At 72.8% G+C, this 54,590-nt stretch carries 60 protein-coding genes and 1 pseudogene (1 of these 61 cut by a window edge); 30 read left to right on the top strand and 31 right to left on the bottom strand.

Annotation, left to right across the window (positions count from 1 at the left end):
- From ACFOWE_RS11990 to ACFOWE_RS11975, 4 genes are all read right to left on the bottom strand, one after another.
- The coding region (locus tag ACFOWE_RS11990) for an MBL fold metallo-hydrolase (RefSeq protein ID WP_377287344.1) at window positions 1-840 on the bottom strand (840 nt) is incomplete at its 3' end.
- Between the two features lie 118 nt (window positions 841-958).
- Window positions 959-1,594 (bottom strand): TetR/AcrR family transcriptional regulator, encoded by a 636-nt coding sequence (locus ACFOWE_RS11985; RefSeq protein WP_377287343.1) that lies wholly within the window; start codon window positions 1,592-1,594, stop codon window positions 959-961.
- Window positions 1,595-1,681: 87 nt separating this feature from the next.
- On the bottom strand, window positions 1,682-2,059 hold the full coding sequence (locus ACFOWE_RS11980) for a GntR family transcriptional regulator (protein WP_377287342.1): 378 nt from the start codon (window positions 2,057-2,059) through the stop codon (window positions 1,682-1,684).
- Complete coding sequence (locus ACFOWE_RS11975) at window positions 2,056-2,496, bottom strand: hypothetical protein (RefSeq protein WP_377287341.1); 441 nt, start codon at window positions 2,494-2,496, stop codon at window positions 2,056-2,058. Before ACFOWE_RS11975 ends, ACFOWE_RS11980 begins: the two co-directional genes overlap by 4 nt.
- Before the next feature lie 184 nt (window positions 2,497-2,680).
- Here ACFOWE_RS11975 and ACFOWE_RS11970 point away from each other — a divergent pair, with 184 nt between their 5' ends.
- A complete protein-coding gene (locus tag ACFOWE_RS11970) occupies window positions 2,681-3,568 on the top strand; it encodes a haloalkane dehalogenase (RefSeq protein WP_377287340.1) in 888 nt (295 codons plus the stop codon).
- Window positions 3,569-3,620: 52 nt separating this feature from the next.
- Here the strand turns inward: ACFOWE_RS11970 and ACFOWE_RS11965 are convergent, their stop codons facing one another.
- Window positions 3,621-4,121, bottom strand: a complete 501-nt coding sequence (locus ACFOWE_RS11965) for an NUDIX domain-containing protein (protein ID WP_377287339.1) — start codon at window positions 4,119-4,121, stop codon at window positions 3,621-3,623.
- Between the two features lie 95 nt (window positions 4,122-4,216).
- The gene (locus ACFOWE_RS11960; protein WP_377287338.1) at window positions 4,217-4,885 is read right to left on the bottom strand and encodes a TetR/AcrR family transcriptional regulator; all 669 of its coding nucleotides are present in this window, start codon (window positions 4,883-4,885) and stop codon (window positions 4,217-4,219) included.
- Between the two features lie 45 nt (window positions 4,886-4,930).
- Between ACFOWE_RS11960 and ACFOWE_RS11955 the strand changes: the two genes are divergently transcribed.
- Window positions 4,931-5,833, top strand: a complete 903-nt coding sequence (locus ACFOWE_RS11955; protein ID WP_377287337.1) for a CPBP family intramembrane glutamic endopeptidase — start codon at window positions 4,931-4,933, stop codon at window positions 5,831-5,833.
- 249 nt (window positions 5,834-6,082) lie between these two features.
- On the opposite strand, the gene ACFOWE_RS11950 is transcribed toward ACFOWE_RS11955, so the two are convergent.
- On the bottom strand, window positions 6,083-6,319 hold the full coding sequence (locus ACFOWE_RS11950) for a hypothetical protein (protein WP_377287336.1): 237 nt from the start codon (window positions 6,317-6,319) through the stop codon (window positions 6,083-6,085).
- Here ACFOWE_RS11950 and ACFOWE_RS11945 point away from each other — a divergent pair.
- The 7 genes and pseudogenes from ACFOWE_RS11945 to ACFOWE_RS11915 all read left to right on the top strand — a co-directional run.
- Window positions 6,319-6,483, top strand: a pseudogene (locus tag ACFOWE_RS11945) (helix-turn-helix transcriptional regulator); the annotation flags it as partial. The gene ACFOWE_RS11950 and the pseudogene ACFOWE_RS11945 overlap by 1 nt on opposite strands.
- 284 nt (window positions 6,484-6,767) lie before the next feature.
- On the top strand, window positions 6,768-7,541 hold the full coding sequence (locus ACFOWE_RS11940; protein WP_377287335.1) for a response regulator: 774 nt from the start codon (window positions 6,768-6,770) through the stop codon (window positions 7,539-7,541).
- Window positions 7,538-8,686, top strand: coding sequence for a sensor histidine kinase (locus ACFOWE_RS11935; RefSeq protein ID WP_377287334.1), 1,149 nt, complete (start codon window positions 7,538-7,540; stop codon window positions 8,684-8,686). Before ACFOWE_RS11940 ends, ACFOWE_RS11935 begins: the two co-directional genes overlap by 4 nt.
- Window positions 8,687-8,809: 123 nt before the next feature.
- Window positions 8,810-9,457, top strand: a complete 648-nt coding sequence (locus ACFOWE_RS11930) for a DUF6803 family protein (RefSeq protein ID WP_377287333.1) — start codon at window positions 8,810-8,812, stop codon at window positions 9,455-9,457.
- A 158-nt stretch (window positions 9,458-9,615) separates the two neighbouring features.
- Window positions 9,616-10,224 (top strand): CueP family metal-binding protein, encoded by a 609-nt coding sequence (locus tag ACFOWE_RS11925; RefSeq protein ID WP_377287332.1) that lies wholly within the window; start codon window positions 9,616-9,618, stop codon window positions 10,222-10,224.
- A 132-nt stretch (window positions 10,225-10,356) separates the two neighbouring features.
- Window positions 10,357-10,992, top strand: coding sequence for a DUF305 domain-containing protein (locus ACFOWE_RS11920; protein WP_377287331.1), 636 nt, complete (start codon window positions 10,357-10,359; stop codon window positions 10,990-10,992).
- Between the two features lie 294 nt (window positions 10,993-11,286).
- Window positions 11,287-11,841, top strand: coding sequence for a DUF4396 domain-containing protein (locus tag ACFOWE_RS11915; protein ID WP_377287330.1), 555 nt, complete (start codon window positions 11,287-11,289; stop codon window positions 11,839-11,841).
- 84 nt (window positions 11,842-11,925) lie between these two features.
- Here the strand turns inward: ACFOWE_RS11915 and ACFOWE_RS11910 are convergent, their stop codons facing one another.
- The 4 genes from ACFOWE_RS11910 to ACFOWE_RS11895 all read right to left on the bottom strand — a co-directional run bounded on the left by ACFOWE_RS11910 (window position 11,926) and on the right by ACFOWE_RS11895 (window position 15,775).
- Window positions 11,926-12,756 carry a carbon-nitrogen hydrolase family protein gene (locus ACFOWE_RS11910; RefSeq protein ID WP_377287329.1) on the bottom strand — a complete coding sequence of 277 codons (831 nt, stop codon included), beginning with the start codon at window positions 12,754-12,756 and terminating at the stop codon, window positions 11,926-11,928.
- Window positions 12,757-12,859: 103 nt separating this feature from the next.
- Complete coding sequence (locus ACFOWE_RS11905) at window positions 12,860-13,654, bottom strand: ABC transporter ATP-binding protein (protein ID WP_377287328.1); 795 nt, start codon at window positions 13,652-13,654, stop codon at window positions 12,860-12,862.
- A complete protein-coding gene (locus ACFOWE_RS11900) occupies window positions 13,651-14,706 on the bottom strand; it encodes a FecCD family ABC transporter permease (RefSeq protein WP_377287327.1) in 1,056 nt (351 codons plus the stop codon). The genes ACFOWE_RS11905 and ACFOWE_RS11900 overlap by 4 nt, the downstream gene beginning before the upstream one ends.
- A 37-nt stretch (window positions 14,707-14,743) precedes the next feature.
- On the bottom strand, window positions 14,744-15,775 hold the full coding sequence (locus tag ACFOWE_RS11895) for an ABC transporter substrate-binding protein (protein ID WP_377287326.1): 1,032 nt from the start codon (window positions 15,773-15,775) through the stop codon (window positions 14,744-14,746).
- A 95-nt stretch (window positions 15,776-15,870) separates the two neighbouring features.
- Here ACFOWE_RS11895 and ACFOWE_RS11890 point away from each other — a divergent pair, with 95 nt between their 5' ends.
- Both ACFOWE_RS11890 and ACFOWE_RS11885 read left to right on the top strand, forming a co-directional pair.
- Window positions 15,871-17,112, top strand: a complete 1,242-nt coding sequence (locus ACFOWE_RS11890) for an MFS transporter (protein ID WP_377287325.1) — start codon at window positions 15,871-15,873, stop codon at window positions 17,110-17,112.
- Between the two features lie 155 nt (window positions 17,113-17,267).
- Window positions 17,268-18,068, top strand: a complete 801-nt coding sequence (locus tag ACFOWE_RS11885) for an IucA/IucC family C-terminal-domain containing protein (RefSeq protein ID WP_377287324.1) — start codon at window positions 17,268-17,270, stop codon at window positions 18,066-18,068.
- A gap of 5 nt (window positions 18,069-18,073) precedes the next feature.
- Here the strand turns inward: ACFOWE_RS11885 and ACFOWE_RS11880 are convergent, their stop codons facing one another.
- Window positions 18,074-18,688: a methyltransferase family protein gene (locus tag ACFOWE_RS11880; protein ID WP_377287323.1), complete on the bottom strand. Its 615-nt coding sequence runs from the start codon at window positions 18,686-18,688 to the stop codon at window positions 18,074-18,076.
- A gap of 493 nt (window positions 18,689-19,181) precedes the next feature.
- On the opposite strand from ACFOWE_RS11880, the gene ACFOWE_RS11875 reads away from it, so the two are divergent.
- The 3 genes from ACFOWE_RS11875 (at window position 19,182) to ACFOWE_RS11865 (ending at window position 22,972) form a co-directional block, all read left to right on the top strand.
- Window positions 19,182-20,711, top strand: coding sequence for a hypothetical protein (locus tag ACFOWE_RS11875; RefSeq protein WP_377287322.1), 1,530 nt, complete (start codon window positions 19,182-19,184; stop codon window positions 20,709-20,711).
- Between the two features lie 147 nt (window positions 20,712-20,858).
- A complete protein-coding gene (locus ACFOWE_RS11870) occupies window positions 20,859-21,296 on the top strand; it encodes a hypothetical protein (protein WP_377287321.1) in 438 nt (145 codons plus the stop codon).
- 56 nt (window positions 21,297-21,352) lie between these two features.
- Window positions 21,353-22,972 (top strand): MFS transporter, encoded by a 1,620-nt coding sequence (locus tag ACFOWE_RS11865; RefSeq protein ID WP_377287320.1) that lies wholly within the window; start codon window positions 21,353-21,355, stop codon window positions 22,970-22,972.
- A gap of 586 nt (window positions 22,973-23,558) precedes the next feature.
- Here ACFOWE_RS11865 and ACFOWE_RS11860 read toward each other — a convergent pair.
- Entirely contained in the window at window positions 23,559-23,885 is a 327-nt protein-coding gene (locus ACFOWE_RS11860; protein WP_377287319.1) for a DUF3140 domain-containing protein, read from the bottom strand.
- Window positions 23,878-24,114: a hypervirulence associated TUDOR domain-containing protein gene (locus ACFOWE_RS11855; protein ID WP_377287318.1), complete on the bottom strand. Its 237-nt coding sequence runs from the start codon at window positions 24,112-24,114 to the stop codon at window positions 23,878-23,880. Before ACFOWE_RS11855 ends, ACFOWE_RS11860 begins: the two co-directional genes overlap by 8 nt.
- Window positions 24,115-24,409: 295 nt before the next feature.
- Here ACFOWE_RS11855 and ACFOWE_RS11850 point away from each other — a divergent pair, with 295 nt between their 5' ends.
- Entirely contained in the window at window positions 24,410-24,742 is a 333-nt protein-coding gene (locus tag ACFOWE_RS11850; RefSeq protein ID WP_377287317.1) for a glyoxalase superfamily protein, read from the top strand.
- A 98-nt stretch (window positions 24,743-24,840) separates the two neighbouring features.
- On the opposite strand, the gene ACFOWE_RS11845 is transcribed toward ACFOWE_RS11850, so the two are convergent.
- The gene (locus ACFOWE_RS11845) at window positions 24,841-25,170 is read right to left on the bottom strand and encodes a TetR/AcrR family transcriptional regulator C-terminal domain-containing protein (RefSeq protein WP_377287571.1); all 330 of its coding nucleotides are present in this window, start codon (window positions 25,168-25,170) and stop codon (window positions 24,841-24,843) included.
- A gap of 86 nt (window positions 25,171-25,256) precedes the next feature.
- Between ACFOWE_RS11845 and ACFOWE_RS11840 the strand changes: the two genes are divergently transcribed.
- A complete protein-coding gene (locus ACFOWE_RS11840; RefSeq protein ID WP_377287316.1) occupies window positions 25,257-26,000 on the top strand; it encodes an NAD(P)H-dependent oxidoreductase in 744 nt (247 codons plus the stop codon).
- A gap of 188 nt (window positions 26,001-26,188) precedes the next feature.
- Here ACFOWE_RS11840 and ACFOWE_RS11835 read toward each other — a convergent pair whose 3' ends face one another.
- Window positions 26,189-27,151 (bottom strand): DUF5937 family protein, encoded by a 963-nt coding sequence (locus ACFOWE_RS11835; RefSeq protein WP_377287315.1) that lies wholly within the window; start codon window positions 27,149-27,151, stop codon window positions 26,189-26,191.
- Window positions 27,152-27,465: 314 nt separating this feature from the next.
- Between ACFOWE_RS11835 and ACFOWE_RS11830 the strand changes: the two genes are divergently transcribed.
- A complete protein-coding gene (locus ACFOWE_RS11830; protein WP_377287314.1) occupies window positions 27,466-27,903 on the top strand; it encodes a DUF4267 domain-containing protein in 438 nt (145 codons plus the stop codon).
- Window positions 27,904-28,005: 102 nt separating this feature from the next.
- Here the strand turns inward: ACFOWE_RS11830 and ACFOWE_RS11825 are convergent, their stop codons facing one another.
- Window positions 28,006-29,241, bottom strand: coding sequence for a GNAT family N-acetyltransferase (locus ACFOWE_RS11825; RefSeq protein ID WP_377287313.1), 1,236 nt, complete (start codon window positions 29,239-29,241; stop codon window positions 28,006-28,008).
- Window positions 29,242-29,574: 333 nt separating this feature from the next.
- Window positions 29,575-30,690 (bottom strand): epoxide hydrolase family protein, encoded by a 1,116-nt coding sequence (locus ACFOWE_RS11820; protein ID WP_377287312.1) that lies wholly within the window; start codon window positions 30,688-30,690, stop codon window positions 29,575-29,577.
- Between the two features lie 111 nt (window positions 30,691-30,801).
- Between ACFOWE_RS11820 and ACFOWE_RS11815 the strand changes: the two genes are divergently transcribed.
- On the top strand, window positions 30,802-32,646 hold the full coding sequence (locus ACFOWE_RS11815) for a sensor histidine kinase (RefSeq protein ID WP_377287311.1): 1,845 nt from the start codon (window positions 30,802-30,804) through the stop codon (window positions 32,644-32,646).
- Here the strand turns inward: ACFOWE_RS11815 and ACFOWE_RS11810 are convergent.
- Window positions 32,624-33,229: a response regulator transcription factor gene (locus tag ACFOWE_RS11810; protein WP_377287310.1), complete on the bottom strand. Its 606-nt coding sequence runs from the start codon at window positions 33,227-33,229 to the stop codon at window positions 32,624-32,626. The two genes, ACFOWE_RS11815 and ACFOWE_RS11810, sit on opposite strands and share 23 nt — an antisense overlap.
- A 322-nt stretch (window positions 33,230-33,551) precedes the next feature.
- Between ACFOWE_RS11810 and ACFOWE_RS11805 the strand changes: the two genes are divergently transcribed.
- The 5 genes from ACFOWE_RS11805 (at window position 33,552) to ACFOWE_RS11785 (ending at window position 37,963) form a co-directional block, all read left to right on the top strand.
- Window positions 33,552-33,914 (top strand): hypothetical protein, encoded by a 363-nt coding sequence (locus ACFOWE_RS11805; protein ID WP_377287309.1) that lies wholly within the window; start codon window positions 33,552-33,554, stop codon window positions 33,912-33,914.
- Between the two features lie 431 nt (window positions 33,915-34,345).
- Window positions 34,346-34,927 (top strand): DUF421 domain-containing protein, encoded by a 582-nt coding sequence (locus tag ACFOWE_RS11800; RefSeq protein ID WP_377287308.1) that lies wholly within the window; start codon window positions 34,346-34,348, stop codon window positions 34,925-34,927.
- A gap of 52 nt (window positions 34,928-34,979) precedes the next feature.
- Window positions 34,980-35,690, top strand: coding sequence for a hypothetical protein (locus tag ACFOWE_RS11795; protein WP_377287307.1), 711 nt, complete (start codon window positions 34,980-34,982; stop codon window positions 35,688-35,690).
- A gap of 109 nt (window positions 35,691-35,799) precedes the next feature.
- A complete protein-coding gene (locus tag ACFOWE_RS11790) occupies window positions 35,800-36,201 on the top strand; it encodes a four-helix bundle copper-binding protein (protein ID WP_377287306.1) in 402 nt (133 codons plus the stop codon).
- Between the two features lie 388 nt (window positions 36,202-36,589).
- Complete coding sequence (locus tag ACFOWE_RS11785; protein ID WP_377287305.1) at window positions 36,590-37,963, top strand: DUF2254 domain-containing protein; 1,374 nt, start codon at window positions 36,590-36,592, stop codon at window positions 37,961-37,963.
- 41 nt (window positions 37,964-38,004) lie between these two features.
- Here the strand turns inward: ACFOWE_RS11785 and ACFOWE_RS11780 are convergent, their stop codons facing one another.
- The 3 genes from ACFOWE_RS11780 to ACFOWE_RS11770 form a co-directional block, all read right to left on the bottom strand.
- Window positions 38,005-38,646: a matrixin family metalloprotease gene (locus ACFOWE_RS11780; protein ID WP_377287304.1), complete on the bottom strand. Its 642-nt coding sequence runs from the start codon at window positions 38,644-38,646 to the stop codon at window positions 38,005-38,007.
- A gap of 523 nt (window positions 38,647-39,169) precedes the next feature.
- Window positions 39,170-39,673 (bottom strand): hypothetical protein, encoded by a 504-nt coding sequence (locus ACFOWE_RS11775; protein ID WP_377287303.1) that lies wholly within the window; start codon window positions 39,671-39,673, stop codon window positions 39,170-39,172.
- Window positions 39,670-39,852: an SDR family NAD(P)-dependent oxidoreductase gene (locus ACFOWE_RS11770; RefSeq protein WP_377287302.1), complete on the bottom strand. Its 183-nt coding sequence runs from the start codon at window positions 39,850-39,852 to the stop codon at window positions 39,670-39,672. The genes ACFOWE_RS11775 and ACFOWE_RS11770 overlap by 4 nt, the downstream gene beginning before the upstream one ends.
- A 49-nt stretch (window positions 39,853-39,901) precedes the next feature.
- Here ACFOWE_RS11770 and ACFOWE_RS11765 point away from each other — a divergent pair, with 49 nt between their 5' ends.
- On the top strand, window positions 39,902-40,378 hold the full coding sequence (locus ACFOWE_RS11765; protein ID WP_377287301.1) for a GbsR/MarR family transcriptional regulator: 477 nt from the start codon (window positions 39,902-39,904) through the stop codon (window positions 40,376-40,378).
- Window positions 40,379-40,451: 73 nt separating this feature from the next.
- Here ACFOWE_RS11765 and ACFOWE_RS11760 read toward each other — a convergent pair whose 3' ends face one another.
- From ACFOWE_RS11760 to ACFOWE_RS11720, 9 genes are all read right to left on the bottom strand, one after another.
- Window positions 40,452-41,597 carry a cation:proton antiporter gene (locus ACFOWE_RS11760; RefSeq protein ID WP_377287300.1) on the bottom strand — a complete coding sequence of 382 codons (1,146 nt, stop codon included), beginning with the start codon at window positions 41,595-41,597 and terminating at the stop codon, window positions 40,452-40,454.
- A 4-nt stretch (window positions 41,598-41,601) separates the two neighbouring features.
- Entirely contained in the window at window positions 41,602-42,081 is a 480-nt protein-coding gene (locus ACFOWE_RS11755; RefSeq protein ID WP_377287299.1) for a cation:proton antiporter regulatory subunit, read from the bottom strand.
- A 144-nt stretch (window positions 42,082-42,225) separates the two neighbouring features.
- On the bottom strand, window positions 42,226-43,005 hold the full coding sequence (locus ACFOWE_RS11750; RefSeq protein ID WP_377287298.1) for an ABC transporter permease: 780 nt from the start codon (window positions 43,003-43,005) through the stop codon (window positions 42,226-42,228).
- Window positions 42,998-43,939 (bottom strand): ABC transporter ATP-binding protein, encoded by a 942-nt coding sequence (locus ACFOWE_RS11745; protein ID WP_377287297.1) that lies wholly within the window; start codon window positions 43,937-43,939, stop codon window positions 42,998-43,000. The genes ACFOWE_RS11750 and ACFOWE_RS11745 overlap by 8 nt, the downstream gene beginning before the upstream one ends.
- Window positions 43,936-45,165: a cation:proton antiporter gene (locus ACFOWE_RS11740; protein WP_377287296.1), complete on the bottom strand. Its 1,230-nt coding sequence runs from the start codon at window positions 45,163-45,165 to the stop codon at window positions 43,936-43,938. The genes ACFOWE_RS11745 and ACFOWE_RS11740 overlap by 4 nt, the downstream gene beginning before the upstream one ends.
- Before the next feature lie 322 nt (window positions 45,166-45,487).
- On the bottom strand, window positions 45,488-45,754 hold the full coding sequence (locus ACFOWE_RS11735; RefSeq protein ID WP_377287295.1) for an STAS domain-containing protein: 267 nt from the start codon (window positions 45,752-45,754) through the stop codon (window positions 45,488-45,490).
- Between the two features lie 159 nt (window positions 45,755-45,913).
- Window positions 45,914-46,954, bottom strand: a complete 1,041-nt coding sequence (locus ACFOWE_RS11730; protein ID WP_377287294.1) for a PP2C family protein-serine/threonine phosphatase — start codon at window positions 46,952-46,954, stop codon at window positions 45,914-45,916.
- A 218-nt stretch (window positions 46,955-47,172) separates the two neighbouring features.
- The gene (locus tag ACFOWE_RS11725) at window positions 47,173-47,715 is read right to left on the bottom strand and encodes a DUF421 domain-containing protein (RefSeq protein ID WP_377287293.1); all 543 of its coding nucleotides are present in this window, start codon (window positions 47,713-47,715) and stop codon (window positions 47,173-47,175) included.
- 436 nt (window positions 47,716-48,151) lie between these two features.
- Complete coding sequence (locus ACFOWE_RS11720; RefSeq protein ID WP_377287292.1) at window positions 48,152-48,418, bottom strand: GlsB/YeaQ/YmgE family stress response membrane protein; 267 nt, start codon at window positions 48,416-48,418, stop codon at window positions 48,152-48,154.
- Window positions 48,419-49,181: 763 nt separating this feature from the next.
- Here ACFOWE_RS11720 and ACFOWE_RS11715 point away from each other — a divergent pair.
- The 6 genes in view from ACFOWE_RS11715 to ACFOWE_RS11690 are tightly spaced (each overlapping or abutting the next) and all read left to right on the top strand, a layout consistent with a single transcriptional unit that may run on beyond the window.
- Window positions 49,182-50,435 carry an ATP-grasp domain-containing protein gene (locus ACFOWE_RS11715; protein ID WP_377287291.1) on the top strand — a complete coding sequence of 418 codons (1,254 nt, stop codon included), beginning with the start codon at window positions 49,182-49,184 and terminating at the stop codon, window positions 50,433-50,435.
- Window positions 50,432-51,217: a Rossmann-like domain-containing protein gene (locus tag ACFOWE_RS11710; RefSeq protein WP_377287290.1), complete on the top strand. Its 786-nt coding sequence runs from the start codon at window positions 50,432-50,434 to the stop codon at window positions 51,215-51,217. The genes ACFOWE_RS11715 and ACFOWE_RS11710 overlap by 4 nt, the downstream gene beginning before the upstream one ends.
- Window positions 51,214-52,257 (top strand): PLP-dependent cysteine synthase family protein, encoded by a 1,044-nt coding sequence (locus ACFOWE_RS11705; protein WP_377287289.1) that lies wholly within the window; start codon window positions 51,214-51,216, stop codon window positions 52,255-52,257. Before ACFOWE_RS11710 ends, ACFOWE_RS11705 begins: the two co-directional genes overlap by 4 nt.
- Window positions 52,254-53,249, top strand: coding sequence for a dipeptide epimerase (locus tag ACFOWE_RS11700; protein WP_377287288.1), 996 nt, complete (start codon window positions 52,254-52,256; stop codon window positions 53,247-53,249). Before ACFOWE_RS11705 ends, ACFOWE_RS11700 begins: the two co-directional genes overlap by 4 nt.
- Window positions 53,246-54,388: an MFS transporter gene (locus ACFOWE_RS11695; protein WP_377287287.1), complete on the top strand. Its 1,143-nt coding sequence runs from the start codon at window positions 53,246-53,248 to the stop codon at window positions 54,386-54,388. Before ACFOWE_RS11700 ends, ACFOWE_RS11695 begins: the two co-directional genes overlap by 4 nt.
- A protein-coding gene (locus ACFOWE_RS11690) for a class I SAM-dependent methyltransferase (RefSeq protein ID WP_377287286.1) crosses the window boundary here: on the top strand, window positions 54,385-54,590 show its beginning. The gene runs 556 nt beyond the window's last position; the window shows 206 of its 762 coding nt (coding positions 1-206); the start codon lies at window positions 54,385-54,387; its stop codon lies beyond the right edge, outside the window. The genes ACFOWE_RS11695 and ACFOWE_RS11690 overlap by 4 nt, the downstream gene beginning before the upstream one ends.

Raw genomic sequence — 54,590 nt, 5'->3', positions numbered from 1 at the left:
CGGATCGTCGAGGACGAAGCCGGAGCCTTCCCTGCGGACGGTCCCGGAGCGGGCCAGGTGGGTGGCGAGGAGGACGCCGGAGCGGTCGGCGAGGTCGTCGAGCACGCGGCGGCGGGTCTCCGCGGCGAGGACGGGATCGTCGCAGAGGGACGAGGAGACGTCCGGGCGGAGCAGTTGCAGCGGGTGGTGGACCAGGTCTCCCGCGATCGTCGCGGTCCGGCCGCTGTCGGTGATCTCCACCACGAGGTGGCCGGGGCTGTGACCGGGGGCGGGCAGCAGCCGTACGCCGTCGTCGATCCGGTGGACTCCGGTGACCAGGTCCAGCAGCCCGGCCTCCCGCACGGGCAGGAGGCACTCGCCGATCCGTTCGGAGTGCCGGGCACGGCCGGCCGCGAAGTGCTCGTACTCCGCCTCGGCCAGCAGGTGGCGAGCGCGGGGGAAGGCCGGCCTCAGGTCGTCGGTGGTGTGCCAGCCGACGTGGTCGTGGTGGAGGTGGGTGGTCACCACGACGTCCACGGACCCGGGTTCGACGCCGGCCTCGGCGAGGGTGGCCATCCAGCGGGAGGTGAAGCCGGGGAAGGGGCCTCGCCTTCCCCCCTTGTGCCCGCCGAGGCAGGTGTCGACCAGGATCGTGGTCCCGGCGCCCAGGACGGCGAAGCCGGTGACGACCATCGGCTCGCGCATGCCGTCCATCGCGAGCAGCCGTTCCAGGTCGGCGGGCGGCAGGCCGGGGAAGAGGCGCTCGGGCGGCAGGACGTGCCCGGCCGCGTCGATCAGCGGGACGACGGTGCGCCGCCCGACGGTGACGGGCGGCGGCTGGGGCGGGACGTGCAGGCGCACGGGCTGCTCCTGGCGTGAGGGGGCTGCGGGCCGGACGGGGATGTCCGAGAAGGAGTACCGCCGGTCAGGACCGCCCGGCAACCGTCAGACGGGGTGCGGATGTCCGGAACCGCACACGTCACGGCCGCCTGTCCGGGATCGGCCCGGCACCGCCCGGGACCCGCCGGCCCGTCGTGTGAACGCCTTCCAGCGCCGCCGTGACGCCCTGGGTCAGTACCGTGCGGAAGACGGTGTCCATCCGCTCGGGCGTCTCGGTCATGCCGTCCTCCACCCAGCGGGTGAGCAGGGCCATGAACGCGCCGGCGGCGCAGGTGACGGCGAGGTCCAGGTCGGCGGGAGGCCGGGCGGCCGGCGGCAGGGCGGCCAGCAGCTCGGCGCGGACGACCGACGACAGGACGTGCCGGATGCGGGCGTGCACGGCCGCTCCGCCGCGCGGCCCCAGGAGGGCGCGGACCAGGTGACGCTGCTCGTCGATGTGCTCCAGCAACGGGCGGCTGAAGGCGAACGGCGTCCGCGGGGTCCTCTCAGGCGTCGCCTGGCGGGTCCCCAGGCGGTCGACGAGCTCGTCGATCGCGCCGAACAGGACGTCCTGCTTGCCGGTGAAGTGGGAGTAGAAGGTCGAGCGGCCGATGTCGGCGCGTTCGATCAGGTCCGTGACGGTGACGGCGTCGTAGCCCTTCTCCACGATCGCGTCGACCAGGGCGTCCTGTACGGCTTGCCGGGTGCGCCGCACCCGGCGGTCGGATCGGTTCACGGAGGGTCTCCGTCTCGTGGGCGGGGGTCGGCGGTGACGGGTACGAGTCTCGCCCGCGGGTGTTCTCGCCGTTTCACCGGGTCGCGGTCATGACGAGGCCGGTGCCGCCGGGCCGGACGCCAGGGCCGCCTGCACGATGCGGATCGCCTCGGCCGCGTCGATGCCGACGCTGGCGATCACGGCCGCGTAGTCGGCGGCGGCCTGCCGGGCCCGCTCCCGGCCCTCCTCGCCGGAGGCCGACACGAACGAGCCCGCCCGCCCGCGCGTCTCGATCAGCCCCGCCTCCTCCAGCTCCCGGTAGGCCCGGCCGACCGTGTTGACGGCCAGGCCGAGGTCGGCCGCGAGGCGGCGGATGGTCGGCAGCCGGGCGCCCACGGCCAGCGTGCGGTCCTGGATCTGCCGGGCGAGCTGGGCCCGCAGCTGCTCGAACGGCGGCACCGGCGAGGCCGCGTCGATGACGATCATCGGGCGCTCACGGCCCGCCGGGCCACCGCCGCGCACGACGGCGTCCTGGCACGGAGCGCGACGCACGCGGCCAGGCTCAGGACCAGGTAGGCGGCCGCGGCGACACCCCACCAGCCGGGCGCGGTGCCGAACAGCACCACCGGCAGCGACCACTGCACGCCCGGCGTGGTGAGCTCGCGGGCGTCCTCGACGCGCATGATGACGTCGGCGGTCAGCGACTCCTCGTCCTCCGCCACGACCGGGTGCCTGAGCAGGTGACGCAGCTGCAGGGCGGTGACGGCCGTCGCACCGGTCAGGCCGATCAGCACGACGACGGCCAGCTGCCGCACGGTGGGCTCGGGAACGGCCAGGCCGTGCGCGGCCAGCCACTCGCGTGCCGGTCGCAGATCGGCCTCACGTGCCGGCGGGCCGGTGGCCGGTGACGGTCCGCGGGCCATGGCGCCTCCTTTGTCGCAAGCTTTGTATCAATACGGTGCGTCATGACTTGCGACAAAGTCAACGCCCCGCGGGCGCGCTCCTCCGGCGCCTGCCGCGTCCGCCCTCGCTTCGGGGCCGGGACCACGCCTGGGAGAAGACACCCGAGGGTGGCTCATAGACGAATATTCTGGTACGCATGCGCTCATGGATGTGCTAAGGACTCCCGACGAGCGTTTCGCCGACCTGCCCGACTTCCCCTACCCACCCCGCCACGTCGACCTGCCCGACGGTCTCCGCATGGCCTACGTCGACGAGGGCGAGGGCCCCGTCGTCCTGCTCCTGCACGGCGAGCCGTCGTGGTCCTTCCTGTACCGGCACGTCATCCGAGTGCTCGTGGACGGCGGCTGCCGCGCCGTGGCCCCCGACCTGATCGGCTTCGGCCGCTCCGACAAGCCGGCCGCGGTCGCCGACCACACCTACGCCCGCCACATCGCCTGGACCGCCGCGTTCGTCGACGCCCTCGGCCTGAAGGACGTCACGCTCGTCGGCCAGGACTGGGGCGGCCTCATCGGCCTGCGCCTGGCCGTCGCCGACCCCGGCCGCTACGCGCGGATCGTGGCCGCCAACACCGGCCTGCCGACCGGCGACTTCCCGATGCCGGAGACCTGGCTGCGCTTCCGGGAGGCCGTACGCGGCGCGGGAGCGGACTTCGACGTGCCGCGCGGCATCCAGTCGGGCTGCACGAGCACGCTGCCGCCCGAGGTCCTGGCCGCCTACGACGCACCCTTCCCCGACGCCGCGCACAAGGCGGGCCCGCGGGCCATGCCGGGCCTGGTGCCCGCCGAGCCGGACGACGTCGAGGCCCAGCCGAACCGCGACGCCTGGGACGTCCTGCGCACCTGGAGCAAACCCTTCCTCGTCGCCTTCAGCGACCGCGACCCGATCACCGGCCCCATGGCCGGGCTGTTCCGGAGTCTCGTGCCGGGCGCGCACGGGATCGACCATCCGGTGCTGGAGGGCGCGGGCCACTTCCTGCAGGAGGACGCCGGCGAGCGCCTCGGCCGCGAGATCGTGCGCTTCGTCTCGCGCTGAGAGTCCTCGGAGGACGGCGCGGCACCTCCGTCCCGCCGCCTGCCCCGGCCGGTCAGCTTGCCGGGTAGCCGTCGTCCAGACACGCCACCGCGCCGTCGGCCGCCGCCCGCAGGGCCGCGGCGACGCGCCGGGCCAGCGGGGCGGGCACCAGCGACGGTATCCGGTCCGGGTCGGCGAACATCCAACCGGCCAGCTCGTCGGCGGGCAGCCGGATCGCGGCGATCTCCTCGGCGGTCAGGACGCCGCCGTCGTAGACGAGGATCATCCCGTCCGGCCAGCCGGGCCGCGGCGGGATCCAGTCCGCCGCCAGCAGGCGCCCGGCCGGCAGGTCCAGGCCGAGCTCCTCGGCCAGCTCACGGCGGCACGCCGAGGTGGGGGACTCGCCGGGTTCGACGACGCCGCCGGGCACGTCCCACTGCGGTTTGTAGACCGGGTCGACCAGCAGCACCGCGCCCGCCGCGTCGCGTATCAGCGCGCCGGCGGCCATCCACTTGCGTCCCAGCGATGCGGCGTACGGATCGAGCGGTGCCGCGGGCGAGTCCTGCGTCGTCATGGCCGTGACGGTAGCGCACCGTCGTGGCGCGGCCGGCCGGGAACGGGCGGACGCGCGCACCGGCCGGGCCGCCCCGTACCGGCCCGTGAGGAGCATCAGCGGATTCCCTCGCGGGATTCCGGGCCGGGGGGATCCTCCCCGGCGGAAGGGCGCCGCGCCCCGGTCAGCAGGCGCAGCTCGTCACGGACGATCGCGCGGATGCCCTGCGGGGTGAAGTCGTGCGGGTAGGTCGCCGTCTGCAGCGTCAGGCCGTCCATGAACACGTGGAGCCGCACGGCCTGCCGTTCCAGGCCGGCGTCGGCGAGCTCCTGCCCGAGCTCGGGCGGCGGCGCGGCGTGGCAGGAGGCGACCGCGAGGCGGCAGATGTGGCGTTCACCCGTCCAGCCGGTGCCGTGCAGCTCCGCCAGGGACTCGTCGACGCGTGAGCGCACCAGGCACGCCAGCCACACGTCGACTTCGACGCGGCGGTCGTCGTCCAGCGGGAGGAGCTCCTCGAGCATGAGCTGGGCGCGCTCCAGCCCCGGCAGGTCCGCGTGCAGATGCCCGGCGATGCGCGCGGCGACGTTCCTGCCGATCGCGTGCGCGGCGAAGGCGAGCAGGCCGCGCTGGTTGTCGAAGTAGTGGCGCAGCCCGCCGACCGAGACGCCCGCCGCCTCGGCGACCTTGCGGACCGTGGCGCCCTCGATGCCTTCCCGGCTGATGACCTCCCATACGGCGCGGACGAGCTCGTCACGTCGCCGTGCATGATCGACGATCTTCGGCATGCCCTTATTATCGCACGCTTGTATGGTTTCCTATAAAGTACAACTGTGCTGAATAAGACGTCGCAGCGGACGCCGTACCCCCGGATGCCGAGCCTGGGCGTGCTGATCGCCGGCCTGGCCGCGCTCTCCGGATCAGCGCTGTGGCTGGCGCTGACCGCCGGCGGCGAGATCCGCTACACGGCCGACCACGCCGACACCAGGCCCATGTGGCACGTCTGGATCCCCGCCCTCGTCGGCCTGGTGCTCACCCGGCTGATGCCGTCGCCGCCCCGGGCGGCCCCCGTGGACGGCGCACCGGCGACGCGGCGGCTCCACCTGCAAGCAGGCGTCCTCCTGGCCTCGGCCGTGCTGTTCGCGGTGGCGCTGCGGCTGGTGACGGACAGCGGCCGTGGCGCCGAGCCCGCGCACACCGTCTTGAAGCTCGTCCTGCTGCTGGCCGTACCGGCGCTGCTGTTCCGGCTGTCGCGCCACGGCGCCGCCCATCCGGAGGCGGTGCGCGAGCGGGCCGAGGCATGGCACCGCTACGGGCCGGCGGTGCCGGTGGCGGCCTGGGTCGTCCTCTACCACGCCGGCCCGTTCGCCCGGCCGTCCGGCGGCGAGTGGGCGGCGGGCCTCGGCCCCGCCGCGCTGCTGATCGCCATGATCGTGGTATTCGCCGTCAACGCCCTGCTCGAAGAGGTCTTCTACCGGCGGTGGCTCCAGACCCGGTGGGAGCACGTCATCGGCCGCTGGCCCGCCATCGTGCTGGCGAGCCTGCCCTTCGCGGCCTGGCACGTCGGCATCCACGGCACCGGCCACCTGCTCACCGATCTCGCCTCGGTCCTCGTCCACCAGGGGGTGCAGGGCCTGTTCCTCGGCTACCTGTGGAGCCGGTACCGGCTGATGTGGCCCATCCTCACCGTCCACGGCGCGATCAACGCTGGTCCCGTCCTGCTGGGCATGCTGTAGCACCTGCCGCCTTCCGGCGGACGGAGCGGAAACGGCCTGCTACCGCCCGGCAGCAGGCCTGCGCGGCTTCCTCCGCCGCTCCCGCAGGACCGGCTGCCGGGTCAGACCCCGGATCGGCACCCTTGGGCCCTTGACCGCCGTGGCGGCGGCCAGGGAGATCACGCAGAGCACCATGGTGCGGGCTCCGACGGGCAGGGGCGGGGCTTGACTCCGAAGCCCCACCCCTCCCCGGGAAACCTGTCAAGCGGGTCAGCCGGCGTTGTGCTCGACGGCGACGTCGAGGACCCAGGTGACGCCGAAACGGTCCCTGAGCATGCCGTAGAGCGGGGTCCGACCGGCCGGGCCGAGGTCCTCGATGACGGTGGCGCCGTCGCACAGGCCCTTCCAGTAGGTGGTGATCTCGTCGGCGTCCCCGCCGCGGACGGAGACGAAGAACGCCCGGTCCCCGGCGTCGCAGGTCTGGTTCCCGCGCACGTCGTAGGCCATTGGCTCTGCTGTCGCTGCTGCAGACCCGCCGCGACTGGCCCGGCACGGTGCTGGCCGACCGCCTCGGCCTCAGCCTGCGCACCGTGCGACGCGACGTCGACCGGCTCCGCGAGCTCGGCCACCCCATCACCGCCGTCAAAGGTCCCGACGGCGGCATCGAGGTCGTCGGGCCCCGCGAACTCACGCAGGCCTTCGCGCACCTGGCCCGCCGATTCACCGAGGCCGCGGCCGGACCCACCGAGTAGCCGGCGGGCGCCGGACAGGCCGCCGGGGTACGGTCGCCGCCGGTCATGTCTCCGGCGTAACGCCCTCCTGACGGCCTGAGCGCCCGGTCCGGCGCGCCGGCCGTGCAGTCCCCGTTCCTCGTCCCGCGGGGAGCCCCGGACCCGGCACCTGCCCGGAAACACGGTCACGACCTGCGACTCCGGCGGGCTGACATCATGGGGGTATGCGGCAGATCCCTGGTGAGCGGTCCGGCGGCGCCCTCGACGGCGCGGCGGGCGGGCCGCCTGACCGTGCTTCCACGGTTCCTCGGGCGGTGGTCGTCGAGGACGAGGAGCCGCTCGCCGCGGTCCTGGGCAGCTACCTGGAGAAGAACGGCTTCGAGGTCTCCTTGGTCCATGACGGGCGGCAGGCCGTGGACACCGTGCGCCGGGCCGACCCGGACGTCGTCGTGCTGGACCTCGGCCTGCCGGGGCTGGACGGCGTCGAGGTCTGCCGGCGGGTGCGCGCCTTCTCCGACGCCTACGTCGTCATGCTGACCGCGCGCAGCGAGGAGGTCGACACGCTCATCGGCCTGTCGGCCGGCGCGGACGACTACATGACCAAGCCGTTCAGCCCGCGCGAGCTGATCGCCCGCGTCCAGGCGATGCTGCGCCGTCCGAGGCCGCGGGCGGACCGCGCCGGAGCGGACCCGGACAGCCGTGCCTTCGGCCCGTTGACGGTCGACCCGGCCGGCCGCGACGTCTGGCTGGACGGCGAGCCGGTCCCGCTGACCCGCACCGAGTTCGACCTGCTGGCCGTCCTGTCGCAGCGGCCGCGCATGGCCTTCAGCAGGCGGCAACTCGTCGACGCGGTGTGGGGACCGGACTGGGTCGGCGACGAGCACCTGGTCGACGTGCACATCGGGCACCTGCGGCGCAAACTGGGCGACGACGCGGCCCGGGGACGGTTCATCAGGACCGTGCGCGGCATCGGGTACCGGATGGGAACCGGCGAGTGAGCTCCGGGCCGGCCGTCCCCGCGGCCCCCGCGGGCCCGGTGCGGCGATCGGGGTTCGCGGCCCGCCTGCTGGCGGCCCAGGGGATCGTGCTGGTCGCCATGGCGCTGACCACCTGGCTGGTGGCCTCCGCGGTCGGCCCGGGGATCTTCCACGACCACCTCCGGCGCGCCGGGACCGCGCACACCGCGGCCGAGGCCGAGCACGTCGACCAGGCCTTCACCTCCGCGATGCTGCTGTCCCTGCCGGTGGCGCTGCTGGCCGCGGTCGTGTTCGCGCTCGCGGTGACGTGGTACCTCAGCCGCCGCCTGCAGCGGTCCGTCGCGCGGGTGGCCGGCGCGGCGGCCGAGGTCGCGGCCGGCGACTACGGCTCACGCCTCCCCCTCCTGGGCCTCGGCGGTGAGTTCGACCGGCTGGCGGCGACCTTCAACGCGCTCGCCGAGCAGCTGGAGGCCGTGGAGAGCACCCGCCGCCGCATGCTCGCCGACCTCGCCCACGAGATGCGCACCCCGCTGGCGACGCTGGAGGCCCACATCGAGGCGCTGGAGGACGGCGTGCGCACGCTCGATGAGGACACCTTCGCGGTGCTGCGGTCGAGCACCGGACGGCTGGGACGTCTGGCGCAGGACGTCAGCGCCGTCTCACGGGCGGAGGAGGGCCGCCTGGAGGTCGACCCGCACCCGGTGGACCCCGCACTGCTGGTCGCCGACGCCGTGCGGGCCGCCGGTGAGCGCTACCGCGACAAGGGCGTCGCCCTGCGCTCGCAGCCCTCGGCGGGCCGGCCCGTCCTCGCCGACGCCGCGCGCATGGGGCAGGTGCTGGGCAACCTGCTGGACAACGCGCTGCGGCACACGCCGCCGGGAGGGACCGTCACGGTCGGCTGCCGCGCGGCCGGTGACTGGACCGAGTTCGAGGTGCGCGACACCGGGGAGGGCATCGATCCGGATCACCTCGCGCACGTCTTCGACCGCTTCTACCGTGCGGACCCCGCCCGGAGCCGCGCCCAGGGCGGCAGCGGCATCGGCCTGACCATCACCAGGGCCCTGGTCAGGGCGCACGGCGGGAGCATCCGCGCACACAGCGCCGGACGCGGCCGGGGAGCGGTCTTCACCGTCCGCGTCCCCGCCGCGCCGCGCCGCGAGCGGTGACGCCGCCGGACCTCGGCGAACCCGCCGGGCGGCTTCATCGAATCTTCATCGAACCTGCGGGGTGACCTTCGGGGAACCGGCCGATGCTGGGGAGGTCAGCGACGACCACGCCGGAGGAACGACATGTCCGCCATCCAGACCCGCCCCACCCTCACCGCGCCGGCGGCGCACCGGCCCGGATGGGCGTTGGGCGCCGCCGTGACCGGCGCCGCGGTGACGGCCGCCGCCGGCGGCGCGTTCGCGCTGCCGGACCTGCCCACCGGCGGCACCTCCGTGGCCATGACCCACTACATGGAGCTGCTGGCCACCAACCAGCCGTGGAACCTGCTGATGTTCATGGCCGTGCCGGTCGTCCTGGCCGAGACCGTCGCGATCACCGAACTGGCCATCCTGTTCAGACGCGACGCCGAACCGTGGGTCAAGGCCCTCAGCCGCTGGGCCGGCATCATCGGCGGCCTGTACTTCCTCGTCGTCTTCGGCTATCTGCTGGTCAACGCCGCCATCCCCCTGACCACGGGCGGCGGCTGGCGTGGACCGGTCGACGTCATCGCCGTCGGCGGCTATCTGTCCGGTGCCGTCCCGCTGTTCGGCATCGCCCTGCTGGAGCTGCGCGTCCTCGGCCGCGGCCTCACCGACACCACCCGGCTGAAGTGGCACGCCGCCTTCGTGGGACTGTTCCTCGTCGTCGCGCACATCGCCATGATCTTCGGGATGCTCGACCCGACGTTGTTCGGCTACCACACCCCGGGCCACACCGGCATGAACATGTGAGCGCCCCCGAACACCACGACGGGACGTCGGGCACCGGCTCACCGCCCACCGCTCACGGTGGTCCGCGCCGGAGGGCGACACGTCGGCGTCTCACGGGCAGGCGGCCGACGCGCCCGCCCGCGACACGGTAAAAACCAGAGGAAACGAAGGATATGAGGATGAAACGACTCGTCATCGCGGTCACGGCCTCCGCCCTGCTGCTGACCGGCTGCGCGGCCTCGAACGACGACACGACCGCCGCCCCGGCCGTCACCGCGCCGGGCGCGGCGCCGTCGGCACCCGCCGGAGCCGGACCGCTGCTGGCCGCCTACGGACTGGACGGCAGGAGCGCCGAGGAGGTCATCGACCACCTCGACCGGTTGAGCCTCCCGGAGCGCCCGACCGGCCTGAGGGCATCGGTCCGCCCCGGCGAACTCGTGGTCTCCGGCGGCGCCCAGGAGTTCAGCCTCCCCATCCCCGGTGACCGCTTCTACCTGTCGGTGGCCCCGTACGTGGATCGGACCCACGAGTGCTTCCACCACTCGCTGACCACCTGCAAGGGCGAGCTGGCCGCCCAGGACGTCCAGGTGAAGATCGTGGACGAGACCGACGGCAGGGTGCTGGTCGACGAGACGCGCACCACCTTCGCCAACGGGTTCACCGGGTTCTGGCTGCCCCGTGGCATCGAGGGCACCCTGACGGTCACCTACGACGGCAGGACCGGCGAAGCGGAGATCACTACCGGTGACGACGCGCCGACCTGCCTGACCACGCTCCGCCTCGCCTGACGCTCTGGAACCGTACGGCCGGCGGCTCTGTCTCGGACACGATCGATCGTGGCGGATGAAGGCGAGCGGGCCTGAGCCACGGGCGGCCGTCCGGGCCGCACCCGAAGCCGACACCGGAAAGAGACGACCACGATGTCCATCACCCGATCCGCCGTCCGCAGGCTCGCCCTGACCGCCGTGACGGCGGCCGGCGCCATGACGGTGCTGACCGCCTGCGGTGGCGACAGCGGCCCGATGACCGGTGCCCACGGCATGACGGGCGGCACGCCGGCCCCCGCTGCCACGGCCGCGGCCCCGCAGCCGAGCGCGACCTTCAACGACGCCGACGTGATGTTCGCCCAGATGATGATCCCGCACCACGAGCAGGCCGTGGAGATGTCCGAACTCGCCGCGACCCGGGCCGCGGATCCGGAGGTCAAGGAGCTCGCACAGAAGATCCAGGGCGCCCAGGACCCGGAGATCACCACCATGACCGGGTGGCTGAGGGCTTGGGGCGAGGCCACCGTTCCCCAGGGCGGCCACGCCGGGCACGGCATGCCCGGCATGATGACCGAGGGGGACCTGGCCATGCTCGAGGAGGCCGAGGGGGCGGAGTTCGACCGGATGTTCTCGCAGATGATGATCTCCCATCACAAGGGGGCGGTCGAGATGGCCCGTACCGAGCAGGCGCAGGGCCTCAACCCCGAGGCGGTACGGCTGGCCAGGACCATCGAGACCGCGCAGCAGGCCGAGATCGAGCAGATGAACAAGATCCTCGCGCGCCTGTAGTCCCGCCCGTCACGTAAGCCGAACGGACGGCCAGCGGGCAGGTGCCCGCGCACGCCACGGCCCTGACCGTGATCCGTTGAATGCCTCCCCTACTCCGGCGGTCCCACGAACGCGGCCATCACCGTCTCCGCACAACGTGCCGCGGTCGGACCCCCGCCTCGCGTCCGCGACGCCTCCGGCCCGGCAGCAGCGCCTCCTCCGAACGCCCCTTCCCGGAAACCGCTTTTGCCATATACCCCCATGGGGTATAGAGTCGGGCACGGCAGTCCACGAGCGAAGGACGAGGAGACCGCCATGTCCGAGCCGGTTCACCACGCCAGCCACGGGGATCACGAGGGGCATCGCAGCCGCCGCGACCACGGACATCACGAGGGCCACCACGGGCACGGCCATCAGGCCGGCCACCGGCCGCCGGCGAGCTGGCGGACGGCCGCCTCGGCCACCCTGCACTGCCTCACCGGCTGCGCCATCGGCGAGGTCCTCGGTCTGGTGATCGGCACCGTCCTGGGCTGGTCCACCGCGCCCACCATCGTGCTCGCCGTCGCCCTGGCCTTCTTCTTCGGCTATCTGCTCACCCTGCTCCCGCTGCGCCGGGCCGGCGTGGGCTGGGGCACCGCGGTCAAGCTCGCCCTGGCCGCCGACACCGTCTCCATCATCGTCATGGAGGTCATCGACAACGGCGTCATGCTGGCGATCCCCGGCGCCATGGACGCCGGCCTGACCACTCCCCTGTTCTGGGGCGCCCTCGCCTTCGCCCTGTTCGCCGCCTTCCTCGTCACCACCCCGGTCAACAAATGGATCATCAGCCGGGGCGGGGGCCACGCCGTCGTCCACGCCTACCACCACTGAGCAGGGCGCTCCCGGCGCACAGGGACACGCACAGGGACACAAAGGGGACCGTGATTCCCCCGGCGCGGCCGTCCCTGCCGGGGGCTACCGGCCCGATCGGCGGCGTCCGTCCTCGCGATCGCCCGGTCCGTCCGGTCCGCCGTGGTAGCGCGACTCCAGCACGTCGCCGCGCCGCTGGCCGAGGTACCAGTCGGAGACGGCCGCCAGGTCGACGGTCGCGCGCAGCACCGCCCGCTGGCCACCGGTCGTCTCTGCGACGATCTCGCCCCGCGGCGAGACGATCATCGTCGGGCAGTGCGAGGCCGCCTCGGCGGCGTTGGCGGCCAGCAGCCAGCGCTGGTTCTCCGCCGCCCGGCTGACCAGATGAGCCCGCCACACGCCAGGGGGTTCATCAGGGTTGGCCGCGTGGGTGAGGTAGGCGAACACCTGCGCACCGGAACCGGCCAGGTGCCGCCACTGCTCGGGGAAGCGGATCTCCCGGCAGATCTGCACGCCCACGTCGACGGCGCCGCCGGCGCAGGCGAGCCGGTGGACGGGGAGATCCGACCCGGCACCCAGCACACCGCGCTCGCTGACCGCCAGGTTCACCTTCCGGTACGGCCTGCGCGCCCCGCCGGGGGTGACCACCAGCGCCCCGTTCCACCAGCGGCCGCCGTCGTGCAGCAGCGAGCCGCAGATCAGATGGACACCCGTCCGCCGGGCCAGGGCGGCCAGTTCGCCCGCGGCCGCGTCCAGCTTCGCGGGGTCGAGCCGCTCCAGCGGCGACAGGTCCGCGCCGTAACCGGACAGCGCTCCCTCGGGCAGGACGACCAGGTCGTCCCCGGCGCAGGACTCGGCCACCCGGGTGATCTCGGCCAGGTTCTTCTCGACGTCCCAGGTGACCGGGATCTGGGCGACGGCCGTACGCAGAAGCACGAGCCGCGACGGTAGCACCACCGGCCCCTGAACGATCACCAGGGTCCGTCCGGCGATGACGCGGCTCTGCCGGTGAGCCCTGACGGTGCGGGAGATCTCCGGCTCAGCGTTGGCGGACGGGACCCCCCTCCCGTGCGGCGACACCGCGGTAGGTGATGGACGTGTTGCCGAGTGCGTCGTGGTCGAGGTGGGCGTCGACGCCGAAGACGTCCCGCAGCCGCTCCGTGGTGAGCACCTCCTGCGGGGTTCCGCCGGCGATCAGGCGGCCGTGGTGCACCAGGACGAGCCGGTCGCAGTACCGGGCCGCCAGGGACAGGTCGTGGAGTGCGACCAGAACGGTCTGGTCGGTGCCGGCCAGCAGGTCCATCAGCTCCAGCTGGTGGCGGACGTCGAGGTGGTTGGTGGGCTCGTCCAGCAGGATGCAGCGCGGCTGCTGGGCCAGGGCCCGGGCGATGTGGGTCCTCTGGCGTTCTCCGCCCGAGAGCGTCCGCCATCGGCCGGACCTCAGTCCGGTCAGTCCCAGGCGTTCCAGCGCGGCCTCGACGATCAGCCGATCGGTCCGGCCGAGACCGCGCCACGGCCCTCGGTGGGGGGTCCGGCCCAGCGAGACGACGTCGGCGACACGCAGATCGTTGTCGGCCTCGGCGGCCTGCTGGACGAACGCGACGCTCGTGGCGATCCTGCGGGCACTCCATCCGCGGATGTCCTGGCCGTCGTAGCGGACGACGCCCGCGGCGGGCGTGCGGAGCCCGGCCAGGCAGCGCAGCAGCGATGACTTGCCGGAGCCGTTGGGACCGATGAGCCCGACCGTCTCCCCGCTCTCCACGCGCAGGCCGACGTCACGGACGATGATCCTGCCCGCGACGGCCCAGGTGAGGCCCTCTGCCTCGATTCTCACAGTTCACCTCGTCTGCGCAGGATGAGCAGGAACAGCGGAACTCCGAGCAGGGCGGTGAACACGCCCACGGGCACCTCCTGCGGAGCGAAGACCACGCGTGCCAGCGCGTCGGTCCACATCAGGAAGACCGCGCCGGCCAGGGCCGTGAACGGCAGCAGCGCCCGGTGCGTCGGCCCGGCCAGGAAGCGGACGCCGTGCGGCACGATCAGGCCGACGAACCCGATCGCCCCCACCGAGGCCACGGTCACCGCGGTCAGCAGCGCGGTGACGGCGAGCAGTACGACGCGTGTCCTCCGCACGTCGATGCCCAGCGAGGAGGCGGTGTCGGAGCCGAAGGAGAACCCGTCCAGCGCGTTCGCGTACAGCCAGACGGCGCCCGTTCCCCCGGCGCCCGCGACGGCGCTGATGATCACCGTGTCCCAGCGGGTGGAGGACATCGAGCCGAGCAGCCAGTGGGTGATCGCACGCGTGGTGTCGGCGTCGCCGGAGGCCATCAGCACCAGCGACGTGATCGCCGAGAACAGCTGGGCGACGATCACGCCGGTCAGCACGATCCTGGACGAGTCCAGGCCGCTGCGCCGCAGCAGCAGCACCAGCACGCCGAACGAGAGCAGCGCGCCCGCGAACGCGCCCCCGGCCACGCCCAATGACCCCGCGCCGACTCCCAGGACGACCACCGCCACCGCACCGGTGGACGCGCCGGAGGAGACGCCCAGCAGGTAGGGGTCGGCGAGGGCGTTGCGGGTCACCGCCTGCAGGACCGCGCCGCAGACCGCCAGCGAGGCGCCGGCGAGGGCGGCCATGAGGACGCGGGGCACGCGCAGGTCCCAGATGAGCGAGTCGAGCAGGCGGGGCAGCGGTTCGACGTCGAGCCCCAGCCGCGTCCCGACGGCGCGGGCGAGCTCGGCGTACCCGACGTCGGAGGCGCCGACCCGCACCGACACCGCCACCGAGCAGATCAGCAGTCCGACGCCGGCGGCCAGCAGCACCGGAACCGGCGCGTACCCGCCGGAGCGGCGCGGCGGGGCATCGCCGGATGCGGCGCCGGACACGCGTGCGCCGGGATACGGGATCGGCCGGCCGATGCCGCTAGCGGACATACCCGAGGTCCTTCAGACCGGCGGCGAACAGGGCGAGCGTGTTCACCGTGCGCACCGAGGGGTCCATCTCGATGCCGGGCACCTGGATGATCCGGTTCTCCTTCAGCGCCGTCAGCTGCGACGTCGCCGGGTCCTTGCGCATCATGGCCAGTTTGTCGGCCGCGCTGTCGCCGGGCGCGCCCCGCTCGGACAGGTCCCCGACGACGATGATGTCCGGGTCCCGCCTGGCGATCTCCTCCCAGGACGCCTCCGGCCAGTCCTCGGCGACGTCGTCGAAGGCGTTGCGCACACCGGTCAGCTCGCTCATCGCGCTCGGCATGCCGCCCTTGCCCGCCACGTAGGGCAGCCCCGCGTAGACCGAGTACAGCCAGACCACCGTGGGCTCGCCGGCCACGTCCTCGCCGGTCCGGGCCGCCCGGTCGAGGGCCGCGCGCTGGGCGGCGACGAGTTCCGCCGCCCGGTCCTCGACACCGAAGATCTTTCCCAGGTTCTCGTAGTCACGTGCCAGCAGGTCGAACGGGGTCAGACCGTGCTCGGCGGCCTCCGGGCAGTCGACCGCGCTGACGTAGGAGGGCAGACCGAGCCGGTCCAGCTCCTCGCGGGTGCCGACCCGGTCCTTGGTGTACAGCGCGGTGAACGAGGAGACCACCAGGTCGGGGGTGGCGGCCCGGAGCTGCTCGGCGGTGAGGATCTTCGGGCTCAGCACGGGGACGCTGTCGTAGGCCGCCCTGTACCGCGGGGCCACCTTCGTCTTCAGGTTGGAGGTCCCCGCCATGCCGGTCTGCAGGCCGAGGGCGAGCAGCGTCTCGGTGGAGGACTGGTCCAGCGTCATCACACGCCGGGGAGGCCGCTCGAACGACAGCGTCCGGCCGCAGCTGCTGACCGTCACCGCCGCGGCAGGACGTTCCGCCCGCGCGGCGGAGGGGGAGGTCGAGGTGGCGCCGCAGCCGGCCGCCGCGAGGCCGAGCGTCACCACGGCCACGGCGGCAGCGGACCGGACCGGCCGGTAAAGGGTTCTCATGGACATGGAATGATAATGGCTTTCATTATCAATTGATACGAGCCCGGCCCCGATGCGACCGACATGGGGCGGCCGGGCGGCAGAGGAGTCCCCCTGTGACAGCACCCGCACCGACCGCTCCGGACACGCCCCGCCCCGGCCCGCGGTCGCCCCTGCGCGAGGCGCCCTTCCTGCGGCTGTGGTCCGGCACCACCGCGTCAGGCCTGGCCACCTGGGCGCTGCCGTTCATCCTCGGACTCGCGATGCTGGACCGCTCGCTCACCGCCGCAGGCCTCGGCCTCGTCCTGGCGGCCAGGACGGCAGGGTTCCTGCTCGCCGTACCGATCAGCGGCGTTCTGGCGGACCGGTACTCGCGCCGGGCGGTCGTCTGGTGGTCCGGGCTGGCCGCCGCGGTCGCCACGCCGTTCATCGCTCTCGGCCTGGAGCGGTCCGTGCTGCTCATGGGCGCCGCGGCGGCCGTCGTCGGCGCGGGCCAGGGCGCATGCCGGCCCGCCTTCCAGGCGCTCACCGCCGAAATCGTCGACGGTGAGCGCCGTCAGCAGGCCAACGCCGCCATCACGCTGGCCGTCCGTGTCACCACTCTGGCAGCACCGGCGGCGACCGCGCTGCTGGCGACCGTGCTGAGCACCTGGGCCCTGGTCGTCGGCACCGGCGTGCTCTGGCTGATCGCCGCCGCCCTGCCCCCTCGGGGACGGGACGTCCCCGGACCGGCAACGGGCGGGACGGCGTTCGTCAAGGAGTTCGGCGACGGCGTGCGCGAGGCGCGGCGCCACCCGTGGTTCCTGGCGGGCCTGGCCGCCCTGGCGGCCGTCATCTTCACCGGCTACTCCGCCACCGGAGTGGCGCTCCCGCTGGTGAGCCGGGACCGCTACGGCACCGAGGCGGTGCTCGCCGGAGCACTCACCGCCTACACCGCCGGCGCGCTGGCCGGAGCCGTGCTCATGGCCCGTTGGCGGCCTCGGGCGCAGGGCCGGGCCGCGCTGACGGGGCTGGCCCTGTACGGCTTCGCCCCGCTCAGCCTGCTGCTGCCGGTGCACCCGGCGGCGGTGTTCGCCGCCTACGCGATCGCCGGGCTGGGCATCGAGCTGTTCAACGTGCCCTGGTTCACCGCCATGCAGCGCGAGGTGGACCCGCGGCTGCTGGCCCGGGTGTCCTCGCTGGACTTCCTCGTCTCCTACGGCCTGGCCCCCGTCGGCCTGGCCTTCCTCGCCCCCGCCATCGACGCCTTCGGCCGGCAACCGGTGCTGGGAGGCTGTGCGATCGTGTGCTTCGCGGCTCCCGCGGCGGCGGCCCTGATCCCCGGCAGCCGCGGTTTCTCCCGCCGCAGGAGGGACTGAAGACGTCCGGAGCCTGATCACCGCGCGCAGAGGACGTGTCCGCGACGGCCGGAAGGGCCGTGGAGCGCGCCCGGTGAGGACGCGCCGACCTGCCGCGCCGATGCCGCACAATGGTTCACCGGCAGTCCCGCCCGTCACGCAAGGAGCCCTCCCCCGTGCCTCATCCGCCCGCCGATCCGGCCACCGTGCTCACGACCCTGGCCGGGTACGGCGAGCGCTACCGGCTCGAGACCGCCCCCGAGGGAGGCGGCGACTGGATCGCCGCCGACCGGCTGGCCGATCCCGCCTCCGAGGAGCTGACCCGGGTGCTGGAGGCCGAGCGGACGGCCAGCGGGCAGGTGTCGGCGCACGCCACGGCGCTGACCGTGATGGCCGTCTACGCCGGCACGGTCACCGCTCCCGCCCTGCTGGCGTGGGCGCTGCACGACCAGGTGCTGGACGTGCGACCGCCCAACGTGCTGCTGCGGCTCGACGACCACCACGGCTTCGCGGCCGTCGCGCTGCGCCGGCCGCGCCTTGCCGACGTCTCCCGCACGACCCCGGCCGAACGGCTGGAACTGCTCGTGGGCCAGGTCCTCCACGAGCACCTGTTCCCGGTCGCCGAGGCGCTGCGGGCGCGCAGCCGCGCCGGCCGGCGGCAGCTGCACGGAGGCATCGCCCACGGATGCGCCGCGGCCTTCGGCGCCGCGAGCCGGCGGCCCGGAGCCGACGTCGACCTGCTGCAGCGCGCCTACGACAGGTTCCTCGCGGCCTGCCCGCCGGAGCTGGCCGCTCTCGGGGAGATGGTCCGGCTCGCCGAAGACGGCGCCGAAGGACTGTTCTACCTGCGCCGGACGTGCTGCCTGTTCTACACCGCCGTCCACGGCGACAAGTGCGCCAGCTGCTGCCTGGACAGCACGGAGGACCGCATCGCCGGCTACCGCCGTACCCTCACGGGCGGCACGGCCCCGCACTGACCCGCTCACACGGCCGGGTCCGGCAGGCGGCCCAGGCCTGGCACGAACCGGCCCACCCGCGCGGCGTACCCCTGGTAGGCGCGGCCGTGGACGGCCAGCAGATAGGGCTCCTCCACCGCGCGTACCTGCAGCTCGATGGCGGTCACCAGGACGGCCAGAGCGAGCACGGCGACCACGTTGGGCACCATCAGCGTCAGTCCGGCACTGGTGGTGATCATCGCGGTGAAGATCGGGTTGCGGGCCAGCGCGAACGGGCCGCCGGTGACCAGCTCGGTGCGCTCACCGGCGTCCACGCCGATCCGCCAGGAGGCGCCCATGGACAGCTGAGCGGCCAGCGTGGCCGCGGCGCCGGAAAGGGCGATCACCAGCCCGGCCCCCGCGGCCAGCGGGTGGTCGAGGGCGGGCAGCGGCGCCAGGCCGGCCACGGCGGCGACCGGCCCGGCCAGACCCAGCATGATCGCGGCCACGAACGTCAGCTTGGCCCACCAGGCGACCGAGCCGGCCGGACCGGCGTCCAGGCGCAGACCGGTGTCGCCGGTGCGGCGCCAGTGCACGAACGTGCGCCAGCCGAACGCCAGAGCAAGGGCGGTCAGATACAGCATGAGCGCGGTAACAGCCATGATCACTTCCTGTCGGTGGTGCCGGTGGTGCCGACGGTTTCGGTGCTGCGGCGGCCGTCGCCGCGCCCGCCGGGCGCGGCCGGACCGGAGGCGGGGGCCTGGCGCGAGGCCGGCGGGATGCGGCGGCGGACCGGGCCGGCAAGCGCACGGCCGGACCGCGCGAGGACTCCGCTCTCTGGGGCGATCGTCAACACGCCCTCACAATACACAGAAACCTGAATTCAGGAAATCTTGTACATAGCCGGACGGTCTCTCTTGTCGCCGTGCGCGCGGGTTGCCGCCGGCACCGCGCGGACGCGATGTCAGCTCGGTGCCGGCGGCGGATCCCCTCGCCCCCGGCAGGCTCCAGGTGGCCAGACCCCGCAGAAAACCCGGCCGGGCGGCTGCAATGATCTGCAAGCGGAAGGCAAGCCATGATCGTGATGATGAAGAGCGGACGCCGGGCCTGCCCGGCGTCGCGCAACCCCAGAACCGCGCCGCAAGGATCCTCTCCGTGCCAGCCGCTCAGCATCACGACCCCCTCACCCCCCACCTCATCGGATCGTCCGTCTGGCACGACCGGATGCTCCACGAGGCGGGCATCCCGGTCTTCGACACGCCGCTGGTCTCGGTGGGCGGCGGGCTCGGCTCCTTCACCCTGGTCGACGTGCTGCGGATCTGCGGGGCGCCGACCTCGTCGGTCCGGGTGCTGTCGAACAGCGACACCCCCTGGCAGACCTGGGAGTACCTCACCCGCGTATCGCAGCTCCCGCCGCACGAGCGCATCCGCTCCGACGCGGGAGCCCGCCCCGACAACATCTGGGGCTCCCCCTCCTACGCCCTGCACGAGGCCTGGCGGGACAAGTCGCCGAAGCTGCTCTGGCAGGTCCTGGCGGAGCCGCTCCTCACCGACTTCTTCAGCCCCCGGGCCGCGACGGTCTTCGCCACGGTCAAGCGCGAGGCCGATCGCATCGCGTACTGGGACATGCTGGTCAGGGGCCAGGTTCGGATGGTCCGCCGCCGGGCCGGCGGCGGCTACCTCACGCTCCTCACCCCGCCCGCCGGCACGGGGCCGGCCCGGCGGGTGGCGTTCCGCTCCCGGTACGTCCACCTGGCGGTGGGGTATCCGGGCCTGAAGTTCCTGGAGGACCTGCAGTGCTTCCGGGAGAAGTACGACGACTACCACCGCGTCGTCAACGCCTACGAGCCGCACGAGCACGTCTACGAGTCCCTCAAGTCACGGCCGGGCACTGTGGTGGTCCGGGGCGCCGGGATCGTCGCCTCCCGTGTGCTGCAGCGCCTCATGGACGACCGGGAGCGGTACGGCCTGCAGACGCAGATCGTGCACCTGTTCCGCACGTTCGTGACCGGACCGCACGGCCCGAGCCCGTGGATGCGGCGCGAGGGCGGCGACGGCTGGGCCTACCAGGCCTTCACCTTCCCCAAGTCCGCCTTCGGCGGCCAGTTGAAGGCGCAGTTCCGCCGGGTGCAGGGAGAGGAACGCGCGTCCCTGTACAAGGCCGTCGGCGGCACCACCACGCCGAAGCTGCGCCGCTGGCAGGAGCAGATGCGCCAGGGCCGGGCGGGCGGCTGGTACCACCCTCTCCAGGCGACGGTCCACAAGGTGGAGCCCACCCCGGACGGCCGCCTGGCCAGCTTCACGAGCAGCGCGAACGGGATGTCCGGCCACTACGTCTCGGACTTCATCATCGACTGCACCGGCCTGGAGGCCGACATGCCCGAGCACCGGGTCCTGGCCGACCTGCTGGAGCACGGCGGCGCCCGGCGCAACGGCGCGGGCCGCCTGGCGGTCGGGGAGAGCTTCGAGGTGACCGGCACGGAGAACGGCGACGGCGTGCTGTACGCCTCGGGCGCGGCCACGGCCGGCAACCACTTCCCGGCGGTGGACAGCTTCCTGGGCATGCAGACCGCCGCGCTCGACATCGCCGCGGACCTGGCCCGGCGGGGGTTCTGCGCCCGGCTCACCTCCGCCAGGTCGGTCGGCCAGTGGCTGCGCTGGGCCACCGGCCGTCCCCCGGCCTGACCCCGTCTCCTCTCCGTCCGCACCGCGCTGCGCCCGCACCACGAGCGGAGCGGCCGACGGCTCCCTCCGGACCGGCCTGCCGTCCCGCACCGCCGACCGGCCATCCGCTCCGTCCACCACGCCCCGTCCCGAAAGGAGCCGCCCGCCGTGATCCCCACCCTCGCCGGTCGCCTGCAGACCCGGATCTTCCTGCTCGCCACCGTCGGCGTGGTCCTGACGGCGCTGGTCGTGCCGGCGCTGCCGGGCACCTCCGGCTCCCTGGCGGAGACATACCTGACCGCATACCTGATCCTGCTCGCGGTCGCCGTCGTGGGCCTGGGCTGGGAACTGCTCTACCACCTGCTGATGCAGTTCCGCTGGGACAAGGACTGGCCGACGCTCTTCGGCCTGCTCACGATCATCCCGGAGGGCCTGCTCATGTGGGTGCTGCTCGAGGCGGGGCTGGTCCCCGGAATCGACGGCGTGGCCTTCTCCACGTTCGCCACCATGTTCGCCGTCGTCTGGGCCGGCCAGTGGTTGTTCGCGAACGGCCCGATGCGGGTGCTCTCCGTCCAGTGGCGGCTGCGCGGCGGCCGCCTGTTCTGAAGGCGCGCGAAACGCCTCCTCACCATCCGACCGATCGACGTCTTCAAGGGACACCGATGAGAACACGTGCCGTGGGCGGCATCGACTTCGCCCACCCGCTGGCCTTCTGGACCGGCTTCGCCGCCTGCGTGGCGGGAGTGGTCCTGCACCTGCCGATGTACGCCCACGCCTCCCACATGGGCTACCGCATGGCGGGCATGCCCATGGACGCCCCGATGATGATCGGCATGGGCCTGATCGTCGCCGGGCTGGCGGTGACCGCCTACGGCCTGGTCCCGCGCGGCCTGAAGGAGGCGCGGCGGGCCGGGGAGGTCCGCGTCCGCGCCACCGGCGACGGCCGGCTCCGTCCCGCGCACCTGGGACTGATCGCCGTGATGACGGCCGCGGTGACCATCGACGCGATGAAGCCGATCACGCTGGCGTTCGTCGCGCCCGGAATGGGCGCGGAGTACGGACTCAAGTCGGCCCTCAACCCCGACGGCGACCTTCCCGTCGCGCTCCTGCCCCTGTTCAGGCTCACCGGCACGGTCCTCGGATCGTTCCTGTGGGGCTGGCTCGGCGACCGCATCGGACGCCGGGCCGCCATCCTGCTGGCCGGGGTGATGTTCGTGACCACCGCGGTCTGCGGGGCGATGCCGTCCTTCGCCTGGAACCTGGTGATGTGCCTGATGATGGGTCTCGCCGCCGGCGGCATGCTGCCCATCACCTTCTCCCTGCTGGCCGAGACCATCCCGGGCCGGCACCGCGGGTGGGTGATGGTGCTCATCGGCGGCAACCTCGCCCTGGCCTACGTGCTGACGAGCTGGCTGTCGTCGGAGCTCATCCCCGCCTACTCGTGGCGGGCGCTGTGGCTGCTGGGCATGCCCACCGGGGTGCTGCTCATCCTTCTGAACCGCTGGATCCCCGAGTCACCGCGCTTCCTTCTGGCCCACGGCCGCGAGACCGAGGCACGGGCGATCATGTCGAAGTACGCGGCCGAGGCGGGGATCGAGATCGAGACGGCCTCCGAGGCCCGGGCGGCCGACGACAGGGGCGGCTACGGCCCGCTGTTCCGCAGGCCGTTCGCCGGTCTGACCGTAGCGGTGGTGATCCTGGGGCTGAGCATCGGCCTGGTCACCTACGGCTTCCAGCTGTGGATCCCCTCCAACCTGCAGAGGCTCGGCCTCGACCAGCAGACGGCCGACCGGGCACTGCGCGACTCGGCGCTGCTGGGGCTCCCGCTGGTCTTCGTCGCCGCCGCGATGTACGGGCTGTGGAGCGCGAAGAAGACCATCCTCGCGCTGACCGCCCTGGTGGCCGCCGCCCTGCTGGCCTTCTCCTTCGCCGGCGAGTCCCTGGTGCGCGACGACACGTGGCTGTACGTGCTGCTGGCCGGGCCGATCGTCGGCACCGCCACGATCTCGGCCGTGCTGGCGGCCTACAGCTCGGAGATCTACCCGACCCGGGTCCGCTCCCGGGGATCGGGCCTGTCGGCGGGCGTCGGCAAATTCGGCGGCGTCGCCGTCACCGCCGTCCTGGTGGCCGGGCTCGCGGTCCCCTCCATCGGCGCCACCGCGCTCCTCGGCGCGATCCCGCTGGTCCTGGCCGTCGTCGCGGTCGTCTTCTTCGGGGTGGAGACCCGGGCCGCAGCGGGCGGCGGCCCGCTACGGCCCCAGGCGTCCGCCGCGGACGCCTGAGATCCCGGCGGGCCTCACCGGGCCCCGCCGGCCTCCCGCCGGGGTGGCATGACGCGGTACGCCCTCGGGGTGGGGGCGGCGGACGAGAGAGCCCGGACACTGGCACGCGCTGAAAGGCGGACCGTCGCGGTGTACGGCGTCGGCGCGCTAGACCGGGGAACAGCGGCCCCTGGCACTGTCGGCGGCGCGGGCATCGATGTCAGCGATGGCGGCCTTGTGCGGCTGGCCCTTGAGGAACGCCTGGGCGAACTTCCTGGCCTGCTCGTGGGAGACAGCGCCCTGACCGCCTCGGGCTTCGGCCCGCCGGTGGCCAGGTCGAGGACGTGGACCTCCAGCCCGCGCTGCACGCCGAGCAGCGCGGCCGGCAGCTCGATCGGCCCGGTCCCGGTCACCAGCACCCGCCGGGGCTCGAACCAGGACCGGGGCCGTCGGGGCCGTCGTCCGGGGCGGCGGGACGCGGGCCGCGGAGGAGAGGTCCCTGGCGTACGGGCGGCCGCGTCAGCCGGCGGCCACGGCCGGTCGATCGTCCCCGGCGGGCGGCCGTGCCCGTACCTGCCCGGGCGCACCCGGACGGGCGGCTCGGCGCTCACTTGAGCGGATCGTGCCCCCAGTTCATGAGGGAGTACCGCCAGGCGGTCTCCCGGACGTCCCCGGACGGGCGCTGGGCCAGGTGGCGGTGGACGTACCCGGTCACCTTCCGCATGTGGGCGTGGTCGTCCTCCGTCAGGTCGCCCTTCTTCTTCCGCAGGATCTCCACGATCCTGCGGCCGGAGGCGTGGCCCGTCGACTCACCGCCGCCCGCCTTGTCCCCCACGCTCCTGGACTCCTGCGTGCCGAGCCAGCGCTCCAGCTCCGCGGCCGTCATGTTGACCGCCTGGTCGAAGTCCGCGGCGATCTGCCCGTCGTCAGTCATCGCGGTCCTTCCTGCGCAGCGCCGACGGCTTGTGCACGGCGGTCCGGCCGCTCTTGTCGCTGCGCACGCGGTACTGCGGATCGCCGGCCGAGGCGTCCACGGTGCGCCCTGCCTCCTCGGTCCGTTTCGTGATCTTCTTCTCGACCTTCCCCGAGGCCGACGAGCCGTGGCTCTTCCAGGTGACCTCGTCGCCCACGGAGAGCTCGTCCTTTTCACGCTTGCCGGTCATGTCTCTCCGACTGCCCGCACAAAAACGGCCGATAACCCCCATAAAGGTATATAAGTGTCGATTGCTAAACGAGATGCCGTCAGCCGTCGGACCACACGGCAGGTCGGAACCTGCGGAGGACTCCCGCGGTCCGTTTCCAGCGCGTCCGACCGCGCCTCGGTGGATCGGCTGCAGCCGGACCTCGGCCGGCACGTCCGAACCCATCGGCGGCGGCGGCGCCGGCAGCGGCCGGTCCGGGAAGTGGTGCCGCATCAGGCGACGTTCGCCCCGTCCGGCGCCCTGGGATGATGGCCGCATGGACGAGGAAGTCATCCCGATCCTTCACGTCAAGGATGCCGCTGCGGCGATCGCGTGGTACGGCCGTCTCGGCTTCACCCGGCAGTGGGAGCATCGCTTCGAACCGGGATTTCCCGTGTTCGCCGAGGTGGCCCGTGGACGGGTGAGATTGTTCTTGTCGGAGCACAGAGGCGACGCCCGCCCGGATACGTTGGTCTACCTGCGCGTCCGTGATGTCGACGCCGTCGCGGACGAGTTCGGCGTCCGGGTGGAGGACGCTCCGTGGGCGCGCGAGATCGAGCTGCGTGATCCCGACGGCAACCGGCTACGGGTGGGCACACCTGCGCGGTGAACGCCTCCGGCACCCGGTGGCGAAACCGCGCCGGCGCCGGAACGAGCGGGTGCTCGCAAGATCGGTGACGACCAGGGCGGACGTCGCCTGATGCGGCACTAGACGCGGTAGTAGCCCAGGAACATGTCCACGCCCGTCGTGATCAGTTCGTCGGTGAAATCCTTGTCGAGGGTGTCGCCATAGGCGCTGTGCACGATGTGGGGGTAGAGCACCGGGGCGTAGAACTGGACGAGCGCCAGGTCCATGTTGGGTATGCGCAGGCCGTTCTGCCGGCTCAGCGCCTCCGCGAGCGGTCCGGCGAAGCGGTCCGGCCCTCGTTCGCGCCAGGCGCGGCCCAGCTCGGGGAACCGGCGCGACTCGGCGGCGATCTGGTCGATCCCGGCGCCGAAACCACTGGCCAGGAACACCTCGCGGGCCGCGCGGAGGATGGCGGCCCGCTTCCGTGCCGCCCGGAAACACGCTCCCGGCGGCGTCTCCGTCGAGATCTACGACGGGTTGCGCGACATCCCGCCCTATGACCTGGATCTCGACACCCCGCACGACCGCCCCCGGGCCGTGCGGGAGCTGCGCGAGCGCGTCACCGGAGTACAACTACTCCATCCCCGGCGTCCTGAAGAACGCCATCGACTGGATCAGCACCGACTGGACGGGAGCCGAGGGCCTGCCGCTGCTCCGCAAGCCGGTCGCCATCCTCGGGGCCTCCCCGACCGACTTCGGCCGCGAGCTGCTCGCGCACCGTGCGGGGCTGATCGGCGTGGACGGCGGGTTCAGCGCGGCGGAGCCGGACAGCCTGACCGGGATCGCCTCCAACCTCAACGCCACCCCGCCGACCGACCTGGCGAGGTTCGCCAACACGCGGGCCGTACGCGCGCTGGGTCCCACCTCCTCGGGGAGCGTGGGCAACGCCCGCGACCTGGCCACGCTGTACGCCGCGGCCATCTCCGAGGTCGACGGGTGGCCGCCGTTGCTGTTCCCCGCGACCCTGGCCGAGTTCACCGAGCCGCACGCGACCGGCACCGACCTGGTCACCGGTGAGCTCGACCACTTCCCCCTGGGCTTCGAGGCCCAGGGGGTGCGCTACTCCCCGCTCGGTGCCCACGCGTTCGGGCACAGCGGCGCCGTGGGCGCGCAGTCGTTCGCCGACCCGGGAAGCGGAATCGCCTACGGCTACACGCGCAACCGCTTCGCCGCCGGCGGAGGCGGCGGGGCTCAGGAGAACCACCGGCTCATCGCCGCGGTGCTGCGCGCGGCTGCCTGAGGCGGCGGGGGCGGAGGTGGGGCAGACGCCTTTGCCCGCGCTGACCAGTGAGAGGACTTCCTGCCACGCGACGGTCGACGGGCCTCGGGGGACGGGTCTGCCCGCGGGGGTGCGGCTGGGGAGGTCGTCCGGGCATCGGTCCACCGACGCACCGGCCCGGCAGGGAGGAGCGGCGGCTCCCGGACCGATCATGGTCGCGGCGAGGCCGCGTCCAGGAGAGCACGTCCGGCCCCGGTGAGTTCGTGCGTGGTCGTGCGGCCGGCCCGGCTGCTGTCGATCAACCCGGCGTCCCGCAGGATCGCCAGGTGTTCACTGGCCGTCGGGGCGGTGACGTTCACCAGTCTGGCCACGACGGTCGTCTGCAGCGGAGTGGTGAGCGCGGCCAGGATCCTCGATCGAGTCGCTCCCAGAAGCCGGTCGAGGGATCTCGGAGTGGGAGGCGCCACCCAGAGGTACCGCCCGGACGCCGGGTAATAGATCGCCGGAGTCCAGTGGTCCGAGGTGGTGCACTGCATCCGGTCGGTGATGAACAGCGACGGAACGAGAATGAGTCCCTCGGGGCAGTCGACGTCGATGTCGACGGTTTTCTCGACAGTGATGGTGTCGCCTTCACACGCGGCGGAGTGGTGGAGGCGCGGAAGGGTCGCGCGCAGCCCCTCCCGGTTGACCTGGATGGCCCGATCCAGCATCTCGGCACGCAGCGCCTGCCGCATGGACGGCCATTCCGGTTCCACGACCGCCTTCCAGAGGCGGCGCAGCGCATCGGCGGCCTCGGATCTGACTCGGTCGGGGTCATCGAGCAGTCGGCGGCCGATCTCCGCCCCACGCCCCGTCGTGGCGTCGACCAGCTCGGCGTACGTCTGGTCCGCCGGCGCGGCGAGGAGGGCGTCCACGCCTTCCTCGAACGTCGGCTCACTGGACATCGGCGACGGGTCGAGGAAGTCGGGCCGATACGCGCCCTCGGCCATGAAGACCGTGAGCGCGCTCAGGTCCAGGTCCGAGAGACGACGGTGGCGACGGCGAAGCCACGGATGGAACATCGGGTGACGCCGCGGTTCGGTCAGGAGCTGGGCGAGACTGACCACTTCGTGGATCGGCGACATGGCCCATCGCACGCTCGCAGCACCGGCCCCCAATCGGTAGCGGATCACTCCCCTATTGTTAGGCCACCGCCGAAGTGAGCGCGAGCGGAGTGGTGGAGCTCCGAGACTCGGGTCATGACCGACACGGAGCCGATCGCCTGGTTCTCCCGGCGACCCGAGCGAGCCCGGCAGACACGAACCATCCGGCCGGGCGCCGGAGGACCGACCGTCGAAGTCCTCGCCGGCTCCACGAAGCCCACGACGACCGCTTCGCCGCCGACCACGAACGGTGACGGCGCCGGCGCGGCACAGGCCCCGCCCCACTGCGCCCGCCGCGGCCGCGGCCGAACCCTGCCCAGTCCGAACATCAAGGGAGAAGAACCATGTCGCTGAAGAACGTCAACACCGTCCTGGTCACCACCGCAGTCCTGTTCGTCCTCTACCTCGGGGTGTCCTTCGTCCTGACCCCCGAGACGTCCGCTCCGGGCTTCGGCCTGCCCGACTGGCCCTCTGGCGACGGCGGCGGCTTCCTCACCGTGAAGGGCATCCGCGAAATCGCGATGGGCCTGGTCATCGGCGTCCTGCTGGTGACGGGCCACCGCCGGGCCCTGGGCTGGGTGCTGCTGATGGAGGCCGTCGCCCCGCTCGGCGACATGATCACCGTCCTGGCCCACCGCGGCTCCACGGCCGCCGCGTTCGGCGTCCACGGCCTGACCTCGGCACTGATCGTGGCCACCGGCCTGCTGATCCTCCGGGAGACCGGTAAGGCCCGCAAGACCCAGGAGGCCGCCGCCCCGGCGCCCGCCGCGCAGGCCGCCTGACGTCTGCACGTCCCGAAGGGGCGGCCCGAGAAGCGGAATCCGGAGGACATCACCTCCACCAGGCCCGGATCGCTTCGTTTCCGAGCTTCAGGACCCACTCGTCTAATACGGCAGGTAGTAGCTGAGCACATCGGCGGTGAGCGGCGGGAAGAGTACCTGGAACAGCTCCTCCTGCGCGGTGTAGACGTCGGGCCGGATCCGGGTCAGGCCTTCGATGCCGTGCGGGCCGAACAGCAGGGCGGGCAGGTGGTCGGGGGCCACTCCGGCGCCGCCCACCGCTGCGGGGCTCTGCATCGCACCGCCGGCGGTGACCGCGCCGAGGCCGTCGGCGTGGACCGGGATCCGGTAGTGGGCACCGAAGGTGGAGATGACGATGTCCCGGCCCGCGTGGTCCGTCCCGGCGGCGGTGAGACGGCGCCAGAGCAGTGGCCGCAGCCGATCCAGCAGCGCCGTGACGTCCGGGATGCGGATGTAGTACTGCTCCGCCTGCCGGCGTGGTTCGTGGGTGAGGAAGTCGTGCCAGGCGGCGGCGGTCACGGTGTCGGCTCGATGGACGACCCGTACCTGCCCGCCGGGCACCAGTGCGGCGACACCGCGGAGCAGTTCCCGCGCCGCGGCCTCGTCGAGGGCCGCGGCCTCGGCCAGGAGCAGCTCGTCGTCTTCGGGGGGTGTGGTGCGCCCGGTGGCGATGACGGTGTCCGCGTGCTCGAGGACCCACAGGGTGCTCGCCTCGTGGGCCAGCAGCCAGCGCCAGCATGCGGGTGAGTGCGGCATGGCCACGTCGAACCGGCTCTGGGCCGTCTCCTGCAGGGCCGCCATGGCCGGGATGTCGGAGGGGCGGGCGGGGCGGAGCCGGGGGGTTCCCTCGCCGGGGGGCGGGGTGTGCACGGCCAGTGCGGGCGGTATGTCGACGGCGTACTCGTAGCCGAACAGCCGGTAGAAGTACGGGATGCCGATCATCGCCTGGATGACATGGCCGCGGGCTGCGGAGCGGTCGTGGGCCCATCGCATGAGTGCCCTTACGAGTCCGCGTCCTTCGTATTCGCGGTCGGTGGCCACCAGCTCGACCTGACCGGAAGGGAGGCGGATGTCGGCGATGCGCACTTCTTCGTCGAGGAGCGTCGCGGTGGAGACGACCCGGTCGCCGTCGACGACCACCGCGCAGGCCGACCAGCCGGCGTCGGGGTCCGTGACGACCAGCCGGTGGTCGAGGGCGTCGGCGGGTTCACCGCGTTCGGCCAGGAGCGTTCCGATCTGGTCGAGGTCTGCGGGCTGCGCCTGTCTCAGGACGAGGCCTCCTGCGAGTGGTACGGGCAGGACGGGGGAGGCTGCGGTCACGGCGGGACTATTCCACCGTGCGGGTGATCTCGTCCATTGGTTTTCCCCCGCTCGGGGCGGAGGAGACAGGCAGCGGACCGGCATCACCCGCGCCCGCGTCCGGGAACCGGCCGAACCGCTCCTGCATCCCGATCACCGGAAACAGGGCCATCAGATCGCGGACGCCGTTCCGGCTCCGCACACGGCCAAGTCCGCGAGAGCAGCACCTCGGCGGATGGCCGCCCGGCCGTCCGGGGAGGACGGCGAGCCGCACGGTCCGATCGGGACCGAAGCGGCCCGGCGCCTCGCCGAAGACCTCGACCAGGAGCGGTCGCCCGGTCACCCGCCGCTTCCTCAGCCGGACAGGCAGGTGAAGAAGCGTCGGATGTCCTCGACGAGCAGGTCCGGGGCGTCGTGCGCGGCCCAGTGGCCGCCGCGGTCGAACTCGCGCCAGGACACGATGTACCGGTGGTCCTGCTCGGCGAGTCTCCGGATCGGGCGGAAGTCGTGGGCGAAGCTCGCCAGGCCGATCGGGAACGTGGTCGGGTTCGGATACGCCGAGGCGCGGCCGTTCTCGTGGTGGAAACGGGCTGCGGACGCCGCGGTGCCGGTGAACCAGTAGATCGAGGCGTTGGTCAGCACCACGTCCACGTCCACACCGGCCAGCGACCGGCAGATCCAGGCGAGCTGACCGGCCGGTGAGCCGGCCGGCCCGTGGCGAAGGACCTGCGGTCGCTCCTGCCGGGCCCCGTCGTGGCCGGCAGGGCCGACGAAGGGGTGCGGGAGGTTCAGGTATCCCATGCCCTCCGGAGGAGGACCCTGCCGCTCGGCGGGGTCGCCGGAGGGGAATATCTGGTTGACGTGCACGGCGATCACGTGTTCGGGGTCGATCCGGCCGAGCACCGGCGAGATGATCGAACCCGCGTCGTTCCCGTGCGCGCCGTACCGGTCGTAGCCGAGCCGCCGCATCAGCTCGGCCCAGGCCCGGGCGACGCGCACGGCGTCCCAGCCCTTCCCCCGGGTGCGCCCGGAGAAGCCGAACCCGGGGATGGACGGGATCACCAGGTGGAAATCGCGTGACAGGGGCTCGACCAGGTCCAGGTACTCCACGAAGGTGCTGGGCCAGCCGTGCGTGAGGATGAGCGGCGTCGCCGCGGGGTCGGCCGAGCGCACGTGCACGAAGTGGACGGTCTGGCCGTCGATGACGGTCGTGAACTGCGGATAGGAGTTCAGTCTCGCCTCCTGCGCCCGCCAGTCGAAGGAGTCGCGCCAGCGCTCGGCGAGGTCCCGCACGTACGCCGACGGCACGCCGTACCACCGGTCCTGCCGCACGGGGCCGGACGTCGGCCGGCCGGCCGGCTCCGCGGGCGGCGGTTCATCGGTCCAGCGGGTGCGGGCCAGGCGGTCGCGCAGATCGTTGACGGCGACTTCCGGGATCGCGATCCGGAACGGCCTGATGTCCTCTGCCATGCCTCCACGATCCAGCTTCGGGCAGGCGTGACGGCAGTGCCTGGTGCACCGGTCCATCTGCCCATCGCATGACACCCACGTGCAAAATGCACATAATCATGAGTTCCGCAGATGATCGGGGACTGGATGAGCAGGTTCGGCTGGACACTCGTCCTCGCCATGGTGGGCGCCCTCGCCGTCACCCGCGTGGGGGACTTCCTGCGCGAACCCCTCCCCGCCCGGGACACCGCGCTCGGTGTCGCCGCCATCGCGGCGGTCGCGGCCCTCCACGTGGTGATCGTCATGCGGCCGTGGCGGCCGCACCTCCTGCTGGCGGCCCAGGCGTTCCTGGTCTTCGCGCCGTACCTCGCGCTCGGGAGAGCGTGGGGCCCCCTCTCCGGATTCCTGGGCGCGGCGGTCCTGCTGACCCTGCCCGCCCCGCTGTCCTGGCCGCTGTTCGCGCTCACCACGGCCACCGACACCGCCATCGGCGCCTACCACGGCTCCGATCCGCTCTCCGCGGCGGGCATCGCGATCGTCGTCCTCAACACCGGTCTCGGCGTGTTCGCCGTCACCCACCTGGCCAGACGGCTCGACCAGGCGACCGGGCAACGCGAACGACTCGCCGCGCTCGCCGCCGAGCGGGAGCGGCTGGAGAGCGCGGCCCGGCTGCGCGGCACGCTCGGAACCGGACTCTCCACGATCATCCAGCTGATCCGCGACGGCCTGACCGCGCCGACCACGGAGCGGCTGGCCCGCGTGGCCGACCTCGGCCGTACGGCGCTGGCCGCCGCACGCACGATCGCCGACGCCCAGCGCGTGGTGGTGCCGGCCGTGCCGCCGGCGCCGGACGCCGACCGGACGGCGCGGATCCGGCCCCGCCTCGCCTGGTGGTTCCTGGTCCTCATGCTGGCCGACCACTCGGCCATCACCGTGCTCAGCCTCGCCCTGGGGCCCCGGACGGAGGCGGGCGTCTGGGCGCTGGCCGGCTTGTTGACGGCGGTCTCGGTGGGGCTGCAGCTGTATCACGGGGCTCCCCGCGCGCCCGGCTCCGAGCCGCGGGCCTGGCCGTGGACCCTCACCCTGCACGGACTCGTCGTGGTCATCGCCACGGCGATCCCGTTCTGGCCGCCGCAGTCCATCCTGGCCCCGCTCCTCCCCGTGGCCGGCGCCGCCGTCGTCCGGCTGCGCCGCCTCTGGGCATGGGCGATCCCCCCGCTCTTCGCCCTCATGCTGGCCCTCGTCTCCGGCCGGCACTGGACCGGTGCCGGCGACTACGTCTACTGGAGCACGGGCGTCATCGTCATCACCATCCAGGTGTACGCCCTGTGCCGCATCCCCGAAGTGACCCGCGAGCTCGAGGAGACCAGCGGCGACGTGGCCCGTGTCGCGGCCGTCACCGAACGCCTGCGCCTGGCCCGCGACCTCCACGATCTGCTCGGCATGAGCCTGTCGGGGATCAGCCTCAAGGCCGAACTCGCCGCCCGCCTGCTGCCGACGGACCCCGATCGCGCCCGGCGTGAGCTCTCCGAACTGCTCGTCCTGGCCGAACGCGCCCGCGACGAGGTCCGCTCCCTCACCACCGAGCTCTTCCTGCCGGAGGAGATCGCGGCCGCCCGCTCGATCCTGGAGGCGGCGGGCCTGCACGTCACCGTCTCGACGTCCGGACCGCCCCCTGACGCCCCGCTCCTGGCCGTCGCCCTCCGCGAGGCGGTGACCAACGTCATCCGCCACTCCGCCGCGCGCACCTGCCGCATCTCCGTGGTCTCGGTCCCCGGCAGGGTACGGCTGCGCGTCACCAACGACGGCCTCGCACCGGCCGTACCGGAACGCCCGGGGACCGGGCCGATGACCGCGCAGGAACGCCGGGGGACCGGGCTGGCCGGCCTCACCGAGCGCATCACCCGGGCGGGCGGGCGGCTGGACGCCGGTCAGCGCGACGACACGTTCACGCTCACAGCCAGCCTGCCGCAGTAGCGATGCGGATCGCGTCCACCCGGTTGCGCGCTCCCAGCTTGGTCACTGCCGAGGCGAGATAGTTCCGTACGGTGCCATAGCTCAGGTGGAGCTGCGCGGACACCTCGCGCGGTGTCGCGCCGGACGCGGTCAGGCGCAGCACGTCGGCCTCCCGAGCGGTCAGCGGGCTGCCCGCCACGTCCAGCGCCGCGTAGGCGAGCTGCGGGTCGATCACCCGCCCGCCCGCGGCCACGGTACGGATCGCGTCGGTCAGATCCTGCGGCCGGGAGTCCTTCACCATGAAGCCCGCCACCTGCGCGGCGATCCCCCGGCGCAGGTTCCCCGGCTGTCCCACCGCGGTCAGGATCAACGTCCTGCAGTCCGGGAGCCTGTCGCGCAGCTCCGCCGCCGCCTGGAGACCGTCCATCCCGGGCAGCTCGATGTCGATCACGGCGACGTCCGGCCGGTGCTCCAGCGCGGCGGGGACGATGCGGTCACCGGACCCGACCGCGGCCACGACCACCATGTCGCTCTCCAGCCCCAGCAGGCCGCACAGCGCCTCACGCAGGATCCGCATGTCCTCAGCGATGAGCACCCGAATCATCCGCACCTCACCGCTCAGATCGCACTCGGCAGCCGTACCCGCCGCAGCCTATCGACCTACCGTCCCGTACCGGATCCCGGCCGCCGGCGCCCGGCGGCCCGCGGCGGAGGCCCGTCGCTCGCGGATCACGTAGCGGGTGCGGGACCCGGGCCCCGGGCCGGCCGGCCCGCCGTGTGTTGATCTCGTCTGCGGGTAGGCGCAGAGGTGTGAGACAGGAACGACGGATGTGGCAGTCGTCTTCCGGTCGGGCTCGTGGGCGCCGTCTTCGGACGGCCTCCAGTGGAGGCGTGCGGGTCCTCGACGCCCCGCCGGGGATGCAGCCATGACCGATCCCGCCGCCGGCGCCGGCGGTCCCGCTTGCCAGATCAGTGTGATCGTGGCCGGGCAGGGCGGGGTGCTGACGGCCGACGCCGGTCTTCTCCACGGCCCGCTGACGGCCACCACCCAGCTGGTCGCCGGCCGGCTGCGGATGCGGGTGCAATCGACCGACGACGGCGTGTGGCATGAAGTGGCCGGCAGTCCGCTGCCGGTCTCCGAGCCGGCCGACGGCTCCGGCAGGGCGGCCCTGGCGCTGCATCTGCGCCTGCATCAGGCGGTGATCCGTCTCGCCTCGGTCGCGGGCCTGCCGGACGGGCTGTCCCCGCAGGCGCTTCAGCAGGTGGATCTCGGCGGCGATCCCACCTAAAGGCCCTGCGCAAGCGCTTCCCGGCCGCCCGCCGCCGCCACCGTGGTGATCAGCGCCATCCCGGTCATGGCCGCGGTGAGCGGGATGACCACCGGCTTCACGCATGGCCGTACCTCCCGCGTCGGCTAGCGCAGGGCCGCCGCCAGGGCCGGGACCGCCGGCAGCGCACGAGACCGCGGACGCACCCGGAGAGCAGCGCCACGATGAGAGCCAGGGCACCTACCACGGAGAGCGGCACATCGAGCGTGGCCGCGTGATCGCCCGGGACCGCCGATATGTGTCCCCCAGCCGTCCGAAGCCGGTCGGCGACATCGTGCGGATCGCGTCCACGACGCGCCGATCCGGCCGTCCCCCCGGCTGAACGGTCCCGGTGGTGACCGGTCGGCGGGAAGTCAGGTAGAGGCAGCGCATCATGGGTACCTCCGGCGGCGATGTCACAGCTGGGAAAGGAGACGATGGTGGTATTCGACTCCTGGAGCGGAATCATCCGGATCGTCGTCGCCGCCGTGGTGGCCTACGCCGTGCTGGTAGCGGTGCTGCGGCTGTCGGGCAAACGCACCCTGTCGAAGATGAACGCCTTCGACCTGGTGGTCACCGTCGCGCTGGGCTCCACGCTGGCCACCGTGGTGCTCTCGTCCGACGTCGCGCTCGCCGAGGGCGGGCTCGCGCTGGCCCTGCTGGTGGCGCTGCAGTTCGCCGTCGCCTGGCTGGCGACCCGCTCGGTGCGGGTGCGGCGGGTGATCAAATCCGAGCCGACCGTGGTGCTGCGCGATGGGCGACTGCTGGAAGACGCGATGCGCCGGCAGCGCGTCACCGCCTCCGAAGTCCGCCAGGCGGTCCGCTCCAGCGGCTCCGGAGCGCTGGAGGACGTCGCCGCCGTCGTCCTGGAGACCGACGGCGGCTTCAGCGTCGTCCCCCGCCAGAAGCTCGGCTCGGGCAGTGCCCTGACCGACCTGGCCGGATTCACCGGTACGGATGGTTCCGCAGGTTCCGGACACCGGCCACACCGATGACCTCTGCTCCGGCCACGTCATTACTTCGCACCGATGTGGGCACCGCACCGGCATGAGCCCCCGTATCCACGAGACGGCCGCCGTCCGCCAGACCCGGGCCGAGCGGCTGATCGACCGCCTCGACGCCCCCATGAGCGTCCTGGGCCTGCTGTTCCTCCTGGTCGTACTCGGTCAAAACCTCGCGAGCCATCCCGTGCTGGCCGACGTCTTCTTCGCGGCGGGCTGGCTGCTGTGGGCCGCGTTCGCCGCCGAGTACGCCCTGAGGCTGTACGTGGCCCCGGCACGGTTGCGGTTCCTGCGCCGCACCTGGTGGCAGCTGATCTTCCTGCTCGTGCCGTTCCTGCGCTTCCTGCGGCTGCTGCGGCTGGTCCGGCTGGCACGGGCCGGCGGCGTGCTCGGCTCGGCCGTGCGCGGCAGCCGCTCGGCCGGGCGCCTGCTGTCGGGCCGGCTGACCTGGCTGGCCGCGCTCAGCGCCATCATCGTGCTGGCCTCCAGCCAGGTTCTGCACGAGTTCGCCGGCTACGACGACTACGCCCTGGCCCTGCACGACGCCGCCCTGGCCACCGTCACCGGTGAACCGCTCACCGTCAGGACCACGGCTCTGGCCGCCGTCGTCGAGGTGCTCCTGGCCGTCTACTCCGTGGTCGTCTTCGCCTCCGTCGCCGCCGCGATGGGCGCCTACTTCCTCAGCCACCACCCCTCCACTCCACACGACGGCGAACACCCGGGCGGCGAGCGCTCAGGTGACACCGCCCGCTCCTGACATGCGGGTACCTCCCCTTGCCCGAGTCGATCCATCCGGCGGGCGGTAACCCGACCGATCGCGGGGTATCGGTCTTCCGCAAAGAGTCCGACCCAGGAAAGGACGCAGCATGCCGGTCCGCGAAATGATCGACACCTACCCCGCCGACATCAACCTCGACCGCGACCTGATCGCCGACGCCGTCCAGGCCCTGATCGACTGCGCCCAGGCCTGCACCGCCTGCGCCGACGCCTGCATGAGCGAGCAGCACGTCGACCAACTGCGCAAGTGCATCCGCACCGATCTGGACTGCGCCGACATCTGCTCGGCCACCGCCCGCATCCTGTCGCGCCACACCGGCTACGACGCCAACATCACCCGCGCCCAGCTGCAGGCCTGCATCCAGGCGTGCCGGTCCTGCGCCGACGAGTGCTCCCAGCACGCCGGCATGCACGAGCACTGCCGCATCTGCGCCGATGCCTGCCGCCGATGCGAGCAGGCGTGCCAGTCCCTGCTGACCAAGATCGCCTGACCCGGCGTCCGCCGGTCGCCGTGCCTCTGGGAGCACCTCGATCACACAGGTGCGGGACATCGGAAGGTACGGGCTGCTGACAGAGATCTCCTTCGGAAGCGGTTGCGATGCGCTCCAGAGCAGAACGCGAGACACCGGTCGCCCTGCCGCCGGAGGCGCTCTGTCCGGCCGATGAGGCGGAAGGCGGAAGCGGCACCCGGCCCTGGCCCGGATCATCCGGACAGCGGCCGGACGCGGCTGCCCGGAACGCAACAGGCCCGACCGGCCAGAGCCGCCCTGTCACCGCACGCACCCGCCCCGGTTCACCGGCGAGCCGCACCCGGACGTCGGTGAACGATCGTGCCGGACGCGTGACCGGCGGCACGGCCCGACGGCCGGAGACCCTTCGGTGACGGCACGGAGATCGCCGCAGCGGCCGAGCGTTTCCGGTGACACCTGGCGGACCCGGCTGTGGCCCCTCCCGACCGCGGGAGTGATTACCGCGTGCCTGCTCGGAATCGGGCTGCCACTCGTCGACGCCAACGTGATCGGCGCTCTGCCCGCCCGGGTGACCGCCTACCTGTTCAGCGGCGGGCCGCAGGCGGCGCGTACGGTGCTGTCGGCGATCGCGGGTTCACTGATCACCGTGACGTCGCTGACGTTCTCCCTGACGGTGGTGACGCTGCAGCTGGCCAGCAGCCAGTACTCCCCCCGCCTGCTGCGGACCTTCGCCCGGGACCGGTTCGTCCACGTCACGCTGGCACTGCTGCTGACCACGTTCACGTACGCCCTGACCGTGCTGCGCGCGGTACGCGCCTCGCTGGAGGACCAGTCCGCCTTCGTGCCGCAGCTGTCGGTGACGGTGGCCTACCTGCTGGCGCTGGTGAGCGTGGTCGCCCTGGTGGTGTTCCTCGCGCATCTGGCACGGCAGATCCGGGTGGAGTCACTGCTGGACAGCGTCCGCACCGAAGCGGCGCAGACGATGCGGCGCTGCGCGGACGACAGGACCGGCACCGCCCTCGCTCCGGCGATTCCGGAGACCGGGACCGTGCCCCTGTGCGCCGTCTCGTCGGGCTTTCTCACCTCGGTCGACGAGGAGGCGCTGCTGCGCGCCGCAGTGGACACCGGCACCGTGGTGGTCCTCGACCGGCTCCCGGGCGACTGGGTGGTCGTCGGTACCCCGATCGCCGTCGCCTGGCCGCTCGCCGGAGGAACCTCCGGCCTGGACCGTCAGGACGTCGACGCCCTGTCGCACCACCTGGCGGGCGCAGTCCGAACCGGATTCGAGCGGACCTCGGAGCAGGACATCGCGTTCGGGCTACGCCAGATCGTCGATGTCGCGACTAAGGCGTTGTCCCCCGGGATCAACGACCCGACCACCGCGCTGCACGCGCTGGGCCATGCCGCCGCGCTGCTGTGCGAGGCGGCCGGCGAAGACCTCGGACCTCTCCTGCTGCACGACGGCTCAGGAAGGGTCCGCACGGTCGTGCCGCGTCCGGGCTTCCCCGCGCTGCTCGACCTGGCCCTGTCCCAGCCCCGCCGCTACGGCGCCGCCGAGCCGGAGGTGATCGGGCGGCTGTTCATGCTGCTGGGCGAGGTCGCGTGGTCCGCCCGCCGATCCGAGCACCGCGCGGCGATACACGATCAGCTCCTGCGACTGCGCGCCACCGTGGACCGCCAGGACTACGATCACAGCGAGCGGGCCCGGATGGAGGACCTGGCTCTGGCGGTACAGGCGGCCCTGACCGGGCGCTGGACGTACGAGGCGTCCCGTCGTCCGTAGGGAACGCCCCCTGCGGTGGGCGCCCGACTCCGCTCATCGTTCTACTGCCCGATACTGCGCGGCTCCACCGGCTCGTAGCACTGCCCGTCACCGACGGCCTTGAGGCCGGCGAGGTCTCCTCCCTGGAGCGTGGTCACCCGCCGGCCGTACTGGACCGGGTTCATCAGCTGGCCGGGGTCGTCCACGTGCCCCAGGCCGACCAGGTGCGCCAACTCGTGCAGCATCACGGCCCGCATGGCGTCGTCGCCGCCCATCGACGCCATCTGCCCGGCGTCGAAGACCACCATCCCGCTCACATACCGCGGGGTGCCGTTTCCGGCCCGGACGTAGACAGGGCCTCCGTATCCGGCCGCCTGCCCACGCAGGCGCGGGTACTCGTCCGGGGCGGAGTAGGCGATCAGCACCGGCGCCCACCGCTCGCCGTACCGGTCCGGCTGGTAGGCCTTCCTGCCGTCGCCGGGTGCCTCACCGATGCTCCCCTGATAGGAGAACCGGAGTCCTGTCACTTCGGAGATGCGGCCGACGCTCTCCCGCAGCAGCCGCTCGGCCCCTTCCGGCCGCCCCTCCGGCCGCACGACGTACCCGATGGGTTCGCAGGTGCTCCACCGCACAGGCTCGCCGTCGTCCCGCGTGTGCAGGAAGCGGTAACCGTCCGCGCCGGTCCGCCGGCCGGATTCCTCCACCGATGGGGGCGCCGGGTGTCCGGGTGGTGGCCACGCAACCAGAGAGCACGCCGGCCGCCAGCACGGCCACGGCCACGATCCTCATCCAGGGTTCTCTCCCACCGCCCACTCTCCTCCGCTACCCGTCATCACGCCTCAGATGCGGCTCTCCTGCCCTCGCGCGGAGGTCCTCCGCCATCGGCGGCACGGGTTTCCCGCGGAGAAAGGCGGTGAAGCCGCCCGGAGCGCGACCCGACGGACCCCGGCGGACGATCAGCCCTCTGCGGTGCCAGAACGTGTGGAACGGACCACACGGGGAAATCATGATCAGTCCTGTTCCGGATAGCGGAACCAGCCAGCCACGCCTCTCCTCTCGCGGTTCCCACCTCAGCCGTGTGCACCCGGAGCCGGTATGGTCCGCCGGTCTGCCATGCCTGGTGGCGGCGGTAAGGACGGATAGCCGCATAGTCAGCGGGCATCACGATCGGACGTCGCCCCGCTCCGGTTCACCACCGGCCCGGTCGCGCACGCGGGAGCCGGTCGATCACCAGGCCCAGGACGGGTCGCCGACGGCCTGCTGGGAGACGGCCCACAGGCGCTCACGGGCCGCGGCGTCGTAGGCGGAGGCGGGGGCGTCGACCGGCCGGAGGTCCTCGTCCAGATAGATGCCGCGCAGGGCGGACCGGCCCGCGGCGGCGGGATCGGCGTGCTCCTGCCAGGTACCGGTGCGGGTGGCCAGGGCCGCGTACGTCTCGCCCAGACGCTCGGCGGGGATGGCGAGCCGGTTCTTGGGCGCGTACAGCGTGCGCAGGACCCACGGCAGGGCGGCGACGCGGTCGGCGTCCAGCCGTACGGCGGGCACCCGGACGCAGGCGACGTCCAGCGCGCCGCGGGCCCGCAGGGCCAGCGTGTAGGCGGTCATGATCTGGGCGAGTTTGGCGTGGTAGTAGGCCCGGGTGGGGCTGTACCAGGAGGCGTCGTCCAGTTGGCCGAAGCGGATCGCGATGCGCGGCATGGTGAGCAGTCCCTTGCTCGCGACGTTGATCACCCGGGGGCGGGGTGGGCGGCGCGGGCGTTGATCGCCTCCAGGGCGGCGCGGCCCCGGTGCGGATCCCGGCACAGGGCCAGAATCCGGTGACCGTCTGCAGCCAGTCGCTGCGCGGCGCGCAGGCCGATGCCGGAGTTGGCGCCGGTGACGGCGATGGTGAGGGGATCGGGGTAGGCCATACGAGTATCCTATTCGTTCGGAACATTCCGAACAAAATAGGATGTGTGCATGGCGGATGTCGAGGAGTTCGTGGAGAGCGCCGGGCTGTACTTCGAGCGGCTGGGGCTGAGCCGTACCGCCGGCCGGGTGATGGGATGCCTGCTCGCCGAGACCGGCGAGGCCGCCGACGCCCCCGGCCTGTGCGAGCGGCTCGGGGTGGCCAAGAGCAGCATGAGCGTGGCCCTGCAGCAGCTGGAGCGCGGCGGGCTCGTCGAACGCTACCGCCCCCCGCGGGTCCGGCGGGACCGCTACCGGCTGACCGACGACGTCTTCGGGCGCGCGTTCCGGGCGAAGATGGCCGAGTTCGCCGCCTTCGCCGCCCTGGCCGAGCAGGGACTCTCCGCGGTGGGCGACCATCCCGCCGCCCGGGCCCGGCTGGAGCACATGCGTGACATGTACGCCTTCATGGCCCGGGAGTTCCCCAGGCTCCTCGACCGGTGGGACGAGGAGAGAAGCACCGGTCCGGAGACCAGGACCGAGCGGTGACCGCCCGGCATCACCCCGCCGTGTGCCGGCACCAGCCGGCATGAGGCGCGCGCCGCGGCACACACCGGCGCCGTCACCGCACCCGTACGGGACGGGCGCCGGTGAAGCGGGTGATCAGCGGCCCCGCGACCGCCAGCACGAAGACGTAGGCGGCGACCAGGGGCGCCAGCACGGGATGCCGGACCGCGGCCAGGCCGATGATGACGATGGAGAACTCGCCCCGGGCGATCAGCGCGGCCCCCGCGCGGGCCCGGCCGCGCGCTCCGACCCCGTCGCGGGAGGCGGCGTAGCGGCCGGTGACGACCTTGGTCGCACCGGTGACCACCGCCAGCAGCACGGCGGCCGGCAGCACCGGCGGCAGTTCGCCGATGTCCACCGACAGGCCGATGGCCACGAAGAACACCGCGGCGAACAGATCGCGCAGCGAGGCGATGACGGCGCCGGCGCGCCCGGCCGTCTCCCCGGTGACGGTGAGCCCGACCAGGAAGGCGCCCACCGCGGCCGAGGCGTGGATGTACTCCGCCAGCGCGGCCACGACCAGGGTGATGCCCAGCAGCCTGAGCATGAGCTGCTCGTCGTCCGGATGCGCCACCAGCCGGCCGACGTGGTGGCCCCACCGGTAGGAGGTGGCGAAGGCGGCCAGCACCGCGCCGACCGCGACCAGCATCCCGAGCGCGGCCTGCCACCAGGTGCCACCGGAGACCAGCACCGCCAGCACCGGCAGGTAGGCGGCCATCGTGAAGTCCTCCAGGACCAGCACCGACAGCACGGCCGGGGTCTCCCGGTTGGCCAGCCGGCGCAGGTCGCCCAGGAGCCGGGCGATGATCCCCGAGGAGGAGATGTAGGTGGCGCCGGCCAGCGCCAGGACGCTCACGCCGTCCAGGCCGAGCAGCCATCCGGCCACCGCGCCGGGCGCGGCGTTCAGCACCAGGTCGACCGCGGCGGAGGGCACGTGGTGGCGCATGCTCGCGGTGAACTCGCCGATGGAGAACTCCAGGCCGAGTGCCAGGAGCAGCAGCACGATCCCGATGGAGGCCCCAACGCGCAGGAACTCCCCGGCGGCGGGCACGGGCAGCGCGCTTCCCTCCCCCAGCACCAGGCCCGTCAGCAGGTAGAGCGGCACCGGCGACAGGGTCAGGCGGCGCGCCATCGCGCCGAGGACGCCGAGCGCGACCAGGATGAGGCCCAGCTCCAGCAGCAGGGCGGCCGAGACGTGCACCCGCTCAGCCCCGCAGGAGGCGGGCCACGTCGGCGATGCCCCGGTCGGTCCCGATCACCACCAGGACGTCACCGGACCGCAGCGCCTCCTGCGGACCCGGCGAGGCGATGACCTCCTCGCCGCGGACGATCGCCACCACCGACGCGCCGGTACGGGTGCGGGCCCTGGTGTGCCCCAGCGGCCGGTCGAGGTAAGGCGAGCCGTCCGGAATCTCCACCCGGCCCGACTCCAGCCCGGGCACCTCCCTGGTCAGGTCGGCGAACCGCTCGGCGATGCGCGGCGCTCCCAGGATCTGCGCCAGGGTCTCGGCCTCATCCTCGTTCAGCCGGAACACCGGCCAGGCCTCGTCGCGGTCGTCGTCACCGTAGACGACCACCTCGAAGTCGCCCGTACGGCGTGCGACGACGCCGATCAGGTGTCCCTCGTGGTTGGTGAACTCGTACCGCAGCCCGACCCCGGGCAGGAGCACCTCGTTGACGTCCATGCGCCCATCATCCCGATAGGCGCGCCCGGCGTTCCCCGGCGGTGGGCCCGTTCCCCGCCCGTGTCGCGCAGCCGCGGCCCGGCCCGGGCCGCGGGCCGTCCTCTCTCCGGCCACCGGGATCGCTCCTGACCACGGCGGAGACGTTCAACGGGTGTGGTCGGCCCGCTGCCACCAGACGGCCGTGGCCAGCGCCCCGCCGGCCCCTGCGACCGCCACCAGCAGGTAGCCGGCCGGTCCGGGCGGCTCCTGGCCCGGACCGGCGACACCGGCCAGCAGCCCCGGGACCGACCAGGGGAAGTAGGCGCCGTAACCGAGAGCGGCGATCACCTGCGCGCAGAACAGCGCGGCGAACAGCGCCCCGACCGCGGCCAGATATCCGCGCCCGGCACTGGCGGCCAGCGCCAGCGGCGTGGTCAGCGCGCCCGTCAGCGCCGCGACCAGCAGGACGCGGCCGGTTCCGGCTGCCAGCACCGGCACCGAGGCGCCGGGCAGCCCCAGCAGCACCCCGACCAGCAGGCCGAGCAGCACCGTCTGCACGGCCAGCAGCAGCGACCAACCGGCCAGGGCGGCGAACTTCGCGGCCACCACGGCGGTACGGGAGGTGGGCAGGGCCAGCAGGTCCTTGGCGGTACGGTCGCTGAACTCCCGGCCGAACAGCCAGATCGCGATCACCCCGTAGATCAGCAGGCCGCCCACGGCCACCGCCTGCGCCAGCAGCGCCAGGTAACCGCTCCAGTCGGCGACCGCCCCGCTGAGCTGCGCCTTGCCGCCCAGCAGGCCCAGCGCGCGGGCGCGGCCGGGGTCGGTCAGGATGAACATGAACATCCCGCACACGCCCGTAGCGAGGGCGAAGGCCGCGGCGGTCAACGCGGGCAGGCGGCTGCGCCGCACCTTGAGCAGTTCCGCCCACAGGGCCTCACGCATCACCGTCTCCCACCACGCGCAGGAAATAGGCCTCCAGGTCTTCTTCCTCGACCAGGAGCCGGACCGGCGGGCATCCGGCCTCCGCCAGCAGGGCGGCTACCTCGTCGGGACGCTCGATCGCGCGGGTCCCGGTGAGGGTGATCGGCCCCTCGCCCTGCGGGGCGAACCCGGCCGCGGCCAGCACCGCGCGGGCGGCGGTGTCGTCGCGGGTGGACACGCTCAGCCGCCGCAGGTGCGCCTCCAGCCCGGCGGCGTCGACCTCCTGCAGCAGCCGGCCCCGGTGGATGATGCCGATGCGGGTGGCCAGGCGGGCGACCTCGGCCAGCAGGTGGCTGGAGAGGAACACGGTGACGCCGTGCTCACGGGCCAGGCCGGCCAGCAGGGTGCGGATCTCCACCACGCCCGCCGGGTCGAGGCCGTTGACCGGCTCGTCCAGGACCAGCAGCTCGGGGGTGTGGACGAGGGCCTTGGCGAGAGCCAGGCGCTGCAGGTTGCCCATGGACAGGGCGCGGGCGCGGCGGTCGGCGTACGGCGTCAGCGCCAGGCGGTCGATGACCTCGCCGACCGTACCGGAGGGCAGCCGGCGCAGCCGGGCGACCACCTCCAGGTTCTCCCGCACGGTCAGCTCCGGGTAGGCGACCGGGGCCTCCACCAGATAGCCGACCCGCGGCCACGCCGAACGGTCTCCCCCGCTGACGTGCGCGCCCAGCACCTCGGCCGAGCCGCCCGTGGGCGCGATCATGCCCAGCAGCATGCGGATCAGCGTGGTCTTGCCCGCGCCGTTGAGGCCGAGCAGCGCGTAGATCTGCCCGGGCTCGACGCTCAGGCTCACCTCGTCGACCGCGACGACGTCACCGTAGCGTTTGCTCACCGCGGTGGTGCGGACGGCGGGCGCGGCTCCGGCGCGGCGCGCGTCCAGCGCGTCCGTGTTCATGAGCCGGGCTCCTGACGCACCCGGTCGCGCAGGCGGCGGGCAGCGCCGTACCAGGCGGGCACGTCGCGCTCGTCGTCGAACCAGCGCGCCACGACGATGTCGGTCGACGAATGCAGCAGGATCGACAGCACGATGGTGACCGCGATCAACTGGAACTCCTGGCTGGCCACGGCGATGCCGGAGGACAGCACGATCAGGCCGTAGACCACCGAGGCGAACCCCTTGGGCCCGAACCACGCCACCGCGGCCTGCTCCCGCACCGACAGACCGGAGCCCAGGAAGGAGATCCAGATGGCGATCGGCCGGGCGGCCACCAGCGCCAGGACGGCGAACAGCCAGCCGGTCCAGCCGACCGCACCCAGCAGGGCCGGGGTGATGAGCGCGCCGAACACCAGCAGGGCGGCCAGCTTGAACAGCTCCGCGATCAGCTCGCCGAAGTGCTCGAACGCCTCGCGCTGCCGCTGTCCGAAGGTGGCGACCGTGATGCCCGCGGCGAAGGCGGCCAGGAACAGGTTGCCGTGGGTGGCCTTGCCCAGCGCCAGCACGAGCAGGCCGATCGCCAGCGCGTTGAGCGGCTCGTAGGCGGTGGAGGCGGAGAACCAGCGGGTCTGCTCCAGTTTGATCGCCAGCCACGGCACGGCCACTCCGATGAGCAGGCCCACAGCGAGCTCCAGGCCCAGCTCGCCCAGGTGCAGATTGCGCGAGCCGGCGGCCAGGGCCAGGAAGACCATCACGAACGGCAGCGCCAGACCGTCGTTGACGCCGGATTCGACGTTGAGCAGCTGACGCAGCCGGGGCGGTACCTTCTCATTGCCGACCAGGGCCGCGGCGAAGACCGGGTCGGTGGGGGCCAGGACCGCACCGATCAGCAGGGACTCGATCCAGCCCAACCCGATCAGGTAGTGCGCGAGCAGCGCGGTGATCACCAGGGTGAGCGGCAGGCCCCAGCCGAGCGCGCGGCCGGGCAGCCGCCAGGCGCCGCGCAGGTCGGCCCAGCCGACCCGCATGCCGTCGGTGAACAGCACCGCGAACAGCGCCAGCTCCGCCAGCGTGCCGACGACCTCGTCCTCGGCGGTGATGGACACCACGCCCAGGACGCCGTCGCCGAGCACGAACCCGGCGGCCAGAAACAGCGCCGCCGTGGACAGGATCGTGCGGTGGGCCAGGCTGGACAGCAGGACCGCCAGCAGCAGCACACCGGCGAAAGCAAGCAGCAGCGTGCCCATCAGCGGCCCGCTCCGCGCGGACGGAACCCGTCAGCCGGGCGATCCATCGAATGCCGCCTCATCGGCGCCTCCGTCACAGTCGGCATGAAAACCGTCGTTGCCGACCAGACTTCCCGGCGCACCGCGTTCTACGGTAACAGCAGGCCTCCGGCAGCGGAGAAGGCCCTGCGGCCTGTGGGGGGGGGCGATACCTGCCCGCTGTCCCCTGCTCACTCGAATGCGGCGAGACGGAAAACGGCGTCCTCGGTCGTGGCGTGGGTCTGCAACCTCCCGTCCAGCCGAGTGATCTTCAGTATGTGCCGCAGCCGGTCGTTGCGACCGCTCAGCACGAGTCGCCCCCACCGTTTTCGATCTCGTGCAGCGCGGCCGTCAGGACACCGAGGCCGGCCGAGTCGCAGAAGGTGATCTCCTCGGTGTCCACCACGACGAGTGGCGGGGTGTTGAACGCCGCGGCCTGTTCGAGCCGGGCGCGGAAGTACGGGGCGGTGGACATGGTGAGCTCACCGGTGGGCCGCACGATGACGACGGCGCCGCGCAGGCCGGTGAGCACGGAGAGGGTTCCGGATCCAGAGGGGTTGGCCCATGCCACGCGTGTGATTGCCTTTCGTCGCCGGATTTCCGGGCCCCGCCGCAGAAGCGGCGCGTTCGACGGGCCCGGGCGGACACTCCGAACGGAACCCCTCTGGACCCCGTCCGGGACATATGGCAATCAATCATTACATAGGGCAAATCAGGGTGATCCGGGGGGTCAGGTGGACTGCCTGCGCACCAGCAGCATCGCGGCGTCGTCGAGCAGCGGCCCTCCGATGTGGTCCAGCAGGTCCGAGCGCAGCTCGTCCAGTGCACCCTGCGGATCGGCCACCTCCAGCAGGTGGGCGCGCTCCATCAGCGGATAGAAGGTCCCGGCCTCATCGCGGGCCTCGATGACGCCGTCGGTGTAGAAGAGGATCCGGTCTCCCTCGCCGAACGGGACCCGATGCGGCTTGGGCAGGGGCGGGCCCAGCGACGCCAGACCGAGCGGCACCCCTTCCTCCTCGGGTTCCACCAGGCGGGCCCGGCCGTCGCGGCCGATCAGCAGGGGCGGCGGGTGGCCGCAGTTGAGCAGGGAGATCTCACCGTCGGCGACCTCGGCGATGATCGCGGTGACGAACCTCTCCCCGCCCAGGTGCCGATCCAGGCTGGTCTCCAGCCGCTCGGCCACCCCGGGCAGATCGGCCTCGTCGTAGGCGGCCTCACGGAAGGCGCCCAGCACCCAGGCCGCGGTCTCCACCGCCTCCAGTCCCTTGCCCTGCACGTCGCCGATGAGCAGGCGCACGCCGTACGGTGTCGTGACGACCTCGTAGAGGTCGCCGCCGATCCGCGCCTCGGCCGCGGCCGAGGTGTAGGACAGCGCGATCCGCAGATCGCCCGCCTTGCGCGGGACGGGACGGAGCAGCACCCGCTGGGCGGCCTCGGCGACCAGCCGGACGTTGGCGAGCTCCCGCTCGCGCCGGATGCGCAGATGGCCGGCCAGCATGCTGGCCGCGGTGATGGCGATGATGGTCGCGATGGTGAGGTTGTTCTGCGGGGTGAGCAGGAGCCGGTTGTAGGAGGCCAGCGGAATGCACAGCGCCAGCGCGATCACGCCCACCAGCGCGGTACGGCGGATGCTGCCTGAGACCGAGGCGAAGGTCGGCCCCAGGGTGAGGAGCGGCAGGAAGCCCAGACGCGGACCGGCCAGCAGGTCGATCAGGGCCACCGCCGCCATGACGACGAACGGCAGCGACCGAAGGACCCGCTCAGACTTCACGCGTGACTCCATCCACCGGCTATGTACCGGTTGCCCGTTTCTCTCCGCCGGTAACCGTAGAGCAAATCCTTCCGGGCCCCGTGTAACGAGTCAGCGGCACGCCGGTACCGGCCGCCGGTTCCCACCGGGACCCGTGCGGAGAAGAAGGGCCCACGCGTCCTCACCGACGGACGGGACGGAGCATGCGGTTCCAGCGCGTTTCTCCGCGGCAGCACGGATCAACGCCGGATGTGCTCGGGGGCCAGGAGCTCCCGTCCCCGTACGTCGGAGAGCAGATCGGAGTCGATGGTCTCGCCCCGGCGCAGCACGCTGATGGCACCGGTCCGCTCGAGGATCACGGCCGCGACGTCGTCGTAGCGGTGAACGGCCGAGAGCCGTAACTTCTGGCGCAGCTCGTCCTCGACGATCTGCGCCTTGCGCAGGTTGTCGTGGAGGATCTCCCCGTTGGCCATGAGCAGCAGCGGAAGGTTGCTCATGGCGCGGTCGAGGCGTCTGTTTCGGCGCAGGCGCCCGAACAGCGCCTGCAGCACGAAAAGCGTTCCCATGCCGAGCAGACCGGCCGCCAGGGTCGGCCTGTAGCCCAGGACGGCCCGGCCCATGACCGCCCCGAGCGCGATCACCGCGGCGAAGTCGAAACTCGACATGGCCGCCAGCGCCCGCTGCCCGACGAGCCGGACAAGGAGCAGAAAGGCGACGTAGACACCGGCAGCGGACACGATGACCGCGAGGGCATCCGCCCATGTCAGTCCCACCAGATGCACTGATCAGCCCTCCTGCTCCCCGTGTTCCGTCACCGGCTTCCGGAAGCCGGGCCGGACTCCGGGTCATGCGGTCTGCTCCGGCTCGCGGGACCGCCGTACCCCGCGATCACGACCTGGCATTCGGAAGGCGCCACGACGTGGCGCCGCCCGGCTCGGCGACGCCGATGCCGGCCAGCGTCCGGACCAGGTCCGTGGGCCGCCCCGGAGCAGGGCGGGGTTCCGTCGCGGCGCCCCTGCTCTCCCCCGGCCCGGGAACGCCTCCACCGGTACACGGTGGTGACGGTCACCGGTGTGCCCTTCGGCCGCGTCATGGCGTGACGGTGGCGGATGACCGGTCACGCCACCGCGTACCTGCGGAGATCCCCTTCCGCCTTCGAGAACGGGAGAGTCCCCATCAGGCCGCGGGACGCGACGGCGGACAGCGGAGCCACGGCCGTCAACGGACCGGATGGCGCTCACGCCGCCCGGCGACGGCCTCAGCGACACCGATCAATGCCACCGCGGCGATGACGGCGACGACGAAGCCCAGCACGTTCAGCTCGAAGATGTCGCCGGTGCCCAGCAGGCTGGCGACCGTACCGCCGATCACCGAACCGGCCAGCCCGAGCAGCAGGGTGGCCAGCAGGCCGAGGTGCTGCTTGCCCGGCTTGAGCAGGCGGGCCAGCGCACCGATGACGAGCCCTGCGACGATGAATCCGATCATGACGTCTCTCCTTGTTCCCGCGCGTGTCCGCCCGAGGTAGGACGCCGACAGGTGCCGGTATCGGTATCGGTGTGCCCGGGTGCCCTCGGGTAAACCCCAGCGCCGGCCGGACCGTTGCCCGGAGGAGAGGTGGGCCCCCAGGAAGCAGCTGCATGCCGTCGGCATACATGACTACTCTCCGTGAACAATCGGCGGCCGCTCCGGCGCGGCCGTCAGCACCGCTCTTCCGGCTCTCACGGACCGGTGACGGACCAGAGATCCGAAACGCCCGTCAGAGCCGGTCCGCGGAATCCGACATTTTCAGCGAACGGGCAGGCCGGTGACCGCGCGGCCGATGATCAGGCGCTGGAGCTCGGACGTGCCCTCGAAGATGGTGTAGTTCATCGACCCGCACCACACCCACCTGCGACAACACGCCGATCAGTTCCCTGAGCAGCGGTCATGCCCGCACCTCTCACTCATGGGTACGCGGCGTCTTTCATCCTCTGACGGAACAGCGACGGAACAGGCGCCCGGTTGCGTCCACCGCAAGGCCGACCAAGAGCCACTACTCACCGTGACTGAAATTCGGCGCCGACCGGGACCGGTTCCGGCTGAAGACCGACATCGGCCGCCGAATCTTCTTCGCCTGATCTCTCGGCACGGATGGCATGCAGGCCGGCCCGCCGACCGGCCGGGCACCACCCGCCCCGCCGGTCGGCGGGTTGCGTAATGACATGGATAACGATAACCATTGTCATCACAGATGGCGAGAGGAGACGGCATGGCACATCTGTTGTTGATCGAGAGCTGGGTGGGGGCGATGAGCACACTGCTGCCCCGCGCCATCCGCGATGCGGGGCACCGGTTCACTTTTCTCACCCGCGACCTGCACCACTACCTGCGAGCCGTGCCCGGCGCCCACCCGCATCCGCTGCTGGCCGCCGACAACGTGCTGACCGCGGAGACCAACGACCTGCCGTCGCTGCTGCCGCAGGTGGAGCGGTTGCACGACGTGCTCGGCTTCGACGGCGCCCTGTCTTCGTGCGACTACTACCTGCCCGCCGTGGCCGAGGTCGCGGCGCGCCTGGGCCTGCCCGGCCCTTCCCCGGAGGCCGTGCGGCGGGCCTGCCGCAAGGACCTCACCCGCGCCGTCCTCCAGGACGCGGGGGTGCCGGGCCCGCGATTCGCCACGGCCTCCTCCTGGGAGCAGGCCGTGGAAGCCGCGACCGGCCTGGGCTATCCCCTGGTCGTCAAGCCGGTCGACCTGTGCGCCGGGATGCATGTGCGGAAGGTGCGCGACGAGGCCGAGCTGCGGGCGGCCTTCCTCGCCCTGGAGGGGTTCCCCGTCAACGCGCGCGGCCAGCGGCGGATGCCGATCGTGCTGCTGGAGGAACTGCTCACCGGGCCGGAGGTCAGTGTCGAGACGGTCAGCGCGGACGGTGACGTCCGCGTGGTCGGGGTGACCGGCAAGAGCCTGGCCGGCGAGCCGTGGTTCGTCGAGAGCGGCCACGTGTTTCCCGCCGCGCTGGACGCCGGCCTGGCCGGGCAGGCGGCGGAGACGGCGGTGGCCGCCGTGGAGGCGCTGGGCCTGGACCGGGGGGTGGCCCACACCGAGCTGCGGCTCACCCCGGACGGCCCGGCGCTGATCGAGGTCAACCCGCGCCCCGCGGGCAACCAGATCACCGAACTGGTCCGCCGGGTCACCGGCATCGACCTGCCGATGGTCCACGCCCGGCTCGCCGCCGGCCAGCAGCCGGATCTGGCCCCCGTCGACACCGGGGTGCGCAGCGCGGCCATCGCCTTCCTGCTGCCCGAACACGCAGGCCGGATCACCGCCGTGCACGGCACCGACGGGCTCACCGCCGCCGCGGACGTCGTCGACTGGTCGGTCAGATCCGCCGGCCACCAGGCGGGCGAACCCACGAGCAACAACCACTACCTCGGCCACGTCATGGTGACCGACACCTCCGGCAGCGGTGCCGGGGCACGGGCGCAGGAGCTGGTCGCGGCGCTGAAGGTCGAGTACGAGCGGTGAACCTGACGACGCTCACCGAACGGGCTCTCGCCGGAGAGCTGGGCCCCGACCCCGCGCGGATGCGGGTCAGCACCGCCTTCACCACGCGGCAGGGAGTACGGCACGACTCCCGCGGCCGCGTCTACCGCAACCATGTGATCAGCCTGCGGGTCGGCCGTGCCGTGGGGTCCTGCGCGGTGGAGCCCGACGAGGTCGCGGACTCGATCGTCGAGGAGTGCGTCGGCGTCGCCGTCGCCGGCCTGCTGGCCCATCCGGTGCCGGCGGTCCGTGTGGCCGCGCTCGACGCCTACCTGATGTCGGCCCGCCCTCACCGGGGCGAGCCGGTCACCGTACCGGCCGGGACGTCCCTGGAGAAGTCCCTGGCCCGGGCGGCGGCCGTGGTCGACCTGCTGCCCGGCGGCGCGGAACGGGTGCTCGTGGTCGGTGTGGTCAACTCGTTGCTGCACCACCTGCGTGAGCGGGGCGTGCGCTACGTCCCGTGCGACCTGAAAGGCGGCTCCACCGAGTGGGGCGAGCCGGTGACCGCCGACGCCGCCACCGCCCTCGACGGCTGCGACGCCGTACTCGCCTCCGGGATGACCCTGGGCAACGGAGGCTTCGGGCTCCTCCTGGAGCATGCCCGCGCGCACGGCAAGCCGCTGGTGATGTTCGCCCAGACGGGCAGTGCGATCCTGCCGTGCTTCCTCGGTGCGGGGGTCACCGCGGTGTCGGCGGAGCCGTACCCCTTCTTCTGGCTCGACGGCGGCGACACCGTCCTGTTCCGCTACCGGGAGCGGGCATGAACGACCTGTTGTCCCTGGTCGGCCGGACGCCCCTGGCCCGGATCACCGCCCCGCTGCCCCACCCGCACGGCGGATTCTGGGCGAAGCTGGAAGGTTTCGGCGTCGGCGGCATGAAGGCCCGCTCCGCCGTCTCCATGCTCACCGCCGCCCGGGCCCGCGGCGAGCTCCGCCCCGGCGCCCCCGTCGTGGAGTCCACCAGCGGGACGCTCGGGATCGGACTGGCCTTCGCCGGTCAGTGCCTCGGGCATCCCGTGGTGCTGGTGGTCGACGACGAACTCGAGCCGGGCATGCGCGCCCTCCTGCGCGCGTACGGCGTGCGCCTGGAGGTCGTGAGCCGGCCGAATCCGAGGGGCGGCTGGCAGCAGGCCCGGCTGGACCGGCTGCACGAGGTGCTGGAACGGCTTCCCGACGCGTACTGGCCCGACCAGTACAACAACCCTGACAACCCCGACGGGTACGCCTCGCTGGCGCGGGAACTGGCCGAGCGGCTCGGCCGCGCCGACGTGCTGGTGTGCAGCGTGGGCACCGGCGGTCACAGCGCCGGGGTCTTCCGCGGCCTGCGCCGCTACTGGCCGGGCCTGCGCCTGGTCGGGGTGGACACGGTGGGCTCCACCGTCTTCGGCCAGCCCGCGCGTCCCCGGGTCATGCGCGGCCTGGGCAGCAGCATCCACCCGCGCAACGTGGCCTACGAGCTGTTCGACGAGGTCCACTGGCTGGGCCCCGTCGAAGCCGTCGACGCCTGCCGCAGGCTGGCACGGGGATCCTTCGTCACCGGCGGATGGAGCACCGGCGCGGTGGCCCGGGTCGCCGCGTGGACGGCGCGCCGGGAGGCCGGCGCCACCGTGGTCGCGGTCTTCCCGGACGGGCCGGACCGCTACCTGGGCTCGATCTTCGACGACGACTACTGCCGGGCCCACGGCCTGCTGGAGCGGCCCGAGGACCAGCCTGTGGAGATCGCGCATCCGCGCGCCGTCGAGGTGTCCGGCTGGGCCCGCTGCCGCCTGGTGATCGACCCCCTGCTCGCGGAGGTGCCCGCGTGAGACTCACCTGGACCGTGACGTCACTGGTGCTGCGCGAGCCGCTGCGGATCTCCCGATCGGTGATGACCCGCCGGGACGCCGTCCAGATCACCGTGGCGCACGAAGGGCTGCGCGGCCACGGGGAGGCGGTGACCAGCGTCCACCACCGGCTCGACGTCGGGCGGATCACCACTCTGCTGCGGCGGCTGCGCCCCGCGCTGGAGGAACTCCCCGGCCCGGAGGAGGCCCTGGCGGCCGTCCCCGATCTCCTGCCCGCTGTTCCCGGCGTGCTCACCGCCGTGGACGCGGCCCTGCACGACCTGGTCGGCAAGCGGCGCGGCCTGCCGGTCCACGCCCTGTTCGGGCGGCGGTGGTCCGACACCGCGACCGCCTTCACCCTGGGCATCGGCCAGGACCCCGCCCCGGTCCTCGACCGGGGTCTCCAGCTGATCAAAATCAAGCTGGGCGGCGGGGACGACGTCGCGCGCGTCCGCGTGATCCGCCGCGCCGCCCCCGGCGCCCGGCTGATCCTGGACCCCAACGGCGCGTGGACGGCCGAGCAGGCGGTGCGGATCCTCGACGAGGTCGCGCCGCTGGGGATCGAGGCCGTCGAGCAGCCGGTCGCCCCCGGAACCCTGGACGACCTCGCCTGGGTGACGGCGCGCTCGGCGATCCCGGTGGTCGCCGACGAGGACGCACGGACCTTGCAGGACGTGGAGAACCTGCCGGGCGCCGCCCACGGCGTCAACGTCAAGCTCGCCGAGTGCGGCGGCCTGACGGCCGCCCGGCGGATCATCGAGTGCGCCCGCCGCCACGGCCTGCACGTCATGCTCGGCTGCCAGGTGGCCAGCAGCCTGGGCATCGCACCCGCCGTGCATCTGGCGCCGGCGGCCCGCTGGGCCGATCTGGACGGTCACCTGCTGCTCGCCGAGGACCCGTGGACCGGCATCGGCGGGCACGACGGCGTGCTGCGGCTGAGCGGGGAGCCCGGGCTGGGGGTGCGGGCCGCGTGAGAGAGCTCTCCTGGGCCGTGCGTCTGCTGCTGGTCAACCAGTTCGGCGTCAACACCGGCTTCTACCTGCTGGTCCCCTATCTCGCCGGCCACCTCACCGGCGACCTCGGCCTGTCCGCCGCGGTGACCGGCGTCATCCTGGGGGTGCGCAACCTCAGCCAGCAGGGCCTGTTCCTCATCGGCGGCTCCGCCGCCGACCGTCTCGGCGCCCGAGGTGTGATCATCACGGGCTGCGCGCTGCGCACCGCCGGGTTCGCCCTGTTCGCGTTCGGCACCACGGTGCCGCTGCTGCTGGCGGCCGCCGTGCTCAGCGGGCTGGCCGGCGCCCTGTTCAACCCGGCCGTCCGCGCGTACGTCGCCGTGGAGGCCCCCGACAAGGCCAGGGCGTTCGCGCTGTTCAACGTGTTCGCCCAGGCGGGAGCCCTGTGCGGGCCGCTGCTGGGCGGCGTGCTGCTGCTGGTGGACTTCCGGGCCGCCGCGATCACCGCAGCGGCGATCTTCATGGTGCTGACCGTCGCACAGGCGCTCGTCCTGCCCGCGCGCGCGGTGCCGCCCAGCGGCTCCTCGGTGCTGGGCGACTGGCGGCGCTGCCTGGCCGACCGGCGTTTCCTCGCCTTCACCCTCGCCCTCAGCGGCATGTTCGCCCTGCAGAACCAGCTCTACCTGGTGCTGCCGCTGGCCGCGGAGCAGGCGACGGGTACGGCGGGCTCGGTGGCGCTGCTGTTCCTGGTGTCCACCGTGGCGAGCCTGCTCTTCCAGATGCGGATCACCCGGTGGCTGGAGGCGGCGACGAGCCGGGACCGCGCGATGGCCCTGGGCCTGGCCGTGATGGGGGCCGGGTTCCTCGCCCCCGCCCTGCTGCCGGGCATCGCCCCGGTGCTGGTCGCGGCGCTGGCCCTGGCCGTCGGCGTGATGATGGCGCAGCCGTTCGTGTACGAGCGGATCGGCCACTTCGGCGGCGAGTCGCTGGCCGGAACCTACTTCGGCGTGTTCTACCTGGTCTCCGGGGTGGTCGCCGCCGCCAGCACCGCGCTGATCGGCTGGGCGGGCGCGGCCGGTGCGGCCGTGTGCGCGGCGGTCGGGCTGGTCTGCGCGGCGGCCGTGCTGGTCCAGGAACGGCGTGCGGCGGTGACGGCGTGAACTTCCTGACCGACAACCCCGCCCTGTACGAGGCGCAGTTCCCCGACCCGGAGCACAGGGCCGCCCGTTTCGTGGACGACCAGGTGCGGCGCTTCGACGGTGGACGAGACCTCCTCGACGTCGGCTGCGGCACGGGCCGCGACGCGGGCCACCTCGCCGGCCTCGGCTACGACGCCGCCGGAGTCGACGTGTCCGAGGCGAT

Source organism: Planomonospora corallina (assembly GCF_042650625.1).
Taxonomy (GTDB): domain Bacteria; phylum Actinomycetota; class Actinomycetes; order Streptosporangiales; family Streptosporangiaceae; genus Planomonospora_B; species Planomonospora_B corallina.
Note: the sequence above shows the minus strand (reverse complement) of the source record. Positions and strands in the feature narration are given on the sequence as shown.

What these genes read in the sequence shown, in the direction of transcription:
- ACFOWE_RS11980 (WP_377287342.1), bottom strand. Translation starts at nt 2,059, where the DNA reads ATGATCGTCATCGACGCGGCCTCGCCGGTGCCGCCGTTCGAGCAGCTG.
- ACFOWE_RS11975 (WP_377287341.1), bottom strand. Translation starts at nt 2,496, where the DNA reads ATGGCCCGCGGACCGTCACCGGCCACCGGCCCGCCGGCACGTGAGGCC.
- ACFOWE_RS11970 (WP_377287340.1), top strand. Translation starts at nt 2,681, where the DNA reads ATGGATGTGCTAAGGACTCCCGACGAGCGTTTCGCCGACCTGCCCGAC.
- ACFOWE_RS11965 (WP_377287339.1), bottom strand. Translation starts at nt 4,121, where the DNA reads ATGACGACGCAGGACTCGCCCGCGGCACCGCTCGATCCGTACGCCGCA.
- ACFOWE_RS11960 (WP_377287338.1), bottom strand. Translation starts at nt 4,885, where the DNA reads ATGCCGAAGATCGTCGATCATGCACGGCGACGTGACGAGCTCGTCCGC.
- ACFOWE_RS11950 (WP_377287336.1), bottom strand. Translation starts at nt 6,319, where the DNA reads ATGGCCTACGACGTGCGCGGGAACCAGACCTGCGACGCCGGGGACCGG.
- ACFOWE_RS11940 (WP_377287335.1), top strand. Translation starts at nt 6,768, where the DNA reads ATGCGGCAGATCCCTGGTGAGCGGTCCGGCGGCGCCCTCGACGGCGCG.
- ACFOWE_RS11930 (WP_377287333.1), top strand. Translation starts at nt 8,810, where the DNA reads ATGTCCGCCATCCAGACCCGCCCCACCCTCACCGCGCCGGCGGCGCAC.
- ACFOWE_RS11925 (WP_377287332.1), top strand. Translation starts at nt 9,616, where the DNA reads ATGAAACGACTCGTCATCGCGGTCACGGCCTCCGCCCTGCTGCTGACC.
- ACFOWE_RS11920 (WP_377287331.1), top strand. Translation starts at nt 10,357, where the DNA reads ATGTCCATCACCCGATCCGCCGTCCGCAGGCTCGCCCTGACCGCCGTG.
- ACFOWE_RS11915 (WP_377287330.1), top strand. Translation starts at nt 11,287, where the DNA reads ATGTCCGAGCCGGTTCACCACGCCAGCCACGGGGATCACGAGGGGCAT.
- ACFOWE_RS11895 (WP_377287326.1), bottom strand. Translation starts at nt 15,775, where the DNA reads ATGAGAACCCTTTACCGGCCGGTCCGGTCCGCTGCCGCCGTGGCCGTG.
- ACFOWE_RS11880 (WP_377287323.1), bottom strand. Translation starts at nt 18,688, where the DNA reads ATGGCTGTTACCGCGCTCATGCTGTATCTGACCGCCCTTGCTCTGGCG.
- ACFOWE_RS11865 (WP_377287320.1), top strand. Translation starts at nt 21,353, where the DNA reads ATGAGAACACGTGCCGTGGGCGGCATCGACTTCGCCCACCCGCTGGCC.
- ACFOWE_RS11860 (WP_377287319.1), bottom strand. Translation starts at nt 23,885, where the DNA reads ATGACTGACGACGGGCAGATCGCCGCGGACTTCGACCAGGCGGTCAAC.
- ACFOWE_RS11855 (WP_377287318.1), bottom strand. Translation starts at nt 24,114, where the DNA reads ATGACCGGCAAGCGTGAAAAGGACGAGCTCTCCGTGGGCGACGAGGTC.
- ACFOWE_RS11850 (WP_377287317.1), top strand. Translation starts at nt 24,410, where the DNA reads ATGGACGAGGAAGTCATCCCGATCCTTCACGTCAAGGATGCCGCTGCG.
- ACFOWE_RS11840 (WP_377287316.1), top strand. Translation starts at nt 25,257, where the DNA reads ATGACCTGGATCTCGACACCCCGCACGACCGCCCCCGGGCCGTGCGGG.
- ACFOWE_RS11830 (WP_377287314.1), top strand. Translation starts at nt 27,466, where the DNA reads ATGTCGCTGAAGAACGTCAACACCGTCCTGGTCACCACCGCAGTCCTG.
- ACFOWE_RS11820 (WP_377287312.1), bottom strand. Translation starts at nt 30,690, where the DNA reads ATGGCAGAGGACATCAGGCCGTTCCGGATCGCGATCCCGGAAGTCGCC.
- ACFOWE_RS11815 (WP_377287311.1), top strand. Translation starts at nt 30,802, where the DNA reads ATGATCGGGGACTGGATGAGCAGGTTCGGCTGGACACTCGTCCTCGCC.
- ACFOWE_RS11810 (WP_377287310.1), bottom strand. Translation starts at nt 33,229, where the DNA reads ATGATTCGGGTGCTCATCGCTGAGGACATGCGGATCCTGCGTGAGGCG.
- ACFOWE_RS11805 (WP_377287309.1), top strand. Translation starts at nt 33,552, where the DNA reads ATGACCGATCCCGCCGCCGGCGCCGGCGGTCCCGCTTGCCAGATCAGT.
- ACFOWE_RS11800 (WP_377287308.1), top strand. Translation starts at nt 34,346, where the DNA reads ATGTCACAGCTGGGAAAGGAGACGATGGTGGTATTCGACTCCTGGAGC.
- ACFOWE_RS11795 (WP_377287307.1), top strand. Translation starts at nt 34,980, where the DNA reads ATGAGCCCCCGTATCCACGAGACGGCCGCCGTCCGCCAGACCCGGGCC.
- ACFOWE_RS11790 (WP_377287306.1), top strand. Translation starts at nt 35,800, where the DNA reads ATGCCGGTCCGCGAAATGATCGACACCTACCCCGCCGACATCAACCTC.
- ACFOWE_RS11770 (WP_377287302.1), bottom strand. Translation starts at nt 39,852, where the DNA reads ATGGCCTACCCCGATCCCCTCACCATCGCCGTCACCGGCGCCAACTCC.
- ACFOWE_RS11765 (WP_377287301.1), top strand. Translation starts at nt 39,902, where the DNA reads ATGGCGGATGTCGAGGAGTTCGTGGAGAGCGCCGGGCTGTACTTCGAG.
- ACFOWE_RS11755 (WP_377287299.1), bottom strand. Translation starts at nt 42,081, where the DNA reads ATGGACGTCAACGAGGTGCTCCTGCCCGGGGTCGGGCTGCGGTACGAG.
- ACFOWE_RS11750 (WP_377287298.1), bottom strand. Translation starts at nt 43,005, where the DNA reads ATGCGTGAGGCCCTGTGGGCGGAACTGCTCAAGGTGCGGCGCAGCCGC.
- ACFOWE_RS11745 (WP_377287297.1), bottom strand. Translation starts at nt 43,939, where the DNA reads ATGAACACGGACGCGCTGGACGCGCGCCGCGCCGGAGCCGCGCCCGCC.
- ACFOWE_RS11740 (WP_377287296.1), bottom strand. Translation starts at nt 45,165, where the DNA reads ATGGGCACGCTGCTGCTTGCTTTCGCCGGTGTGCTGCTGCTGGCGGTC.
- ACFOWE_RS11720 (WP_377287292.1), bottom strand. Translation starts at nt 48,418, where the DNA reads ATGATCGGATTCATCGTCGCAGGGCTCGTCATCGGTGCGCTGGCCCGC.
- ACFOWE_RS11715 (WP_377287291.1), top strand. Translation starts at nt 49,182, where the DNA reads ATGGCACATCTGTTGTTGATCGAGAGCTGGGTGGGGGCGATGAGCACA.
- ACFOWE_RS11705 (WP_377287289.1), top strand. Translation starts at nt 51,214, where the DNA reads ATGAACGACCTGTTGTCCCTGGTCGGCCGGACGCCCCTGGCCCGGATC.